The 57,070-nt window shown below is 66.1% G+C and carries 49 protein-coding genes, 1 tRNA gene and 2 riboswitches (1 of these 52 cut by a window edge); of the genes, 22 read left to right on the top strand and 28 right to left on the bottom strand.

Features of this window, described 5'->3' with window-relative positions; all coding sequences use genetic code 11:
• The 3 genes from PCK14_RS08205 to PCK14_RS08195 all read right to left on the bottom strand — a co-directional run.
• Nucleotides 1–2,967 carry the 5' portion of a beta strand repeat-containing protein gene (locus tag PCK14_RS08205; protein WP_269937987.1) on the bottom strand. 960 nt of this gene lie to the left of the window's left edge, so 2,967 of the gene's 3,927 nt are visible here — the first part of the coding sequence; it begins with the start codon at nt 2,965–2,967; its stop codon lies off the left edge, out of view.
• Between the two features lie 76 nt (nt 2,968–3,043).
• Nucleotides 3,044–5,605 carry a DNA helicase PcrA gene (gene pcrA / locus PCK14_RS08200; RefSeq protein ID WP_442864686.1) on the bottom strand — a complete coding sequence of 854 codons (2,562 nt, stop codon included), beginning with the start codon at nt 5,603–5,605 and terminating at the stop codon, nt 3,044–3,046.
• Nucleotides 5,606–5,650: 45 nt separating this feature from the next.
• Entirely contained in the window at nt 5,651–6,511 is an 861-nt protein-coding gene (locus PCK14_RS08195; protein WP_269937985.1) for an inositol monophosphatase family protein, read from the bottom strand.
• Between the two features lie 32 nt (nt 6,512–6,543).
• On the opposite strand from PCK14_RS08195, the gene PCK14_RS08190 reads away from it, so the two are divergent.
• The 5 genes from PCK14_RS08190 to PCK14_RS08170 all read left to right on the top strand — a co-directional run bounded on the left by PCK14_RS08190 (nt 6,544) and on the right by PCK14_RS08170 (nt 9,124).
• Nucleotides 6,544–7,170: a hypothetical protein gene (locus PCK14_RS08190; RefSeq protein WP_269937984.1), complete on the top strand. Its 627-nt coding sequence runs from the start codon at nt 6,544–6,546 to the stop codon at nt 7,168–7,170.
• Nucleotides 7,171–7,244: 74 nt separating this feature from the next.
• Nucleotides 7,245–7,316, top strand: a tRNA-Arg gene (locus PCK14_RS08185).
• Nucleotides 7,317–7,383: 67 nt separating this feature from the next.
• Nucleotides 7,384–8,316, top strand: a complete 933-nt coding sequence (gene rarD / locus PCK14_RS08180; protein WP_269937983.1) for an EamA family transporter RarD — start codon at nt 7,384–7,386, stop codon at nt 8,314–8,316.
• 7 nt (nt 8,317–8,323) lie between these two features.
• The gene (locus tag PCK14_RS08175) at nt 8,324–8,659 is read left to right on the top strand and encodes a YnfA family protein (protein WP_269937982.1); all 336 of its coding nucleotides are present in this window, start codon (nt 8,324–8,326) and stop codon (nt 8,657–8,659) included.
• A gap of 54 nt (nt 8,660–8,713) precedes the next feature.
• Nucleotides 8,714–9,124, top strand: a complete 411-nt coding sequence (locus PCK14_RS08170) for an NUDIX hydrolase (protein WP_269937981.1) — start codon at nt 8,714–8,716, stop codon at nt 9,122–9,124.
• On the opposite strand, the gene PCK14_RS08165 is transcribed toward PCK14_RS08170, so the two are convergent.
• Nucleotides 9,101–11,008, bottom strand: a complete 1,908-nt coding sequence (locus PCK14_RS08165) for an ABC transporter ATP-binding protein (RefSeq protein WP_269937980.1) — start codon at nt 11,006–11,008, stop codon at nt 9,101–9,103. The genes PCK14_RS08170 and PCK14_RS08165 overlap by 24 nt on opposite strands.
• A gap of 270 nt (nt 11,009–11,278) precedes the next feature.
• Between PCK14_RS08165 and PCK14_RS08160 the strand changes: the two genes are divergently transcribed.
• The 4 genes from PCK14_RS08160 (at nt 11,279) to PCK14_RS08145 (ending at nt 14,682) form a co-directional block, all read left to right on the top strand.
• Nucleotides 11,279–12,097 carry an amino acid ABC transporter substrate-binding protein gene (locus PCK14_RS08160; protein ID WP_269937979.1) on the top strand — a complete coding sequence of 273 codons (819 nt, stop codon included), beginning with the start codon at nt 11,279–11,281 and terminating at the stop codon, nt 12,095–12,097.
• A gap of 44 nt (nt 12,098–12,141) precedes the next feature.
• Nucleotides 12,142–12,801: an amino acid ABC transporter permease gene (locus PCK14_RS08155; RefSeq protein ID WP_269937978.1), complete on the top strand. Its 660-nt coding sequence runs from the start codon at nt 12,142–12,144 to the stop codon at nt 12,799–12,801.
• Complete coding sequence (locus PCK14_RS08150; protein ID WP_269937977.1) at nt 12,788–13,591, top strand: amino acid ABC transporter ATP-binding protein; 804 nt, start codon at nt 12,788–12,790, stop codon at nt 13,589–13,591. The genes PCK14_RS08155 and PCK14_RS08150 overlap by 14 nt, the downstream gene beginning before the upstream one ends.
• Nucleotides 13,592–13,731: 140 nt before the next feature.
• Complete coding sequence (locus tag PCK14_RS08145) at nt 13,732–14,682, top strand: DUF559 domain-containing protein (RefSeq protein WP_269937976.1); 951 nt, start codon at nt 13,732–13,734, stop codon at nt 14,680–14,682.
• Between the two features lie 50 nt (nt 14,683–14,732).
• On the opposite strand, the gene fdhD is transcribed toward PCK14_RS08145, so the two are convergent.
• Nucleotides 14,733–15,566 (bottom strand): formate dehydrogenase accessory sulfurtransferase FdhD, encoded by an 834-nt coding sequence (fdhD, locus tag PCK14_RS08140; protein WP_269937975.1) that lies wholly within the window; start codon nt 15,564–15,566, stop codon nt 14,733–14,735.
• 65 nt (nt 15,567–15,631) lie between these two features.
• Between fdhD and PCK14_RS08135 the strand changes: the two genes are divergently transcribed.
• Complete coding sequence (locus tag PCK14_RS08135; protein ID WP_269937974.1) at nt 15,632–17,959, top strand: FdhF/YdeP family oxidoreductase; 2,328 nt, start codon at nt 15,632–15,634, stop codon at nt 17,957–17,959.
• A 61-nt stretch (nt 17,960–18,020) separates the two neighbouring features.
• Here the strand turns inward: PCK14_RS08135 and PCK14_RS08130 are convergent, their stop codons facing one another.
• The 7 genes from PCK14_RS08130 to PCK14_RS08100 form a co-directional block, all read right to left on the bottom strand.
• Complete coding sequence (locus PCK14_RS08130) at nt 18,021–20,264, bottom strand: HNH endonuclease signature motif containing protein (protein ID WP_269937973.1); 2,244 nt, start codon at nt 20,262–20,264, stop codon at nt 18,021–18,023.
• A 239-nt stretch (nt 20,265–20,503) separates the two neighbouring features.
• Entirely contained in the window at nt 20,504–21,382 is an 879-nt protein-coding gene (locus PCK14_RS08125; RefSeq protein WP_269937972.1) for an alpha/beta hydrolase family protein, read from the bottom strand.
• Nucleotides 21,373–22,620, bottom strand: coding sequence for a molybdopterin molybdotransferase MoeA (locus PCK14_RS08120; RefSeq protein WP_269937971.1), 1,248 nt, complete (start codon nt 22,618–22,620; stop codon nt 21,373–21,375). Before PCK14_RS08120 ends, PCK14_RS08125 begins: the two co-directional genes overlap by 10 nt.
• A gap of 6 nt (nt 22,621–22,626) precedes the next feature.
• Nucleotides 22,627–23,631, bottom strand: coding sequence for an NTP transferase domain-containing protein (locus PCK14_RS08115; RefSeq protein ID WP_269937970.1), 1,005 nt, complete (start codon nt 23,629–23,631; stop codon nt 22,627–22,629).
• A gap of 111 nt (nt 23,632–23,742) precedes the next feature.
• A complete protein-coding gene (locus PCK14_RS08110; RefSeq protein ID WP_269937969.1) occupies nt 23,743–24,531 on the bottom strand; it encodes an NlpC/P60 family protein in 789 nt (262 codons plus the stop codon).
• Between the two features lie 4 nt (nt 24,532–24,535).
• A riboswitch (cyclic di-AMP (ydaO/yuaA leader) is annotated at nt 24,536–24,755 on the bottom strand.
• Between the two features lie 135 nt (nt 24,756–24,890).
• Nucleotides 24,891–25,700: a M23 family metallopeptidase gene (locus PCK14_RS08105; protein WP_269937968.1), complete on the bottom strand. Its 810-nt coding sequence runs from the start codon at nt 25,698–25,700 to the stop codon at nt 24,891–24,893.
• 2 nt (nt 25,701–25,702) lie between these two features.
• A riboswitch (cyclic di-AMP (ydaO/yuaA leader) is annotated at nt 25,703–25,921 on the bottom strand.
• A 315-nt stretch (nt 25,922–26,236) separates the two neighbouring features.
• Entirely contained in the window at nt 26,237–26,932 is a 696-nt protein-coding gene (locus PCK14_RS08100) for a metal-dependent transcriptional regulator (protein WP_269937967.1), read from the bottom strand.
• A 231-nt stretch (nt 26,933–27,163) separates the two neighbouring features.
• Here PCK14_RS08100 and serC point away from each other — a divergent pair, with 231 nt between their 5' ends.
• Nucleotides 27,164–28,291 carry a phosphoserine transaminase gene (gene serC / locus PCK14_RS08095; RefSeq protein WP_269937966.1) on the top strand — a complete coding sequence of 376 codons (1,128 nt, stop codon included), beginning with the start codon at nt 27,164–27,166 and terminating at the stop codon, nt 28,289–28,291.
• Nucleotides 28,292–28,362: 71 nt separating this feature from the next.
• On the opposite strand, the gene PCK14_RS08090 is transcribed toward serC, so the two are convergent.
• The 3 genes from PCK14_RS08090 to PCK14_RS08080 all read right to left on the bottom strand — a co-directional run bounded on the left by PCK14_RS08090 (nt 28,363) and on the right by PCK14_RS08080 (nt 33,099).
• On the bottom strand, nt 28,363–32,010 hold the full coding sequence (locus PCK14_RS08090; protein ID WP_269937965.1) for a DUF1349 domain-containing protein: 3,648 nt from the start codon (nt 32,008–32,010) through the stop codon (nt 28,363–28,365).
• A gap of 144 nt (nt 32,011–32,154) precedes the next feature.
• A complete protein-coding gene (locus tag PCK14_RS08085) occupies nt 32,155–32,706 on the bottom strand; it encodes a DUF3027 domain-containing protein (protein ID WP_269937964.1) in 552 nt (183 codons plus the stop codon).
• 12 nt (nt 32,707–32,718) lie between these two features.
• The gene (locus PCK14_RS08080) at nt 32,719–33,099 is read right to left on the bottom strand and encodes a cold-shock protein (protein ID WP_269937963.1); all 381 of its coding nucleotides are present in this window, start codon (nt 33,097–33,099) and stop codon (nt 32,719–32,721) included.
• A 202-nt stretch (nt 33,100–33,301) separates the two neighbouring features.
• Between PCK14_RS08080 and PCK14_RS08075 the strand changes: the two genes are divergently transcribed.
• Both PCK14_RS08075 and PCK14_RS08070 read left to right on the top strand, forming a co-directional pair.
• Nucleotides 33,302–33,541, top strand: a complete 240-nt coding sequence (locus PCK14_RS08075) for a hypothetical protein (protein ID WP_269937962.1) — start codon at nt 33,302–33,304, stop codon at nt 33,539–33,541.
• 98 nt (nt 33,542–33,639) lie between these two features.
• Nucleotides 33,640–34,431 carry a class I SAM-dependent methyltransferase gene (locus PCK14_RS08070; protein WP_269937961.1) on the top strand — a complete coding sequence of 264 codons (792 nt, stop codon included), beginning with the start codon at nt 33,640–33,642 and terminating at the stop codon, nt 34,429–34,431.
• A gap of 31 nt (nt 34,432–34,462) precedes the next feature.
• Here PCK14_RS08070 and PCK14_RS08065 read toward each other — a convergent pair whose 3' ends face one another.
• The 4 genes from PCK14_RS08065 to PCK14_RS08050 are packed head-to-tail and all read right to left on the bottom strand — an operon-like array spanning nt 34,463 to nt 38,265.
• On the bottom strand, nt 34,463–35,257 hold the full coding sequence (locus PCK14_RS08065) for a maleylpyruvate isomerase family mycothiol-dependent enzyme (RefSeq protein ID WP_269937960.1): 795 nt from the start codon (nt 35,255–35,257) through the stop codon (nt 34,463–34,465).
• 10 nt (nt 35,258–35,267) lie between these two features.
• Nucleotides 35,268–35,894 (bottom strand): TetR/AcrR family transcriptional regulator, encoded by a 627-nt coding sequence (locus tag PCK14_RS08060; RefSeq protein ID WP_269937959.1) that lies wholly within the window; start codon nt 35,892–35,894, stop codon nt 35,268–35,270.
• A 43-nt stretch (nt 35,895–35,937) separates the two neighbouring features.
• On the bottom strand, nt 35,938–37,347 hold the full coding sequence (locus PCK14_RS08055) for a sulfatase family protein (RefSeq protein ID WP_269937958.1): 1,410 nt from the start codon (nt 37,345–37,347) through the stop codon (nt 35,938–35,940).
• 27 nt (nt 37,348–37,374) lie between these two features.
• Nucleotides 37,375–38,265 carry a sugar phosphate isomerase/epimerase family protein gene (locus tag PCK14_RS08050; RefSeq protein ID WP_269937957.1) on the bottom strand — a complete coding sequence of 297 codons (891 nt, stop codon included), beginning with the start codon at nt 38,263–38,265 and terminating at the stop codon, nt 37,375–37,377.
• Nucleotides 38,266–38,477: 212 nt separating this feature from the next.
• Between PCK14_RS08050 and PCK14_RS08045 the strand changes: the two genes are divergently transcribed.
• The 3 genes from PCK14_RS08045 (at nt 38,478) to PCK14_RS08035 (ending at nt 41,205) form a co-directional block, all read left to right on the top strand.
• The gene (locus tag PCK14_RS08045; RefSeq protein WP_269938109.1) at nt 38,478–39,188 is read left to right on the top strand and encodes a response regulator transcription factor; all 711 of its coding nucleotides are present in this window, start codon (nt 38,478–38,480) and stop codon (nt 39,186–39,188) included.
• A gap of 25 nt (nt 39,189–39,213) precedes the next feature.
• Nucleotides 39,214–40,779 (top strand): sensor histidine kinase, encoded by a 1,566-nt coding sequence (locus tag PCK14_RS08040; protein WP_333474352.1) that lies wholly within the window; start codon nt 39,214–39,216, stop codon nt 40,777–40,779.
• Nucleotides 40,780–40,911: 132 nt separating this feature from the next.
• Complete coding sequence (locus tag PCK14_RS08035) at nt 40,912–41,205, top strand: WXG100 family type VII secretion target (RefSeq protein WP_269937955.1); 294 nt, start codon at nt 40,912–40,914, stop codon at nt 41,203–41,205.
• 10 nt (nt 41,206–41,215) lie between these two features.
• On the opposite strand, the gene PCK14_RS08030 is transcribed toward PCK14_RS08035, so the two are convergent.
• The 3 genes from PCK14_RS08030 to PCK14_RS08020 all read right to left on the bottom strand — a co-directional run bounded on the left by PCK14_RS08030 (nt 41,216) and on the right by PCK14_RS08020 (nt 45,113).
• Nucleotides 41,216–42,172 (bottom strand): ribonuclease HI family protein, encoded by a 957-nt coding sequence (locus PCK14_RS08030; protein WP_269937954.1) that lies wholly within the window; start codon nt 42,170–42,172, stop codon nt 41,216–41,218.
• Nucleotides 42,173–42,340: 168 nt separating this feature from the next.
• Nucleotides 42,341–43,975, bottom strand: coding sequence for a chaperonin GroEL (gene groL / locus PCK14_RS08025; protein ID WP_269937953.1), 1,635 nt, complete (start codon nt 43,973–43,975; stop codon nt 42,341–42,343).
• Nucleotides 43,976–44,243: 268 nt separating this feature from the next.
• Nucleotides 44,244–45,113, bottom strand: a complete 870-nt coding sequence (locus tag PCK14_RS08020; RefSeq protein WP_269937952.1) for an Lrp/AsnC family transcriptional regulator — start codon at nt 45,111–45,113, stop codon at nt 44,244–44,246.
• Between the two features lie 215 nt (nt 45,114–45,328).
• On the opposite strand from PCK14_RS08020, the gene PCK14_RS08015 reads away from it, so the two are divergent.
• Nucleotides 45,329–46,174 carry an ABC transporter substrate-binding protein gene (locus PCK14_RS08015; protein ID WP_269937951.1) on the top strand — a complete coding sequence of 282 codons (846 nt, stop codon included), beginning with the start codon at nt 45,329–45,331 and terminating at the stop codon, nt 46,172–46,174.
• Between the two features lie 69 nt (nt 46,175–46,243).
• A complete protein-coding gene (locus PCK14_RS08010; protein WP_269937950.1) occupies nt 46,244–46,864 on the top strand; it encodes an isochorismatase family protein in 621 nt (206 codons plus the stop codon).
• Nucleotides 46,865–46,938: 74 nt separating this feature from the next.
• Here PCK14_RS08010 and PCK14_RS08005 read toward each other — a convergent pair whose 3' ends face one another.
• Together PCK14_RS08005 and PCK14_RS08000 are read right to left on the bottom strand one after the other, a co-directional pair.
• Nucleotides 46,939–47,535 (bottom strand): LytR C-terminal domain-containing protein, encoded by a 597-nt coding sequence (locus PCK14_RS08005; protein ID WP_269937949.1) that lies wholly within the window; start codon nt 47,533–47,535, stop codon nt 46,939–46,941.
• A gap of 41 nt (nt 47,536–47,576) precedes the next feature.
• Nucleotides 47,577–47,861 (bottom strand): DUF3263 domain-containing protein, encoded by a 285-nt coding sequence (locus PCK14_RS08000; RefSeq protein WP_269938108.1) that lies wholly within the window; start codon nt 47,859–47,861, stop codon nt 47,577–47,579.
• A gap of 192 nt (nt 47,862–48,053) precedes the next feature.
• Here PCK14_RS08000 and PCK14_RS07995 point away from each other — a divergent pair, with 192 nt between their 5' ends.
• Both PCK14_RS07995 and PCK14_RS07990 read left to right on the top strand, forming a co-directional pair.
• Nucleotides 48,054–48,809 (top strand): uracil-DNA glycosylase, encoded by a 756-nt coding sequence (locus PCK14_RS07995; protein WP_269937948.1) that lies wholly within the window; start codon nt 48,054–48,056, stop codon nt 48,807–48,809.
• A gap of 80 nt (nt 48,810–48,889) precedes the next feature.
• Nucleotides 48,890–49,744 carry a siderophore-interacting protein gene (locus PCK14_RS07990; RefSeq protein WP_269937947.1) on the top strand — a complete coding sequence of 285 codons (855 nt, stop codon included), beginning with the start codon at nt 48,890–48,892 and terminating at the stop codon, nt 49,742–49,744.
• A 24-nt stretch (nt 49,745–49,768) separates the two neighbouring features.
• On the opposite strand, the gene PCK14_RS07985 is transcribed toward PCK14_RS07990, so the two are convergent.
• Together PCK14_RS07985 and PCK14_RS07980 are read right to left on the bottom strand one after the other, a co-directional pair.
• On the bottom strand, nt 49,769–51,250 hold the full coding sequence (locus tag PCK14_RS07985) for a threonine/serine ThrE exporter family protein (protein ID WP_269937946.1): 1,482 nt from the start codon (nt 51,248–51,250) through the stop codon (nt 49,769–49,771).
• Between the two features lie 71 nt (nt 51,251–51,321).
• The gene (locus PCK14_RS07980; protein ID WP_269937945.1) at nt 51,322–52,395 is read right to left on the bottom strand and encodes a lipid II:glycine glycyltransferase FemX; all 1,074 of its coding nucleotides are present in this window, start codon (nt 52,393–52,395) and stop codon (nt 51,322–51,324) included.
• Between the two features lie 162 nt (nt 52,396–52,557).
• Here PCK14_RS07980 and PCK14_RS07975 point away from each other — a divergent pair, with 162 nt between their 5' ends.
• On the top strand, nt 52,558–54,000 hold the full coding sequence (locus PCK14_RS07975; RefSeq protein WP_269937944.1) for an ABC transporter permease: 1,443 nt from the start codon (nt 52,558–52,560) through the stop codon (nt 53,998–54,000).
• 3 nt (nt 54,001–54,003) lie between these two features.
• Complete coding sequence (locus PCK14_RS07970; RefSeq protein ID WP_269937943.1) at nt 54,004–54,678, top strand: ABC transporter ATP-binding protein; 675 nt, start codon at nt 54,004–54,006, stop codon at nt 54,676–54,678.
• 60 nt (nt 54,679–54,738) lie between these two features.
• Here PCK14_RS07970 and PCK14_RS07965 read toward each other — a convergent pair whose 3' ends face one another.
• Both PCK14_RS07965 and PCK14_RS07960 read right to left on the bottom strand, forming a co-directional pair.
• A complete protein-coding gene (locus PCK14_RS07965) occupies nt 54,739–56,376 on the bottom strand; it encodes an MDR family MFS transporter (RefSeq protein ID WP_269937942.1) in 1,638 nt (545 codons plus the stop codon).
• Entirely contained in the window at nt 56,373–57,005 is a 633-nt protein-coding gene (locus tag PCK14_RS07960; protein WP_269937941.1) for a TetR/AcrR family transcriptional regulator, read from the bottom strand. The genes PCK14_RS07965 and PCK14_RS07960 overlap by 4 nt, the downstream gene beginning before the upstream one ends.
• Nucleotides 57,006–57,070: the final 65 nt, after the last annotated feature.

Here is a 57,070-nt window from a genome sequence, read left to right as displayed (position 1 = left end):
GGCCGAGAACTGCCGTGAATAGGCCGTCCCCGTCTGGCCGCTGTCGAGGGTCCCGGGGTCCACGGCAACCAACGGGGCAACGGTCAGGGCGGCCGTCACGTTGCTCGTGGAGCCGTGGATGTCCGTGAGCGTCACATCCACGTCAAAGCTTCCGGCAACCGTTGGTGTGCCCGTGATCAGGCCGGTGGCGTCCAGTGACAGCCCGCCCGGCAAGGTTGCGCCGGACTGGAGGGCAAAGAGGTAGGGTCCGGTGCCGCCTTCGGCAGCGAGGGCCGCGGTGTAGGCATCGCCCACATGCGCCTGCGGCAAGGTGCCCACCAGGTTCAGGGGGACTGACGGCACCATCATGATGTAGCTGCGGACCGTGGAAACCGTTCCGGCGCCGGAGGTGGCGTCGTCCGTGGACGTGACGGCGAAGCTGTAGCTGCCCACCGCCGTCGGAGTTCCCGAGATGAGGCCCGAGTCCGGGTTCAGGGCAAGCCCCGTGGGCAGCGCGCCGGAGGTGACTGCGTAGCTGAAGTCGCCGTAGCCGCCGCTCGTGGAAAGCTGCACCGAGTAGGGTTCGCCCGCGGCCGGCGCAGGCAGGGTGGCAGGTGACAGGTTGAGCGGGGCCGGGGCCGCGAACACGCTGTAGGCCTGTGAACCGGTGAAGCCCAGCGAATCGGTGGCCGTCACGGTGAAGTTGTAGTTGCCCGGGTTGGTTGCCGTGCCGGAAATCCTGCCGGCGGGGGTGAGCGACAGGCCGGACGGAAGCGAACCTGCAGTCACCGCGTGCGTGTAGGGGGCGGTGCCGCCCGAGGCGGCGAGCTGCTGGTCAAAGTCCACGCCCACCTGGGCTGCCGGCAGCGTGCCCGGCGCGACGGTGATGGCGGGTGCGGAAATGCCCAGGTTGTAGGCCGTGGAGCTGGACAAGCCGCGTCCGTCCGCCACTGTGACGTTGAGGGCGAAGGTCCCCGACTGGGTGGGTGTGCCGCTGAGCAGGCCGGCCGGGGTCAACGTCATGCCGCTGGGCAATGTGCCGCTGAAGGTGAAGGTGTACGGTGCCACCCCGGTTGCGCCGCTGAGCTGCTGCGAGTAGGCAACACCGCCCGTTCCCGCCGGCACGGTGGCCGGGGTGATGGTGGGCAGGGTCGGTGCGTTGACCGTGAGCGTGTAGGCCCTGGCCGCCGTTGCGGGCCCCGTGCCGGTGCTGCTGTCGGTGCCGGTAACGGAGAAGTTGAACGTCCCGGACGCCGTCGTGGTTCCGGCGAGCGTGCCGCCCGCCGCGAGTGTGATCCCGGCGGGAAGGGCGCCGGCGGTGACCGCGTAGCTGTAGGGGCCAACGCCGCCGGTGGCCGTGACTGCCACTGAATACGGGTCATAGGCAGTGGCCGCGGGCAGCGTGCCCGGCCCCACCACGACTGTCGCCTTGGCGATGACAAGCGTGAAAGGAACGGGGCGTTCCCTGCCCACGGAATCGGTGACAGTGACAACCACCGGAAAGGTTCCGCTGGCGGTGGGTGTGCCGGCCACGAGCCCCTCGCTGGACAGCGTGATGCCTGCGGGCAACGTGCCCGAGGTTAGGGAGAAGGAGTAGGGGGAGACACCGTTCTCACCAGCCAACTGCTGCGTGTAGGCCGTTCCCGCAATGCCCCCCGGCAGCGCTGCCGGGGTGATCGTGGGCAGCAGCGCTGGTGCAACATTGACAGTATGGACCACCCTGGCTGCGTACGGCCCCTCTCCCGTGCTGCTGTCCGTCACCGAGTACTTGAGTTGAAACGCTCCAGCCGTTGTTGGTGTTCCGGAGACCTCTCCGCTGGAGGACAAGGTCAAGCCCGGGGGCAGGTCTCCGGGCAGGGTTGAAAAAGTGTACGGCGCTGTGCCGCCTCCAACCACTATGGTTGTGGACACCGGCTCCAGGACCCGCATGAGTGGCCAGGCTGCGGGCGTCACGGTCCAAGTTGGCGAAGCCACAACCAATGAATAGTTCCCACTTCCGGCGAAGCCGTTGGCGTCGGTGGCCGTCACTGTGAATCCGAAGGGGCCGCCGGCCGTGGGCGTGCCGCTGAGCACTCCCCCAGGGCTCAGGGTCATGCCGGCAGGGACGGAGCCGGCGGTGACGGCAAAGTTGTGTGGGCCCGTGCCGCCGATTGCGGTGATGCCCTGGCTGAAGGCAGTGCCAATCGCCGCCATGGGCAGGCCGGCCGGCGCGAGGCTGATGGCTGGTGCGGCCATGGTCAGCTGCAGGTTTTTGGAAATGGTCCTGGACTGCGCATCAGCAACTGTGAGGGCAACGGTGAAAGTCCCTGCCGCCGTGGTTGTTCCGGAGATGGTGCCTGCCGCAGACAGGCTGAGCCCGGCCGGAAGCCCCGAGGCGGAGAAGGTGTAGGGCTCGGTTCCGCCGCTCGCAGCAAGCGTGGCGGAGTACGGTGCTCCGGCGGATCCGCTTGGCAGCGAGGCCGTGTCGAGGGCCAACGGCACCTCGATGTCCACCGTGCCGGTGTTGGTGGTCACTGCAACGGAGGCAGTGACCCCGGTGCCGGGATTGTCGCTTGCCAGCACCAGGTACCAGGTCTGGTTCGGGTCGGCAACCTCGGGATGGGCGTAGCCCCGGTGCGTGTCAATTTCTGTTCCGGCAGGCTGGTCCCAGGCGAAGCCGTAGCAGTTGGCGATGGGTATGTCGGGAAAGAATGCACCCTGGTACAGAATGGCCGTGACCGGCCCCGAGGTGGTGACCTTGATCCCCATGTCCAGGCTGTCAATGCTGCTGCTGGTGTATTTGAGGACCGCATAGTGCGCCGTTGTCCCGCCGGGAGAGCAGCTGCCCGCGTTGGGCCGGTTCATGGTGGGCGAGGCTGAGGTGATGGTCACCGCGCCGTTGTCCGATGCCGCCTGGGCAGGTTGTGCGACCACCCCCACGGACGCCAAGCTCAGGACCAGGGCAAGCAAAATGCCCATGACAAAGGTGGAGCGAAGACGCGAGACCATGACGTTCCCCAATACGTGTGTGGTTGTGTGCTCCAAACACTAACGCCCACGCGTCCGAGATACCAGACCCCAGCCGCTATGAGTCTTCGCGGGTCAGCGGCGCATAGCGCAACAACAGCCTTTTCTCGCCAATCTCAAAGCGCACCTTGGCCACGGACTTGTCCCCGGACCCGGACACCTCCAACACGGTGCCATTGCCGAACGCGGTGTGGTTGACCCTGTCCCCCACGCTGACGGAGATGACTTCCTTTTGCGGCTGCACCCGACCGGCCGCCGTGCGGGCGGAGATGCTGGGCGGGAGGATGCCGGAATCCCTGCCGCCCACGGCGGAACCCGCGCCCCAGGACGAGCCGGAGTAGCGGCTCGTGCCGAAGCTTCCGGCCACGGGGGCAACCCGCGCGGTGCCCTCACGCTTCCACTCAATGAGCTCCGCAGGCACCTCCTCGATGAACTGGCTGGCCGGGTTGTACTGGCTCTGGCCCCACATGCTGCGCACTTCCGAGCGGGTCAGGTACAGCCTCTTGCGGGCGCGCGTCAGCCCCACATAGGCCAGCCGGCGTTCCTCGGCCAGCTCCTTCGGGTCCGTTGCCGAGCGCGAGTGCGGGAACAGCCCGTGCTCCATGCCGGTCAGGAACACGACGGGGAATTCCAAGCCCTTGGCCGTGTGCAGCGTCATGAGCGTCACCACGCCCAGCCGCTTGGCCTCGGCCACGGCGGCTGCAGCCTCGGCCTCGGAGCCGCCCGGGGCGTCCGGGATCTGGTCGGCGTCGGCCACGAGGGAGACCTGTTCCAGGAACTCCCCCAGTGTTCCTTCGGGGTTTTCCTGCCCGAATTCACGCACGACGGCGAGAAGTTCCGCCAGGTTTTCCACGCGCGACTCGTCCTGGGGGTCAGTGGAGGAACGCAGCGTGGCCAGGTAGCCGCTCTGCTCCAGGACGGCCTCCAGCGCCGTGGCCGGGGTGGCGGTGGCGGCAATTTCGGCCAGGTCCGACATCATCTTGGCAAAGGTGTTCACGGCGTTCAGGGAGCGGGAGGCAATCCCCGGGGCTTCCTCGGCGCGGGCCAGGGCGGCCCAGAAGGACATCCGCTCGCGTTCCGCCAAAGCCGCCACGGCGCCTTCGGCGCGGTCGCCGATGCCGCGCTTTGGTTCGTTGAGAATCCTGCGCAGGTTGACGTCGTCGTCCGGGTTGACCAGGGCGCGCAGATACGCCAGGACGTCCTTGATTTCCTTGCGCTCGTAGAAGCGGGTGCCGCCCACCACGCGGTAGGGCAGGCCCACGCGGACCAGGATGTCCTCGATGGCACGCGACTGGGCGTTGGTGCGGTAGAAAACCGCCACATCGCCGGGGCGGATGTCGGTCTCGTCCTGGAGCCGGTCAATCTCCTTGGCGATGAAGCGGGCTTCCTCGTGCTCGGACTCGGCCACGTAGCCAACAATCTTCTCGCCGTCGCCCTCGGCAGTCCACAGGCGCTTTTCACGCCGGTTGGGGTTGCGGGAGATCACGGCATTGGCGGCGCTGAGGATGTTCTGCGTGGAGCGGTAGTTCTGCTCCAACTTGATCGTTTCGGCGCTGGGGTAGTCCTGCTCGAACTCCACAATGTTGCGGATGTCGGCGCCGCGGAAGGCGTAAATGGACTGGTCGGAGTCGCCCACCACCGTCAGCTGGGCCGGTTCCCCGGTGGGTGCGCCCGCCGAATCGCCGGCGTCTGCCCCCGCGATTTCCTTGACCAGCGCGTACTGGGCGTGGTTGGTGTCCTGGTACTCGTCGACGAGCACCTGGCGGAAGCGCCGGCGGTAGTAGTCGGCCACGCCGGGGAACGCCCGGAACATGTACACGGTCTGGGCGATGAGGTCGTCAAAGTCCATGGCGTTGGCTTGGCGCAGGCGCTGCGTGTAGCCCTTGTACACTTCGGCCACGGCCGCCGCGAAGGGGTCGTTGAAGTTGGTGTTCATGGAGTTCTCATCCTCGTCGATGAGCTCGTTCTTCAGCGCGGAGATCTTGTGCATGATCGACTTCGGCGTGAACTTCTTCGGGTCCAGGTCCAGTCCCTTGGCCACAAGCGTGATCAGGCGCAGGGAGTCGGCGGAGTCGTAGATGGAGAAGTTGGAGCTCAGCCCGATGGTCTTGGCCTCGCGGCGCAGGATCCGCACGCAGGAGGAGTGGAAGGTGGAAATCCACATGCTCTTGGCGGCGTCGCCGATGAGCGCCTCGATGCGTTCGCGCATTTCGGCCGCGGCCTTGTTGGTGAACGTGATGGCCAGGATCTGGCCCGGGTGCGCCTGGCCGGTGGCGAGCAGGTAGGCGATGCGGTGGCTGAGCACCCGGGTCTTGCCCGAGCCGGCGCCGGCCACAATGAGCAGCGGCGCGCCGGTGTGCACCACGGCGGCCTCCTGCTGCGGGTTCATCCCCTCCAGCAGCGCGGCGGGATCGGGCCAGCGGCGCTCGGAGCCGTAGTCGGGAACGTCCGGCGCAGCCCCCGCCGGAATGCCAAAGTCGGGCTCCGCAACCGGTCCCCCGTCGCCAAACTCGGGCGCGTCGGCACCCGGATCGTCCTGCTCAAACGGCTGCCACACGGGCAGCCCGGCTCCGGCACTGAGCGTCGGTTTGGGCTTCTGGGGGTAAGGGTCAAACAACATATCCATGGTGCTTCCAGTGTAGTTGGCCCCGCTGACAATCCCCTGTCAGCCCTCCACGTTGCAGGCCAGTTCCCCGCTCCGCAGCGCCGCCGACAGTTCCTCCACAGCCCCCTGGGGCCCGGCAACAAACCAGTCCAGCCCGTTGACATGCACGACGGCGGTTGCCCCGCCTGCCGCCTCGACGATCCCCTTGCCGGGCAGCCAGTCCCAGGACGGGCAGCTGTGCTGGAACCACACACCCAGCTCTCCCTGGGCCACGCGGGCCAGTTCGCAGGAGCCCGAGCCCAGCATGCGCAGCGTCGCCGGCAGTTCGGCGGCTTGCCGCCACGGAACCGAAGCCTCGGGCCGGGACAGCCAGCCGGGGTGGATGTACGTTCCGGCAGCCAGTTGATCCAATGAGCCGGCCGGGTCCACCCGGATGGGCTGGCCGTCCAGCGTTGCGGCATGCCGGGTCCCGCCCATCCACAGCTTGTCGCCCTCCGGCTGGTGCACGGCGCCCAGCAGCACCTCCGCGTTGCCGAGCGGGTCCGGCGTCGTGCCTTCACCGGGCGACGGAACCACCAGGGCCAGGGCCGTGCACCAGAAGGCGGAGCCGCTGGCAAAGTTGTACGTTCCGTCCACCGGGTCAATGACCCAGCAGCGCCCCGAGGTGCCCACGTGGCCGGCGCCTTCCTCGCCCAGGATGGAGTCGTCGGGGCGGGCGGCGCGCAAGGCGGCAAAGATGTGGGATTCGGCGGCGAGGTCGGCGGCCGTGGCGAAGTCGGTTGGGCCGCCCTTGAGCTGGCTGCCGGCGCGCAGCTCGGCCAGCCCTTCGGCGCGGATGGAGCGGGCCAGGGCCCCGGCACTGCGGAGGACGTCCGCCGCCAATTCGCTGTCGCTGGGCGCCGGGAGGGTTTGATCTGCCATGGGACCAGCCTAATCTGGGCGATAATGGGGGCATGGCTAAAACCCCCGCACAGCGCGCCGCCAAGCATGGCGCAGCCGCAACCCCGTCCAGCACGCCCGTGGTCAATGCGGGCACGCAGCGCACCCCGCAAAAGGCGCAGGGCAATGCAAACCTGCTGCTGATTGCCGGTTCCGTGGCGGCGCTGTTCCTGTTTTGGTACTTCCACCTGCTCACTCTGAACCAGATGCAGGACATTTCCGGCGGGCTGGCCATGCCCGATTCAATGGTGTTCGGCTTCGACGTGGCGCACGTTGAGGCGCTGCGAGCCGCCATGGACTCCGACGCCCGGGGGCAGCTGCAGTTTGTGCACAAGACCGCCGGCATGCTGTTCCCGCTGGTGTTTGGGCTGGTTTCCATGACGCTGGTTGCCGTCAATGTGGCCAACAAGGCTGTGCGGCGCGTGCTGTGGGTCTTCCCTGTCCTGTTCGCAGCTGTGCAGTTGTGGGCCAACGTGGCGATCGACAACATGCTCGGCGCCGAGGTCCTGGACCCGGGTTCGGTCACCCTCGCCTCGACGCTCGTGGTGCTGAGCTGGCTGTTGCTGGTGTTGACGCTGGCGGGCATGGGCCTTGCCTTGTTCCTGGGCCGCAAGCGGAAACCCGCAGCCGCCGAACAGTAGCCGCTGGACCCGGCCGGCGGCGTTTTCCGCCCGGTTTTTTGCTTGCCTGCCGGTTCCGCTAGGCTTGGTCACGCGCCTCTGTAGTCCAATGGATAAGACGGCCCTCTCCTAAAGGGCAAATCCGGGTTCGATCCCCGGCGGGGGCACTTTTCATGCCCGCAACCTTGCGCGCCGCCACACCGTTTTGCCCGCGGTTGAGAAAATGGAACCGCCGTGACCCCAAACCTGCCAGCACCCGCCGCACAGAACCATGCCGGCCGCGGCGTGGCCATTTCGCTGACCGCTTCAGTGCTGTTTGCCGTCATCTTCCTCATTGCCGGGCTCCTGCCGGGCTGGGGTGCCGAGGAGATCTTCGGCTGGCGCATTGTGCTGACCCTGGCCACACTCTGCGCAATTTTGCCGTTCCTGCCCTGGGCGCGCGCCGAGGCCCGGGAACTTGCCGGGCGCGTCCGACGCCGGCCAGCCCTCCTTTTGCCCGGGGTGCTTGCCGCGGGGATCGTTGGCGTCCAGCTGTGGCTGTTCATGTGGGCGCCGCTGAACAACATGGCCTTGTCGGTCTCCTTTGGCTACTTCCTGCTGCCGCTTTCCATGGTGCTGGTGGGGCGGCTGTTCTTCGCCGACCGGCTCAGCCCCCTGCGCAAACTGGCAGTTGGCGCGGCCGCTGTGGGTGTGGCGCACGAGGCTTTCGCAGCGGGCGGACTGGCGTGGCCCACCCTCGTGGTGTGCCTGGGCTACCCCGTCTACTTTGTGCTGCGGCGCAAGATTGGCTTCGACGGCCTGCCGGCCTTTGCCGCCGAACTCCTGCTCCTGCTGCCCGTGGGTGTGTTCTTCATCCTGTCCGGACCGCACGGCCCTGCCTCCGGCGGCGGCACGGAGGGGCTGTGGGCGGCCTGGTCCATCGGCATCCTGGGCGGCGTAGCCATGGCCCTGTTCCTGCTGGCCAGCAAGTGGCTGCCGCTGTCGCTGTTTGGCCTGCTGGGCTACGTGGAGCCGGTCCTGCTGGTGGGTGTCTCAGTCTTGCTGGGCGAAACGCTCGGCTGGACCGCAATGTTCACCTACGGCCCCATCCTGCTGGCCCTTGTTCTCCTGGGCCTGGACGGCCGGCGCACCGCAGCGCCCAGGCCCAGGCCTGGCCGCGGGGCATGATGGAGCCATGAACATTTCCAGGACCGTCATCCTGTTCGCCCTGGCCGCGGTTGCAGAAATAGGCGGGGCCTGGCTGATCTGGCAGGCCGTGCGCGAGGACAAGGCGTGGTGGTGGGCCGGTCTGGGCATTGTTGCGCTGGGCGCCTACGGCTTCATCGCCGCCATGCAGGCCGACGCCAACTTTGGCCGCGTGCTTGCCGCCTACGGAGGCGTTTTCATTGCCGGATCCCTCATCTGGGGCATGATTTTCGACAAGTTCAGCCCCGACCGCTGGGACGTCATCGGCGCGCTCGTGGCCCTGGCCGGCGTCAGCATCATCATGTTCGCCCCGCGCGCAGCCTGAACACCCCGGCCACCCGCGTTCGGCCAGCCGGCGCCCTTCGCTAGGATCGAAGGCGTGAAAAACGTGCTGAAAGTGTCCGCCGTCTGCATCTTCGACCCCGCCGGGCGGCTGTTGACCGTCCGCAAGTCCGGGACTGACAAATTCATGCACCCCGGCGGCAAGCCCGAGCCCGGTGAAACGGCGGCCCAGGCCGGCTCCCGCGAGCTGTCCGAGGAAGTGGGCCTGGACATTGCAGCCGCAGAACTTGAACTCATGGGCGTCTGGCATGGCACCGCCGCCAACGAAGCCAACACCGACATTGAGGCGACCGTGTTCACCGCGCCCGGCAGCTGGGACGCGGCTGCAATCCACCCCACGGCGGAGATCGCCGAGCTGCGCTGGATGGACATTGCGGGGGCCGCGGACTACGACGACCTCGCCCCGCTCCTGACCGAGTATGTGCTACCCCGGCTCCTGGCCATCTGATCCGGCGTCGCTCACGGCGGCAACGGCCTGGGCAAACTGGGTGTCGTGCAGCTCTGCGTAGCGCCCGCCGCGGACCATGAGTTCCTCGTGCGTGCCGCGTTCCACAATGTTGCCGCCCTCGAGCACCAGGATCATGTCGGCTGAGCGGATCGTGGAGAGCCGGTGTGCAATGACCAGCGCTGTGCGCCCCTCCAATGCCTCGCCCAGGGCGGCCTGCACGGCGGCCTCGTTGGTGGAGTCCAGGGCGGCGGTGGCCTCGTCGAGAATCACCACGGCGGGCTGGACCAGCAGCAGCCGGGCAATGGTCAGGCGCTGGCGTTCACCGCCGGAGAGCCGGTAGCCGCGCTCCCCCACCACGGTGTCCAGGCCGTCGGGCAGCGCCTCGGCGAAGGCGGAGAGCCGGGCCCGGCGCAGCACGTCCCAGATCTGCTCGTCGGTGGCGTCCGGCTTGGCCAGGCGCAGGTTGGAGCGGATGGATTCGTGGAACAGGTGCCCGTCCTGGGTGACCATGCCAACCCCCGCGCGCAGCCCGTCGAAGGACAGGTCCCGCACGTCAACGCCGCCGAGCTGCACGGTGCCGGAGTCGACGTCGTACAGGCGTGAGAGCAGCTGGGCAATGGTGGACTTTCCGGCGCCGGAGGAGCCAACCAGGGCAACTGTCTGGCCGGGCTCGGCACGGAAAGAAATGCCGTGCAGCACCTGCTCGCCGCCCCGGGTGTCCAGCACGGCCACATCCTCCAGGGATGCCAGGGAAACCTTGTCAGCGGACGGGTAGGCGAAACGCACGTCGTTGAACTCGACGGCCAGCGGGCCGGCGGGCAGCGCCACGGGCGCGGGCTTCTCGGCGATGAGCGGCTTGAGGTCAAGGATTTCAAACACCCTGTCGAAGGAGACCAGTGCGCTCATGATGTCCACGCGGGCGTTGGCCAGGGCGGTGAGCGGGGCGTAGAGGCGGGTCAGCAGCAGTGCCAGCACCACGACGTCGCCCGCGTTCAGCGTCCCGCCAATGGCGAGTGCGCCGCCCAGCCCATAGACCAGTGCCAGGGCCAGCGAGGAAACCAGCATCAGGGCCGTGAAGAACACGAACTGCATGATGGCCGTGCGCACGCCGATGTCGCGGACTCGGCTGGCGCGTGCGGCGAACTCGCGGGATTCCTCGGCGGGGCGGCCGAACAGCTTGACCAGGGTGGCGCCGGGGGCGGAGAAGCGCTCGGTCATCTGGGTGCTCATGTCGGCGTTCAGGTCCGCGGCCTCGCGGCGCAGCCCGGCCAGCCGGCGGCCAAAGCGGCGGGCAGGCATGAGGAAGATGGGCAGCAGCACCAGCGCCAGCAGGGTCACGAGCCAGGAGGTGTTGAGCATGACGATGAGCGTCAGGACCAGCTGCACCGAGTTGGACACGATCCCCGAGAGCGTGCCGGAGAACGCCTGCTGCGCGCCGATGACGTCGTTGTTCAGGCGGCTGACCAGCGCGCCGGTGCGGGTGCGGGTGAAGAACGCGATCGGCATGCGCTGCACGTGGTCAAACACGGCCGTGCGGAGGTCCAGGATGACGCCCTCGCCCAGGTTCGCCGAGATCCAGCGGATCACCAGCGACAACCCGGCATCCAGCACGGCCACCAGGGCGATCATCCCGGCCAGGCGCACCACGACATCAAGCGCCGACTTCGCCACAATGGCATCCACCACCTGCCCGGCCAGCACGGGCGTGGCCACTGCGAGTGCCGCGGAAACCACCGACAGCACCACAAAGACCAGCAGCTTGCGGCTGTAGGGCTTGGCAAAGCGGATCGTGCGGCGCAAGGTGTCCTTGGAGATGCCGCCGTTGGACTTGTCCGAGCGCATGGTGCTCCAAAGTGAGCTCCAGGCAGCGCCTTCCATACTCATGCGTTTGTTCCTTAATGCTTAAGAGGGCAAGCTACCAGCCTAAACCCCGCCCGCCCCCTTGGGAATTCCCAACATGCCGCCATTCCGGGCACGACGACGGGCCGACGCAACGCCGTCGTTAGCCCATTTCCGCCACGTGGGTCAAATCACATGCTTCACAATTGCGTAATAATCTGAAATATCCGCTCTTGCTTTTCGGTTTTCCGGTGATAGCGTCCAGTCATGGGCGGACCAAGAAGCCGCCGCTCCACAAGCAAAGGAAACCGCATCATGAACCGTCGCAGCCTCGGACTCGTTGGCCTTCTAGCCGCCGCATCACTGGCCCTTGCTGCCTGCGGCGGCACCACCGGCGGATCCGGCGCCAGCACCGGCGCGGGCGGGGACACCTCCCTGAGCAGCGTCAAGGACGCCGGCGAGATCGTCTTTGCCACGGAGGGCACCTACAAGCCCTTCAGCTACCACGACGGCGGCGCAGGCCCCCTGACCGGCTACGACGTCGACGTTGCCACGGCAGTTGCCGGCAAACTGGGCCTCAAGGCAAAGTTCGAGGAAACCCAGTTCGACTCGATCTTCGCTGGCCTCGAAGCCAAGCGCTTCGACGCCATCGCCAACCAGGTCACGCTCAACCCGACCCGCCAGGAAAAGTATGAGCTCTCCGATCCGTACACCGTCTCCCAGGGCGTCATCGTCACCAAGGACAGCAACACCTCCATCACCTCCTTCGAGGACCTCAAGGGCAAGACCACTGCCCAGTCACTGACCAGCAACTGGTACCAGCTGGCCAAGGACAGCGGCGCCAACGTGGAATCGGTTGAGGGCTGGGCCCAGTCGGTGTCGCTGCTCAAGGACGGCCGCGTGGACGCCCTTGTCAATGACAAGCTGACGTTCCTGGACTACCAGGTCACCAACCCGGGCTCGGGCCTGAAGATCGCCGCCACCACCAAGGAATCCTCGGAATCGGTGTTCGCGTTCCGCAAGGGCTCCACGGCCCTCAACGGCGCAGTCAACACGGCATTGAAGGACCTTGCGGCGGATGGCACCCTGGCCAAGCTGAGCGAAAAGTACTTCGGCCAGGACGTCAGCAAGTAGTGGCACGCACCGTCCGGAACCGGCAGGGGGTCTAGAGTTCAGCCATGGACCTTGACTTGTTTTGGAGCTCCCTGGGGCCGCTCCTGCTGGGAGCCATCCAGGGAACCATCCCGCTGGCGCTGGCCTCGTTTGCCCTGGGCCTGCTGCTGGCCCTGCTCATCGCCGTCATGCGCATCAGCTCCAACAAGCTGGCCGGCGGGGTGGCCCGGGCATACATCTCCATCATCCGCGGCACCCCCCTGCTGGTGCAGCTGTTCGTGATCTTCTACGGCCTGCCGGCCATTGGGGTCAAGCTCGATCCCTGGCCCAGCGCCATCATCGCCTTCTCTCTGAATGTTGGCGGTTACGCGGCAGAGGTCATCCGCGCGGCCATCCTGTCCGTGCCGCGGGGACAGTGGGAGGCCGGGCACATGATCGGCATGTCGCGAAACCAGACGCTGCTGCGGATCATCCTGCCGCAAGCTGCCCGGGTGTCTGTCCCGCCGCTGTCCAACACCTTCATTTCACTGGTCAAGGACAGCTCGCTGGCGTCGTTGATCCTGGTCACCGAGATGTTCAAGGTGGCGCAGCAGGTTGCCGCGTTCAGCCAGGAGTTCATGCTGCTCTACGTGGAAGCGGCACTCATTTACTGGGTCATCTGCCTGATCCTGTCCACCGCCCAAACCCGGGTGGAGAAGAGGTTGGACCGCTATGTCGCCCACTGAACCCGTCCTGCAGGTCCGCGGCCTGTCCAAGTCATTTGGCAGCAACCAGGTGCTGCGCGGCATCGACCTGGACGTTCCGCGCGGCAAGGTGGTGGCCCTGATCGGACCCTCGGGCTCCGGCAAGACCACCATCCTGCGTTCCCTCAACGGCCTGGAAACGCCCGACGGCGGATCCGTCACCGTGGGTGCCCGGGACTCCGCGGCGGACAATGCCGCGCTCACCGTGGACTTTGCGGATGCTGCACTGCCAAAAAAGGTGCGCACGCAGCAAGTGGCTGCCCTGCGCGACCGCAGCGCCATGGTGTTCCAGCACTACAACCTCTTCCCGCACATGACGGTGCTGCAGAACGTCATCGAGGGGCCCGTGCAGGTGCAGAAGCGGCCCCGCGCCGAAGCCGTCGCCGAGGCGGAGGCCCTGCTGGCCCGCGTGGGTTTGGCGGAAAAGCGCGACGCCTACCCCTTTGAGCTCTCCGGCGGTCAGCAGCAGCGCGTGGGCATTGTCCGCGCACTGGCCCTGAAGCCCCAGCTGCTGCTGTTCGACGAGCCGACCTCGGCCCTTGACCCCGAGCTCGTGGACGACGTCCTGGCCGTTATCAAGGAACTCGCCGACGAGGGCTGGACAATGGTCATCGTCACGCATGAGCTCGCCTTCGCCCGGCAGACCGCCGACGAGGTGGTCTTCATGGACGGCGGCGTTGTGGTGGAGCGAGGACCGGCGGCCCAGGTGCTGCGGGAACCCCAGGAAGAACGCACCCGGGCCTTCGTGCGCAGGCTCCTGCACGAAATCTAGCCCGGCGACTCCCTACCCCCACCCTCCCCTCTCTGCCGCCCCACCCCGACGCGGCACCACTTAACGTCGTGTTTCAACCGACGCCGCATCATCTGTGGATAACTCCATCAAGGCTCCCCGGAGTGCGCCACACTTAATTGATGGTGACCAACGACGAACCCACCGGAGAATCCATCCCCTTCACGTATGGGGAGGCCCTCGACAAGGGATTCTCACCTGGCCGGCTAAGAAACCACAAGATGGCGCACGTCAGCCGGGGTATCTACCGCCCCGCCGAATGGCAGTTCGAGCTACGAGAGGCAGCACGTGCACTCTCTGCCGCGTCGCCAGGGGCGTGGATTTCGCATTCCACGGCCGCCAGGCTGCATGGTTTGGTGCTTCCCCCGTGGTTGGCCGACTCCGATGAACTCCACCTGAGCACGCCGCGAACCAACCCACAGATGCGCCGCAAGGGCATCACCGGGCACAATGTCACGGTTTTCCCGGGCGAGGTCGAAACCGTGGACGGCATCTTGCTCAGCACCAGGGCACGTACATGGCTTGACCTGGCCCGGGTCCTGCCCCTGCGTGACCTGGTTTGCCTCGGCGACCAGCTGATCCGCATTCCACGGCCCGAGTTTGAGAATCGCTCCAAGCCGTATGCCACCCTCGAATCGCTGCAGTCCATGGCTGACCTTCACGGGAATGTCCAGGGAATCGTGCGCGCCCGCGAGGCCCTGACCTTGATGCGCGTGGGAGCGGACTCACCACCAGAAACCGAACCGCGCCTGGCCATGGCCGATGCCAACCTGCCGGAACCCGAGCTGCAACTGAAGCTCCATGCCGGCGCCGCATCACCGTCGGCCGATGCCGGTTACCGCGCCCAGCGCATTGCCCTCCAGTACGACGGCGCCCATCACCTTGATGAGCTCCAGCGCCACAGCGACCGGCGCAGGGACAGGGCCTTCGAAGCGGCCGGCTGGACGGTGCTTACCTTCACTGAGAATGACCTGAAGGATGGCTTCAGGACTGCAGTTCAACGCATCAGGACGGCCTTGCGCCAGGCCAAGGTTGATCCGACCATAGCGTCGGGTTTTGCCTCCGGCGGGTGATGCCGCGTCGGTGGAAACACGACGTTAGGTGATGCGGCGTCAGGAGGGGGCTAGGAGATGCGGCCCTCATGCGTGTAGACGTTCAGGGCAGTCCCACGGCTGAACCCCACCAGGGTAACGCCCGTGTCCCTGGCCAGTTCCACGGCCAGGGACGACGGCGCCCCCACCGCGGCGAGCATCGGCACCCCCGCCATCGCGGCCTTTTGGACGAGTTCAAAGGAGGCCCGCCCGGACACCTGCAGGATGGTCCCGGACAGCGGCAGCTGCTTCTCCCGGAAGGCCGCGCCAACGACCTTGTCCACGGCGTTGTGCCGGCCCACGTCCTCGCGCAGCGACAGCAGTTCCCCGTCCGGGGCAAACAGCCCCGCCGCGTGCACCCCGCCGGTCTTTTCAAACAACTTTTGCTGCTCCCGAAGAGCGTCCGGCAATGCAGCCAGCACCGAGGCCTCAATGATCGCCTCGCCCGTGCCCGGAAGCACCGGGAAATGGGATGACTTGCGCACCGCGTCAATGGAGGCTGTGCCGCAGATCCCGCACGCACTGGACGTTGTCACGTGGCGTTGGGCGGCAGCCGTCGGCATGGCCACATCGCTGCGCAACTGGGCCTCAACCACGTTGAACGTCTGCCGGCCGTTCTCATCCTCACCGGCGCAGAATCTCAGCGAGATCAGCTGTTCGGGGCTGTTGATGATCGCCTCGGCAACCAGGAACCCGGCCACCAGGTCAAAGTCGTCGCCCGGGGTGCGCATGGTGACGCTGAAGGACTCATGGCCCAACCGAATTTCCAGCGGCTCCTCAACGGCCAACGCCTCCTCGCGCACCACGCGGCGCCCGCCGGCAATATCGATTCTTGTGGCCTTGACCCGCTGAACAAGCCGTCCCATGCAATCCTCCAAATATCTAAAACGTCTAGGATCAGAGTAGATGCTCCATCGCGAAGGGACCCATCATGGCTGGCAAGGCGCCCCAGGAAAACATTGACGAGCAGCAGCTTACTGTTGGCAAAGTCCAGAAGAAGGCCGTGGGCATTCCGGGCATTCTGCACTCCATGGAGGTCTCCCTGAACCAGATGGGACCGCTTCGGACCATGCAGACCTTGCTGAAGGTCAACCAGAAAGACGGTTTCGACTGCCCCGGTTGCGCCTGGCCCGAGGCCGACAAGCGGCACAAGGCCGAGTTTTGCGAAAACGGGGCAAAGGCTGTGGCCGAGGAAGCCACCAAGAGGCGCGTTCCGCCGCAGTTCTTTGCCGAGCACAGCGTCAGTGAGCTGCGCGAGTGGGACGACTACCGGCTGGGCCAGCAGGGCCGCCTGACGGACCCCATGTACCTGGCCGAAGGCAGCGACCACTATGTCCCGGTGTCGTGGGAGCGTGCTCTGGGCATCCTGGCAGACGAGCTCAAGGCGCTGCCCGACCCGAACCAGGCCATCTTCTACACCTCGGGGCGTACATCCAACGAGGCGGCATTCCTGTATCAGCTCATGGTGCGCGGGCTGGGCACCAACAACCTGCCGGACTGCTCCAACATGTGCCATGAGTCGAGCGGCTCGGCCCTGACAGAGACCATTGGCATCGGCAAGGGCTCGGTGTCGCTGGAGGACATCCACCAGGCGGAGCTGATCCTGGTGGCTGGGCAGAACCCGGGCACAAACCACCCGCGCATGCTCACGGCGCTGGAAAAGGCGAAGAAGAACGGCGCCGCGATCATCGCCGTCAACCCGCTTCCCGAAGCAGGGCTCATGCGCTTTGACAACCCACAGACCATCCGCGGGCTGGTGGGCGGCGGCACTCCCCTGGCCGACGACTTCCTGCAGATCAGGCTTGGCGGCGACCAGGCACTCTTCCAAGGACTGGGCAAGTTCCTGCTCGAAGAACAGCGCCGGCCCGGCACACCGAACACCGGCCGCGTATTCGACACTGCCTTCATCGACGGCCACACCACGGGACTCACCACTTATTTGGCACAGCTGGACCACATCGAATGGGCTGAAATCGTTGTCGCCACGGGCCTGAGCGAGGCCCAAATCCGGGCCACGGGGCAGCGCCTGCTGGACTCCAAGGCAACCGTGGTCTGCTGGGCCATGGGCCTGACGCAGCACAAGCACTCCGTGGCGATGCTCCGCGACGTGGTCAACGTGCTCCTGCTGCAGGGCAACATCGGCAAGCCCGGCGCCGGCGTCTGCCCCGTCCGTGGCCACTCAAACGTCCAGGGAGACCGCACCATGGGCATCTTTGAGCGGATGCCTGAAGCGTTCCTTGACGCCCTGGACCGTGAATTCTCCTTCGCCTCCCCGCGCGCCCATGGCTTCGACACCGTGGCTGCGATCGAGGCCATGCGTGACGGAGTGGCCGGCGTCTTCCTCGGGATGGGCGGCAACTTTGTGCGCGCCACCCCCGACTCCGCCGTCACCGAGGCCGCGCTTGGCAAGATGTCCCTCACGGCGCAGATCTCCACGAAACTGAACAAGTCGCACCTCGTCACGGGGCGCACGGCGCTGATCCTGCCCACCCTGGGCCGCACCGAACGCGACACCCAGGCCACCGGAGACCAGCGCGTCACAGTGGAGGACTCCATGAGCGCCGTGCATGCCTCCCGCGGCCGCCTGGCCCCGGCCTCCGAGAACCTCCTCTCCGAGGTGGCCATAGTGGCCCGCCTGGCCAAGCTCCTGTTTGCCACGGATGACGGCGGCACGCGCCCGGGTGCGCCGCTCGCCGACTGGGATGCCCTGGCCGGAGACTACAGCCTGATCCGGCGCCACATCGCCGCGGTGGTGCCCGGGTTCGCTGACTTCGAGGCGAAGATCGAGAACCCCGGTGGCTTCATCCTGCCGCACGGCCCTCGCGACTCCCGATCCTTCAATACTGCGTCGGGGCTGGCCCACTTCACGGCCAATGAACTCGAGTACCCCAAGGTGCCCGAGGGCCGCCTGTTGCTGCAGACCCTGCGCTCCCACGACCAGTACAACACCACCATCTATGGCAAGGACGACCGCTATCGCGGCATCAAGAACGGCCGCCGCGTGGTGTTCGTGAACCAGCAGGACCTGGATGCCTTTGGCATTGCCGACGGCACCATGGTGGACCTGGTCTCGGAATGGCGGGACGGCGTGGACCGCCGCGCCCCCGGCTTCCGCGTGGTTGCCTACTCAACTCCCGTGGGCTGCGCCGCCGCCTACTACCCGGAGACCAACGTGCTGGTCCCGCTCGATTCCAAAGCCGATGTCAGCGGCACCCCCACCTCGAAGTCCGTTGTGATCCGGCTGGAACCCGTCGCCTGAGGCCGTTGCTGGTTCGGTCGCCCCGGGCCGGAGCCCGCATGCCCGGTCCAGTGCCTCGCGGCTAGGCGTCGCCGGCACGGCCGAGGGCGGCATTGGGGTGGCGGCGTAGGTAGTCTTCGATGGACATGCGGTCCAGGATTTCCGTTTCTTCCCTGCTTTGGGCCGGTGGTTCGGGGAGGTTGTCGGGATCCCAGGTGTAGCTTTCCCAGCGGGGGTCCTGGGGGTCCATGTCGTCTTCGTCGATCCAGTCGGGGTGGGCTTCAGGGCCGCCGACTTTTTCGTCGGGGCGGTATTCCCAGGGTGGTGCGGTGAGGTCGTTGGCGCCGTCTTCGTTGTTCCAGGACTCTTGGCGTTGTTGGATTGCCTTCAGGGTGGCGTCGATGAGGGTTTTGAGGGTTTCGTTGTAGACCGGTGGTTGGGTGTCTTGTTGCTCGGGTGGGTGTTGGTGGCCGGTGGGGCTGGTCCATTCGATGCCCTGTGGTGTTTTGCGGGGGCTCCAGGCGCGGGGGTGGACGGATTGCCGTTCGAAGGACTGGTCGGTGCGGACGTGGCCGTTGCGGGTTCTGTCGTCTTTGTGGTGCTTGAGTCGGTGGTGGAGCCTGCACAAGGATTCGAGGTTGTCGTAGGTGGTGGGCCCGCCGGTGCTAAAGGCGTGGAGGTGGTCGGTTTCGCAGTTCACCGCCCTGGCGTTGCAGCCCGGGAACACGCAGTACTCATCGCGCATCAGCAGCCTGATCTCCATCGCCTTCGTGAGGCGGCGAATGTCCGGTGCCGCATCCAGGGGCTGGTTCGATATGGGATCCACCAGCACCCGGTAGAAACTCGGTGCGTTCGCGGTGAGGTGCTTCGCGACCTCGATGCTGATTGGTCCTGCTCCTGACATCCAGGCCGGCTCATCCGTGAACCCCAGCAACGACAACGCCGGCACCAACAGAATCGGGGTGACCTGCGGCAGGGGCGGCCACACCCCAGCACCACATCCGGACACACCAGTCCCGTTCTGACTGCTTTCGGGCCCGGCTGCGCCGTTGCCGCCGGTACCGCTGGTGTTGGCGGGGTTGCTGCTGGTGGGTGTGAGGTGGGGTGGTTGTCCGGGTACTTGCCAGTCGGGCTGGTTGCGGGGGTCCGGCTCCCTAAAGGCGGGGTCCTGGTAGTTGGGGTCGTCAAAGACGGGCAGTTCCCAGGGGTAGAAGTGTGGGCCGAGGCGGTCGGGGTCCGGGAACGCTGCTCCCTGGCAGGGGTCGGGACCGGTATCGGCCAGGGTGGTGAACCAGGTGCCCTGCTGGGGAGTGTCGGCGGAGCCGCCTGAACTGTCAGGGGCGGTGCCCTGTGCCTTCTCTGCCACCAGGGTGCTGTCACCGGTGGGGGCGGGTGCGGGTGCGTGGATGTTGTTGGCCTCCAGGGACTGGCACAACAGGAGGGCGGCGGCGATGTCGGCCCTTAGTTGGGTGAGGGTGCGGTTTTCGTGGGGGCCTTGGGCTGCCTGGGCGGTCGCGGTGCATTGGGTCCAGATCGCCTCGATCGTGGGTGAGGGGCCGTAGAGGTTGAGCCAGGCCATCCCGTCCCGGGACCTGCTGATCCCCAGCTGCCGGCGCTCATAGGCCTGCCGGGTTTTGGGAACCAGGGTCTCCGGGTAGGTGCGTTCGCGGGCGCGGCGGGCCTTCTCCCGGAAACTGTGCAGGGTGGCGTGCTCTGCCTTCCCCAACAACACTTGTTCGAAGGTGTCAATCGTGTCTTGGGGCAGGTGGGCGGCGCGGAGGAGGCTGGTTTCATCGGCGATGATGACCGCATGTTCCCACCCCAACACCCCCGCACTGAGTTGGGCCATGGTGGCGGGGAGGTGGCGGACCAGGGTGGCCGCATCGATCATCAACGCCCCGGCGTAGCCTTCGGTGATGTTGAACAGCGCGGCGATTTCGGCCCGCACCCCGGCCCGGGATGTTTCGCGCTGCCACGGATCCAACTCCAACACGGTGGCTTCGGCCTCCGCCGCGGAGAGCATCCGTTCCACCAACACCGCGGTGAGGGCAGCGCCCTGGTTCTTGTGTCGGTGCATCGCGGCCAAGGCTGTCGCGGTGCTGTCCTGAAGCGCCCGGACACCGGTCAGGCGGGATTCCGGGACAACCCTGACGCTATCTGAAGGGATGGGCTCAGGAGCCGGCAAATCGGGCAAATCATCCAGGGCGGCGATGTCGGTGGCCAGGGGAATGATGGTGGGAAAGGTGAAGGCATTCAGCAGTTCCGCCACAGCACCTGTGGTGGAGGAACCCTCCCGGTTAGCCGGGAAATTCACCGAACCGCCCATGCATTAATTATAGATCAAATTCACTAGTAGTGACATGGTTGTGGAGAAGTTCACGGACTTATTTTCCCATCTCAACGCCAGGCTGAACCACGGTCTCGACAGGCTCGACCACCGGGCACAGGCCACACGTCAAAGGTGATGCGGCGTCGGCGAAAAACCAGCATTAAGTGATGCGGCGTCGGTAGTGGTCTCGACAAGCTCGACCACCGGGCACAGGCTCGACCACCGGGCCCGTCCAGCTAGTCCCAGGTGCCGTCGCGGAGCCAGGCCAGGGTCTGCTCCCAGAAGGTGTGGCGGTATCGGCTGTGGAACAGGGCGAAGTGGCCCAAGGAGGATTCGCCGTAATCTTCGGGGCGGAGGTGGACCACCCGGGCCCGGCTGTTGGGCGTGTAGGCCACGGCCCGCTCCATGGCGGGGAGGGTGGCGTAGGAGTCGTCGTTCGGCGCAACGGCCAGGATGGGCGCAGTGACGGCGGCCTGGTGGGCCCGGAGAGTAGCGCGACGGGTGCCGGCTGCCGCCGTGGTGAAGTCCCTGCGGGAACGGGCCCAGTCGAGCGCCACGCCGGCGGGGAGGTCTTCCATCATGTTTAGCCGCTTGGCGGGGAAGTAGCCAAACACGGCCACGAGAGGCACCGTCACGGCGGCGCGGCCCCAGTGCGCGGCCTTGTCCCGGAAGCGGAAGTCGCGCCAGTAGGCGTGCTGGGCGCCCACGGTGAGTATCCGGCCGAGCCCCGAGGCGTGCGCCGCGAGCCCCACCCCGAAGCCGCCGAAGCTGTGCCCCACGAAGTGCACGGGCAGATCGCCGCTGTGCTCCATGGCCCAGGCCAGGACGGTGTCGATGTCCTGCGAGCCCCAGTCGTACCAGCGCATCTTCTGGCCGCGCAGGGGTCCGCCGCGGGAGGCGCCGATCCCCCGGTAGTCAAAGGTGACGGCGGCAAGGCCGTTGGCAGCCAGGAATGCGGCGTAGCGGTGGTAGTAGCCGGCCTTGACGGCCGTGGCGCAGGCGATGACCACTGTGCCCAATTTGGCCGTGCCGTCCGGGACCTCAAACAAGGTGCCGTGCAGTTCGCGGCCGTCCAGGCAGGCGAAGGCCAGGTCCTCTGAGGTGCCTACTTCCACGGCAGGACCAGGGCCGGCAGCACCTCGCCCATCTTGGCGCCGTGCGGCGGGACGGCCATGACGCCGTCGGCCGCGGCAAGCCCGCGCATCATGGCCGAATCCGTGAATGAGCACGGGGAGGCCAGGCCGTAGACCAGCCGGTACGGCATGAGGCGGGTGGGCCCGTGATACTCCTTGATGGGCGAACCACAGGGAACCTCGACGGCGGCAGGCCGGGGCAGGCTGCCCAGCCCGGCAAGCAGCGGGGCGCCGAGCACCATGAGCCCCACCATGGCAGCCAGCGGGTTGCCGGGAAGGCCCAGGATGAAGCGCCCGTCGGGCAGTTCGGCCAGAAGTGTCGGGTGGCCCGGGCGCATGGCAATGTTCGCGATGTGCAGTGTGCCGCCCATGGCCGTGATGGCCTCGCGCAGGAAGTCGGCGCTCGAATTGCCCGTGGCGCCGGTGGTGATGACGACGTCGGCCGGGTCGTCCTCGTCGTCGGCCAGCGCGTCCAGCATTGAGGCCAGGGTGTCGCCCGCGCGCTGCAGTCCCACGACCGAGCCGCCCAGCATGCCCACCACGGCTCCGAGCTGCGGGGAAAACGCGTCGCGGACAAAGCCGGGGTCCGGGATGCCCTGTGACACCACTTCATCGCCTGTCAGCACGATCTTCACGGCGGGCTTGCCCAACACCTGCAATTCATCAAGGCCGCCAAGGGCGGCGAGGGCAATGTGTGCCGGGTTCAGGGTGGTGCCGGCCTTGATCAAGGACTCACCTGCGGCCGCCTCCTGGCCCGCAATCCGGATGTGCTGGCCGTTCCTTGGTTCGCCGGGGCGGGCCCCTTCGCCGCGCACCAGGACCGGCAGGCCGTCGTCGTCCGTGGACAGCTCGCCGGACTCGCTGCGCAGCACCGACTTGGCGCCCGTGGGAATCAGCTCCCCCGTCACGATGGGCACGGCCTGGCCGGGTGTGAGCCGGTCCCCCGCCGCGGCCAGGATCCACGGCGGGCTGCCCGCGACTGCCCAGCCATCCATGGCGGAAGAGGCGTAGTGGGGCATGGCATGCCGGGCGTGGACATCTGCGGCGAGGATGCGCCCCATGGCCGACGCCAGCGGGACAGTGTGTGCCGGGAGCGGGGCAGCCGCGTCCCAGGCCCGGTCACGGGCTTCCTGCCAGGTGTGGGGCAGGACGCGCACCGCCCCCACAGGTGCCGCATCGCTGCCCGCGTCCGCGGCTGGGGCGTTGGCGCGCTCGGTCATGTGGGCCTAGATCCCGGCGGGCGCTTCGCCGGCGGCCGGGGCTGATTCACCGGGCGCAGGCGCCTCGGCGGCGGCCAGCTTCTTGGCCATGCCCAGTGCCGCCTTCATGGTGACGGCTTCGGGGGCCTGCCCTGACCCGGCTGCAATGCCTGCGGCCAGGCCGGCGATGAAGGTTGTCAGCGGGGCTGCGGGGCGCACGATTGAATGTGCCGCAACACCGGCCACGTTCAGCACCGCGTGGACGTCCACGTCGATGTCGCCAATTTCAAAGGCCTCAAGCAGTTTCCGCGTCCATGCCTGCAAGACCTCGTCCTGATTTTCCAACTGCTGCCTCTCCGCGCCGGCTGGAGCCGCGGCGATCCCCTGCGCGCGGGCGTCCGCCCAAGTGTCGATGTCCGCCGTCAGCCCGGTGGGCACGGCGCAATCCTTCATGTTCACATTAGCAACCACTGAGAACACCGAGGCGTTCACCAACCGGTGTGCCGCGCGCGCTTCTTCCAGAGCCTCCAGCAGGCCCGCCACGGGGTAAATGGCGGCCAGCGGCTGTTTGCGCCCGCCGTCGACGGCCATGACCCCGGAGCCGGGCCCGCTCGCTGACAGTTCCCGGGCCAAGAAGTGGGCCAGCTGGCCTGCCTTGGGCATGTCACAGGCCAGGACCAGCACGTGGCCGCCATCTGCCGCCAGTGCTGACAAGCCAGCCGCGATGCCCGACGCCGGCCCCGAAAAGGGCGGGTCCTCCTGCACGGCGACGACCACCCGGCTGGATTCCGCCGTCGCCAGCCAGCCCCCGAGCTGCCCCACGGGACCGACGACGGCGATCCTGGCTTTCGCGGCTCCCCCGCCATCCGCCGTGGCCGGCTGTGCGGCCGAACCCCAGGGGCCGGCGTCGACAAGCTGCGCCACGGCGTCCACCGTGCGTGCCAGCAGCGTCTGCCCGTCCAGCATCAGCCCGGCCTTGGGCACGCCGTCCAGCCGGCGGGACATGCCGCCGGCCAGGATCACGGCCAGCATGGGCGCCGCCTCAAATTTGCCATGCCAGCCATGCTACCGGCAGGGCGCAGGGAAGCGGCTTAAATAAATGAACCCCGTCCGGAGACGGGGTTCATTGGGTAAAAACGTTCTTTAGTGACCCATCGCAATGAAAACGGGACCCGAGCCAACGTTGACGGAGAAGATGGCGGTCATGCCGCCACCCCATCCACCGTGTACGGCCTGGCCGTTGCCAATGTAAACAGCGATGTGGGCCATGCCCATGCCGCCGTCTGCGTAGTAAATGAGGTCACCGGGCTGAGCTTCGCCCTGGGAAACGGTGCGTCCCAGGCTCAGGTAGCCAGCGGGCCAGTCGTGGAAGTTGATTCCAGCGGCAGCCAGGGAGTTGCTGGCAAGTGCGGTGCAGTCCTGGGCAACGCCAACCTGCGACAAGGCAGCGCTGGCGATTGTGGCGCCGATGCCGCTTGCAACTGCAGGCTTGGAGGCAACCTCAGGAGTGGAGGTGGTGACAGTCGGAGCGGCAGCTGCCTGCGCGGCCGGAGCAACTTCTGCAACCGGTTCTGCAACAACTTCGCTGCTCTGGGCCTCTACAACTGCCGGTGCCTCAACAACAGGAGCCGGGGTGGAGGTGATTGCGGGGGTGGCGAAGGAGATCTTCACCGTCGACGCTGCCGTGATCGCGGAAGCCAGTTCCGTGTTCAGGTTCATCGTCGTTGCACCGTCAGAAGTACGCTCCACAGTGGGTGTGGCGGCGTTTGCTGCGATGCCGGATGTCAGGACCAGGCCTGATGCAGCTGCAATAACAGCTGCCTGACGACCAACTCCGCCGACGTTGTTGCTGACGGCTTTCGTAAGGGTCGAGATCGGACTGGTCTTAGCAATCTCGGCGCGGTGGCGCCCGAGTGCAATGTTTGAAGCCAAGAAGGTTTCCTCTCCCAATGCCTGCGAGGTAAGCTGTCGGATTCGGATGGGAGTCACCCGGCCGCTCCACGTTTGTGGAATCTTCAAGGAATTACTTCCTGGTCGATCCCTCACGCTTCGCGGCTTCACCCCAAGGACTTTGCACTGACGCACAAAATCCGATTATTGGTTCCCCCGCCCCTGCCAGACGATTGATACGAACGGACCATGAGCAGTGGCAGAGCTAGGCAATCCACTCATGGGCGCCAGCTTTATTCGAAGCAGGCGCGATTACGACGGTACAACAGATTTTTCCCAATGTCACGTTCAGGTCACGGTCATGTGACAAAGTCGTGATCAAAATTGGGGTGTGGAAAAGCTTAGAGCCAGCCCATGGGATCGACGGTTTCGTCGTTCACGATGACCTCAAAGTGGAGGTGGGGGCCGGTGGAGGCGCCGGTGGAACCGCTCAGGCCCACGGTGTCGCCGCGTTCAATCTTCTGGCCGACTTTTACCGTAATGCTGCTCATGTGGTTGTAAGAGGTGGACAGGCCGTTGCCGTGGTCCACCACAACGCGGTTTCCGCCGCCGTACTGGTGCCAGCCGGCGAACGTCACGGTGCCGCCGGCGGCCGAGAGAACGTCGGTGCCGCTGGCAACCGCGAAGTCCTGGCCGGTGTGGTGCTCGTCAACCTGGCCCGTGATGGGGCTGATGCGGTCGCCGAACGGGGAGCTGGGGGCAAGGGTCTTCAGCGGTGCTGAAAGCGTTCCCTTGGATGCCTGCGGGGTGACCTTGGAGGCGTTGACCTGCAGGGTCTGCTTGAGCTTGCCGTCAGCATTGAGGGCGCTGTGGACCTCGGGTGCCGCGAAAGTGATGGGAACTTCGGCGCCGGCGGTGACCACGGTTTCAACGGCGGAAGCCGTTGTGGTCTCCATCTGGAGGCTCTCTGAGGCCTGGGTGGCGGGGAGCGCAACGGCCAGGACCAGGCCGGTGGCAGCCATGGCCACGCCAACCTTCTGGCCTGCGCCGCTGGAGGCACCGGCACGCAGCAGCTGGGCCACAGTGGTGCTGGAAGATGAATGGGCGCGCTCAGCCGCAATGGCTTCGCGGCGACTGCCGACTACTGAGCTGAGCTCATGGGTGGCTTGCGACGACGCGCGACGGCGTCCCCGCTGTTTGACCTCTGACACTGAAAACCTCTCTTGTTGCACCTGCGAAGTTAGCTGTCGGATTCGGATCAGAGAGTGAAACTTTTGATCCGGCCCAGCGCCGTGGCACAGGCCTGCCCAAGGCATCGCCCCAGGGACGGTGTCTGTTCAGGAAGTGCTCTTCGGATGTGGGCTTCACCCCAAGGCAGACTGGTTTGTCTGCCGAAAGTGGTTCCCCCGCCCTTGCCTGGTGATTGCTGTCCAATTCGCGAAGGCAAGGCTCGGTGTCGCGAATTGGTAACGCTTTGGTTACAGCGTCAGATTATTACTATACGGTACAAGCGGTAACCGTAACAATTCCGTTATCTTGATTGTCAATAAGATTTTATCAAAATGTGCGCTGGGACACACGATGCCGGCCTTGGTCCAAAAGGGCAGGAACAGGGCCACCGCTGGCCGAACGGGCAGCCTGCGGCATCGGCGGGCTGAGCACCAATTGTGGTTGACACAACTGCCGCGGCGTTCGCCGAACGCGCAAAAACGGCCCCGGATGAACCCGGGGCCGTCGTCGTGGTTGCTTAGCTCATGGCGACAAAAACATGCGAGGCGACTTCCGGCGGAAGCTCCAGGGCGCCTTCGATGTTCGGCACGCGCACGGAGATGTACTCGCCAACCCGTTCCAGGGCGATGCGGGCACCGGGGCGCAGGCCACCCTCGTCGAGTTGCTGCAGCAGTTCAGGATCAACCTGGATGCGCTCGGAGAGGCGGTGGATGACCACTTCCTGGCCCGGTGCGTACCTGCCCATGGCATCAACAAGCGTCACGAGCCCGGCAGCGAAGTCGGGGGCGATGGCCCCGCCCAGCTCCTCCAGACCCGGGATCGGGTTTCCGTACGGGGACTCCTCGGGCTTGCCCAGCAGGTCGAACAGGCGCTGCTCCACGCGCTCGCTCATGACATGCTCCCAGCGGCAGGCCTCCTCGTGGACATAGGCCCAGTCCAGGCCGATGACGTCGGCCAGGAGCCGCTCGGCGAGCCGGTGCTTGCGCATGACCCGCGTGGCCTTGTCGCGGCCGGCCGGGGTCAGTTCCAGGTGCCGGTCGCCGGAGACGATGACCAGGCCGTCACGCTCCATGCGCCCGATGGTCTGGGAAACCGTGGGGCCCGAGTGGTGCAACCGCTCGGCGATGCGTGCCCGCAGCGCCACAATGTTCTCTTCTTCCAACTCCAGGATGGTGCGCAGGTACATTTCAGTAGTGTCAATCAGATCAGCCACGTCAGCATCCTCCTGTTGTTGGGCGCCTTGTTTAAGGGCAGGGGCGTTCGTGTCTACGTTAGCCTGATTGCCGCGATCCGCCGAAACACCGCCCTCTGTGGGAACCATATCCGTGTTGCGAATATTTCCCGGGGGACCGCCGATTTTTCTCCCCGGGGCCGTTCTGCGGCAGAATTGGCAGCAGCCACTGGCACCCATACAACTTCCATCGCTTAGATCTTGGAGCAACTTGTGAGCGAAACAACGCCCCTCACCATTCCCGCCACCCTGCGCCCGGCCGACGGCCGCTTCGGCGCCGGCCCCTCCAAGGTCCGTGCCGAGCAGGTTGCGGCGCTCTCCGAGGCAGGCGCATCGCTTCTGGGCACCTCCCACCGTCAGGCTCCCGTCAAGAACCTCGTGGGCGATGTCCGCAGCGGCCTGAAGCAGTTCTTCAAGGCACCCGACGACTACGAGGTGATCCTGGGCGTGGGCGGCTCCACCGCGTTCTGGGACGTTGCCACGTTCGGCCTGGTTGAAAACAAGGCACAGCACCTCTCCTTTGGCGAGTTTGGCTCCAAGTTTGCCGCTGCGACGAACAACGCCCCGTTCCTGGACGCCTCCTCCATCATCACCTCGGCCCCCGGCACCCGCCCCGTGGCCGTTGCCGAGGCCGGCGTGGACGCCTACGCCTGGCCGCAGAACGAGACCTCCACGGGCGTTGCGGCCCCTGTGAAGCGCGTTGCCGGCGCCGACGAGGGCGCACTGGTCCTCATTGATGCAACCTCCGCTGCCGGCGGCCTGGCCGTGGACGTGAGCGAGAGCGACGTCTACTACTTCGCCCCCCAGAAGAACTTCGCGTCCGACGGCGGCCTGTGGCTTGGGCTGTTCTCCCCCGCCGCGCTGGAGCGGGCCAAGCGCATTGGTGCCTCCAACCGCTGGGTGCCTGACTTCCTGAACCTGAACACGGCCATTGACAACTCGCTGCTCAACCAGACGTACAACACGCCTGCGCTGTCCACCCTGGTGACCCTGAACAACCAGGTGCAGTGGCTCAACAACAACGGCGGCATAGACTTTGCCTCCGCACGCACCGCCGATTCAGCGGGCCGCCTGTACACCTGGGCCGAGGAATCCGCCGTCGCCAGCCCCTACGTGGTCAACGCCGAGGACCGCTCCAACGTCATCTGCACCATCGACTTCGACGAGTCCGTGGATGCGGCAGCCGTGGCCAAGGTCCTGCGCGCCAACGGGATCGTGGACACCGAGCCGTACCGCAAGCTGGGCCGCAACCAGCTGCGCATCGCCACCTTCGTGGCCATCGAACCCGATGACATCACGGCACTGACCAAGTGCATTGACTACGTGATTGAGAACATCTAGTCCTTAAAGTTCCACCAAAAAGGTGTGGCGGCTTCCATTGCTGGAAGCCGCCACACCTTTTTAGTTGGCCGCTATGACCGGCGGCGGCGCTTGCCTGCCAGGAGCATGAGGGCCCCGAGGATGGCAACAGTTGCTCCGCCAACGAGCGGCCACATGTTGGCTCCCGTGCTGGCCAGCTCGTCCGACGGGGACCCGGCAGCGGTGGTTGCCACATTGCTTGCAGCCGTAGTTGAAGAGGCAGTCGCCGTGGCGTTGGCACCGGCAACCACCAGGGCAAGGCTCAGCTCAACGGCGTCGCCGTTTGCGCCCGTTCCGGCAATGGTCACCGTATGGGCGCCGGCAGGGACGTTTGCCGGCAGCTTGGCCGTCAGGGACACCGTTCCATTGGCCCCGACCACGGCCGTGCCTAGAACCACCGGATCCGAGTGCAGCGTGAAGGTGGCCGTTGTGCCCGGCTTGAAGTTCTTTCCGGTCACGGTCAGCTCACCGCCGGCGGACACCGTGGCCGAGCTCAGGGAACCGGACGGCGCACCGGGCGCCGGGGACGTCGAGGGCGTTGCGGAGCCGCTCGGAGTAGGAGTCGCGGACTCGGTCGGCTCCGTGGTGGGCTCCGCCGTCGACGTGGGCGTCGGTTCAACCACGGGGGCGCAGACCAGGTTGGCGGCCGGGCCGTTGAGCGGTCCCTGCGAGGAGATCACCCAGCGGTAGCTCTGGGAGGAGATGCCGTCGGCGCCCAGGGTCTGGACCTGGACCACATTGGGCCCGGGCACCAGGTCAAAGGTGTAGGCGCCGACATCACCAGGAACGGCCACCTGGTCATTGAACTGCACCTGCACGGCAGTCGCGGCATCTTCCGGGGCAAACGTCGCGGAGACAGACTTCGTTGCAGCAGGGGTGTAGGCCAGCCAGGCCAGGGGCGATGCCGCCGCCCCGAACTGCACGCCGTCCCAGGCGGGTGTCTTAAGCCCTGCCATGAGCTTGGGCGCTTCCGGCACCACCACGGTGTCGAAGAACGGCTGGGCCGCGCCGTTCACTGTGAAGTTGCTGAAGGTGAACGGGGTGCCTCCGCTGCTGGCACCCACGGCTAGGACGCCGGCCTTGGCGTTGCCGGCAACCGCCGCATTGCTGATGGAGCCGATGGTGGTGAATGAGGTCCCGTCCACGGAGTAGCTGGCGGTGTAGGAGGTGCCGGTGCGGACAAGCTTCAGCCACACATCGGCCGCTGCCGGTGCCGCCACCTGGGTGTTCTCGTTGGGGTTGCCGTTGGCCTCGGTCACCAGGGCCAGGACGGGGTTGCCATTGGCATGCTTGCGCTGCAGGGCCACATAGTTGTTGTCATCGGCGTAAAGGATGACGCCGGCTTCCTCGTACTGGGACTTGGTGGCGCCGCTGAGCTTGACCACCGTCTCGGCGTCGCCCGCTATGGACGCGTTCTGGCGCAGGATGTTGACGGCACCATTCTGTGTGGCCCAGAGTCCATTGGAGCCGGACTTGAGCGTCACGGTGTTCTTGTCCACTGCACTCCAGCGGCCAACGTCCTCCCGGACCCAGCCCATGCCGCTTGCCAGGGTCGACGCCGGTCCGGCCACCTTGTGGATGTTGTCGGCGTTCTTGGCAATGTTGTCGGCCGTCCCGTCCACCTCAGCGGCGTCCATGCCCGAGGTGTTGGCGCGCAGGTTGAAGCCGCTCGCAAAGCTGTTGCCGGCAATGTCTATGTCCGCGCTGGACTGGAAGTCGAACAGGGCCCGCGTTGAAGTCACGGAACCGGGATCGGTGGGTGAATAGTGGTTGACGGCGTTGTTCGTGAAGTCCATCCCGGAAACCGACTTGGCGCTGACAAGCTGGCCGCCGGGCAGCACGGAGAAGCGGTTGGCCTCAATGTTGATGCCGTGGTGGACGGCCCTGCCGGCCTCGCCCTGGCTGTTGGTGGGGTCCACGAAGATGGTCGCCGACCCGGTGCTGGGGCGGTCGAAGACGTTGTTGCGGATTCTCACGTTGTCCACGCCGCTGGATTCGTACCAGGAGGCGGCATCGGCGGAGATGTAGATGCTGGCCATGCCCATCTGGTCAAAGATGTTGCGCTCAATGAGGACTTCGCGCGGCGTTGTCACCAGGATGCCGCGGGTGGGCACCGACTGGAAGGTGTTCCCGGCGATATACACCTCGGGGGTGTACGTGAGGTTTTCAGCAACGAAGGCGTCCGCCTGCAGGTCCGCCGGCAAGTCGCCGTCGACCGTCACGGTCATCTCCGTCAGGCTGTGGCTGGAGTCCTTGCCGGTGGGCCCGTCCACCTTGGTCACCGTGAACTTGGCGTCCCCGGCCGGGAGCATGGTTGCCTTCTTGACGAAGCGCAGCTCATCGCCCGCATAGAACTGAGGGAAGCCTGCCGTCTCATTGTGCATGTACGCCAGGGTGACGGTCTTGGCGGCGCGGTCAATGGACTTGACCTGCACATAGGTGCCGTGGATGTTGATGGGGTCATCGTGCGGGTTGTCGAAGAGCGAGTTGGTGATCTGGACCTTGCCCGCGATGCCTGACATCTGGACGAAGTCGGCAAAGGCGGCTGTCTGGCGGCCGGTGCCAAAGTCGGTGCGGAGGGTGATTTTATCCAGCGCGACGTCGCGGCTGAGCTGGCCGACGATGCCGAAGCCGTGCAGGTAGTGCAGCTTCATGTCCCGCAGAGCGGTGCGCTCCGACTCCCAGATCAACCCGCCGGGGGTGTCGCGGGTGGGCTTGCGCATTTCATAGACCTTGCCGGCGCCGCCGGGGTCGGCAGCATTGTTGTAGCTGACGCGCAGCACGCCGCCGCCGAGGTCCTCCACGGCCCGCGACCCGTTCCACAGCGGCACGCCCGTGCGCAGCGTCAGCCCCGTGGCGAGGTCGCGGGTCTGGTTGTAGCCGGCGCTTGCCCCGCCGGGTTCGTAGCTCCAGTAGGGGGTTCCCGTGGCGGGGCTCTTCTCGCCGGTGAAGGTGGCCGTGGCTCCGTTGATGCTGTAGCCCACGCCGGCCGGGACCTGGATGTCGCGGTAGCCGTAGCCCGCGGCAACGCCGCTTCCGACGACGGCCAGATCCAGTGTGCCGGGGGCGTACCAGTCGGTGTTGAGGTTGCGGATGGTGACGTCGGAGGAGCGGATCGTGGCGAACTCGGTCTGCTTGCCGTGGTAGGTCAATTGTGAGCCGTTGCCTTCGACAATGACGTCGGCCATGTCCTCGATCAGCAGGCCGATGGTCTTGGTTTTGTACGCCTGGTCCGCGCCCACGGTGTTGGAAACATAAAGCTCGCGCTTGGGTGCGTTTTCCGGGTACATGGAATAGGTACCGCAGGGGAAGACAATTGTGGTGGGCTTGCCCAGGGACTTGGCGTGCACAATGGCGTCATTGACGGCCTTGGCCGAGTCGGTGGCACCCGTGGGGTCGGCCCCGAAGTCGGTCACGTCCACCTTGACGCGTTCGGCCGCGTGCTGTGGAAGTGCAGCCTGGTCCAAGGTGGCAGGCTGCTTCGCATGGAATCCGACGGTCTGCGGGCCAAGGCCCGCCACGGGCAGGGTTGCGCCAGCTGCCCACGGGGCTGCCTGGCCGGTGCCGTCGGCGGCATTGGCCATGCCGGGCAGTGCACCTGCGGCCAGGACGGCCCCGAGGCCGAACACGAGTGCACCGGCACCCCAGCCGCGAATCTTTTCCTGGCGCCCGCTGCCGTGGTATGCATCACAATTAGTCATGTAGAGATCATATGTTTGTGTACATAAGTTGTCTATCCTGAACAAATTGTTACTACTTGTTCGTTTCCGGATATTCGCGCCGGCACAAGCAAAACAGGGCCCCGCCAATATTTGGCGGGGCCCTGCAGGCAATTCAATTGCGTCCTAGACGTCAGAGCTTTCGGCTTCGAAGTCCCCGCCATCGGCGTCAGGACCGGCAGCGGCATCTTCCTCGGGGCCGGCTTCCCCGGCGTTTTCCGCCTCGGCGGCGTCAGCACCGGCGTCGTCCGCGCCATCGTGGGCAGCAGCTTCCTCGGCAGCCTGCTCCTCCTGCTGGTCCTCGGGCCGGACGCGCTCTGCCCACGGCACCCAGGCAGGAGCCAGGACGGAGTCCTCGGTGGGCAGCATGCCCACCTCGTTGACAGTGGAGTACTTTCCACGGGCCACGCGGCTCAGCGAGGCAAACCACACCCAGCCGGAATAGCCTGGCTGCTTTGACTCGAACAGGTGCGTCACGCAGCGGACACCTTCGCTCCGTGCGCCAAGGTGCTTGCCGATGGCCGAGTCGCTGGCAATGGTCAGCACGGCGGCGCGTGCTGTGTCCACGTCAGCGGCCAGGGCAGCGTCAGGCTTGCCGACCCGCCAAACCGGCACTCCGGGACGCGGTTCGGGGGTGGCAGCTGCCTCGGCGGCTGTACTGCTGGAGATTTCGGTCATCGTGGACACCGCTTACGCGTCGAAGTTGTCGGCAACCTTGCGCAGCGCAGCAGCGATCTTGCTTGCGTCTCCGTCAGGATATTTGCCGTTGGTCAGTGAACCAACAGAGCGTTCCAGCAGGGACACGAGGTCCTGCACAATCGGGGCGAGGTCCCGGGCGGGCATGCGCTTGGCCTTGGCCACCGAGGCGCTGCGGTCCAGGATCTTCGCGGCCATGGCCTGGGCGCCCTTGCGGCCGTCGGCCACACCGAACTCCATGCGCGTGCCGGGCTTGATCTCGCCGGCGTCGGCGGGCAGCGCGTTGGCGCGCAGGAACACCTCGCGGCCATCGTCGGCGGCAATGATGCCGAAGCCCTTCTCGTTGTCGTACCACTTCACTTTGCCAATAGGCACTTGCTCTACCCCTTTAAAAAGTCGCTTGCATGAACTGCTTCTTCCGTGCCGGTGCGGCCGTTCATCGCCGTGCCCGGGTGCGGGCTGTGGGGCGGACGGTGCCTGCGGTGGCAGGTGGTGCAGTTCCACTGCCTCTAGGTTACCGCGTTGGCAGTGGAGCTGCGGCTTTGTGGCCCCGGTGTCCGCTGTTAGCGTTGAGGACATGAGCCCCCACTATTCCGCGCCGCAGCCATTGAGCCGTGGCTGGCAGATCTTCAACTACACTGCCATGGCCCTGGCCCTGGCCGCGCTGATTGCGCTGATCATTGTGCTCATCAGCAAGTGGGCCGGCGGCACCCCCTGGCCCGGGTTCAACTGGATCGCCATGATCGCGCTGCCAGCCGCCTTCCTCATGATGGGCGCCAGCGTCATGCGCTCGGTCGCCGTCCGCCGCCGGCTCTGACGCCGCAGCAACTTCCCGTGCCGTCCGGCAGTTCCGCGGAGTAGGATCAAAAAAACGCAGGCCCGGCGTGGGCCGCGGGGACGTTCATGGGAGCCGTCATGGGAATTGAAGAGTCCGTTTCCTCACACTACGGGGCCGGAAACGTCCTGCAACTCCTGCTGGGCATCGTTGCCGCCTCGGGCGGCAACCCGGACAGCTTCTCCCCCGCAAATTTGCGCGGCGCCGACCAGTTGCACATCGGCGGCCCCGCGGCCACCACACGGGTGGCCACACGTGCCGGCATCAGGGCCGGCAGCCGGGTGCTGGAACTCGGTTCCGGCATGGGCGGCGTGAGCCGCCACCTGGCCAGCGATTTTGGCGCCTCGGTGCACGGCATCGACCTGACGCCGGAGTTTGTTCAGACGGCCCGCACCATCACCGAGCGCACCGGCCTGTCCGGTCAGGTCACCTTCAGCCAGGGCAGCATCCTGGCCCTCCCCTTTGAGGACGACTCCTTTGATGCGGCGCTCATGGTCCATGTGGGCATGAACATCCAGGACAAGGACACTGCCTTTGCCGAGGCAGCCCGCGTGCTGCGCCCCGGCAGCGTCTTCGCCGTGTACGACGTCATGCTGGTGGGCGGCGACCTGGAAACGTACCCGCTGCCGTGGGCGGCAACTCCCGACACCTCATTCCCGCAGCCGCCGTTGGCCTACAGCGATGCCCTGGCCCAGGCGGGTTTCCTCGTGGACCATGAGGCCAAGCCGCTGGCCGAGGGCATTGAGTTCCTGGAGCGGGCCGCGGCATCCGGAAGGCCCGCCGGCGTGGACGCGGCCGCGTTTTCAAACCTGTTGGCGGCCTTCCGGGCCGGGGTTCTGGCGCCGGTGGAAATCTACGCCCACCTGCCCTGAGCCGGCCGGCCTGATTCAGTTCGCACGGCGCCTAAAACAAGATCCGCACGGCGGCCAGTCGGCGTGCCTGCTCAGGATCGCCCGCAACCGTGGTGATGCCCGATTCCGGGACGCGGCCCGACAGGCTCCGGCACAGTTCCAGGGCCGGGGCCTCCAGCCGCGCCACGGGAAGCCGGCCCTCCGCCAGCCCACCCAGGCCCACCGTGGCTCCGGGCTCGCCCGGCAGGACAAGTTCGACGGCGTCTCCCCCGCCCCACTCCGTGGCCAGGTCCCGCAAAACGTGGGCCAGCAGCAGGCCGTCGGCCGCTGTGGCCCGCCGCGGGTTGCCGGTGGCACGGGCCAGGTCTGCGCCGTGCATCCACGCATCACGCAGGTAAATGACATTGAAGAGGTATCCCAGCCGCAGTGCCGAGTTGGCCGGTGCCATGCCCTTTTGCACAGGCACCCCCGCCAGAATCCCCGGGAAGCGGCGCACGCGCCGCGACACCTGCGGAATGTTGGCACGGTATTGGCGGCACAGTTCCGCTGTGCCCAGCGCGGCATGGTCCTGGACCTGCACCTGGTTGGCGGCGTCCAGAAGCGAAAGGTGCGGATACCGGCGTCGGCCACGGGCACGACGGCGCAGCACTGTGCGGATGCGCAGCAGGTCCTCCTGGGCACCGAGCAGGTGGCCCGCCATGTCGCGCACGCTCCAGCCGGTGCATTCGGTGGGCAGCCGCCACTGTTCGGGGCTGAGCGCCTCGAGCTCGTCGGCCAAGGCTGTCATGACGGTGGTGTAGGCGTCGGCGGAGGTGCTGCGTTCCACCGGCGCGGTTGCTGTTTCCATGGTTCCTCCTTCAGGGGGCGTGGTGGGCCAGCCACATGTCCAGCGCCGGGTCCAGCAGCCGGGTGTACCGGCCTTGCCCGGGCGGGGCCTGCGGCTCATTGGCCAGTTGTTGGGAGACGACGCCGGCAATCACCGAGGTGAACAGCAGCACGGAATCGTCGGTGGCGGCGGCAGGGGCAAGCCGCCCGTGCTGGACGGCGAGGTCAATCTGCGCACGCGTGTCCATGACCATGGCTGCGCTGGGCGCAAAGGCCTCCCGGGACGGCTCAAACCCGGGAACCGGCCGCCAGTTCAGCAGCTGCGCGGTGACCGGGTTGCGCATGCACCAGTCAACATAGGCGTGGGCCCCGGCGGTGAGCCCGGCGAGCGGGCCGGCGTCATCCCCTGCCAGGACGGCCGCGCTGCGGACGGCGTCGTGCAGCTCGGCGGCTCCCCGGGCAAAGAGTGCGTCGTAGAGCGCCATCTTTGACGGAAAGTAGACATACAGCGACGGCGGGCGCATGCCCACGGCGCGGGCCACGGCCGACAGCGACAGCCCGGCCACACCGTCTTGTGCCATCAGCCTGACGGCCGCTGCCAAAATCTCCGCGACAGTTTCCTGCCTGCGGACCTGGCGCCTGTCCGGGTTTCCGTCCATGGATCCAGTCTGCGCCTAACGCCATTAGGAAAACAAGGAGTCGTTAGGAGAATATTTCGGCCATGGGCCAGCCCTTGCCTGCCGTGTTGGCAACGTCCCGCTCCCAGGCCTCGTGCAAGGCGGCGAGCTCGGCGGCAACTGTTGTTTCGACGTCGTACAGGTTGGTGATTTCCCCGGGGTCCGCAGCGAGGTTGCACAGGAAGTAGCCGCTGCCGGGATCGGCGTGCTCCACGTCCAGGATGGCCTGGGCCACGGGCGAGCCGGGTTCCACCCAGCGCAGCTTCCAGTCGCCGCGGCGCACCGACCACTGCCAGCCGCAGTCCCAGTGCAGGGCCTCGTGGCCGCCCGGGGCGGCCAGCAGGTCCAGGCCGTCGCAGTGAGCATACGTGGCGGGGTCCGCCCCTGCGGCCGCGAGTGCCGTGGGCAGGATGTCCATGGAACTCGTGAGCCCGGTGCGCGTCTGCCCCGCGGGCACTTGCCCGGGCCAGCGCAGCAGGAACGGCACACGCACGCCGCCCTCCCACAGGGTGTATTTGGTGCCGCGCAGGGGCAGGTTCACGCCGTAGTTGCAGGTGGAGCCGCCGTTGTCGGTCAGGTAAACAACAATGGTGTCCTCGGCCAGGCCCAGTTCATCCAGCTGGTCCAGGATGAGCCCAATCTGCGCGTCCATGAGCTCCAGCTGTGCCAGGTAGTAGGCGCGGCCGTTGTCCAGGTGCGGGCTGATGGCGCCGTCGTACCAGTCGATGTATTCTCCGGCGCCCGGGTTCCAGTCCTCGTAGGCGGGCAGTCCGCGCTTCGCGAGCTCCTCCGCCGGCAACTGCCAGCAAAAGTTGTGGACGGCATTGAAGGCCACGGTGGCCAGGAACGGCTTGTCCGCATGCTCGGCCACGAACTGCCGGGTCCGCTCCCCGATGGCATCGGTCAGGAAGCCCTCCAGCTCCTGCGGCTCCTCGCCGTTCCACAACGGCTGGACCGCCATGCGGAACGCGGCCTCCTGGCCGTAGTCCGCCACGGAATCCTCGGAGTGGTGCAGGTAGTTCAGCCGGCCCATGGATTCGCCCGCGAGCCCGTAGAACGATTCGTCATAGCCGTGCTGCGGCGGCGTTCCCCGGTCCCCGTGGTGTTCGGTGCCGTAGTGGACCTTGCCGAAGTAGCCCGTGGTGTAGCCCTCGCCGCGCAGCAGTTCGGCAATGGTGGGCACATTCTCCGGGCAGATTTCCGAGTCCGTGAACCAGCGCGCACCCCACCGCTGCTGGTGGCTGCCGGCCGCCAGGCCCGCCCGCGACGGAGAGCAGATGGGCGCGGTCACGTAGGCATCTGAATAGGAGGCGCCCTCCCGCGCCAGCCTGTCCAGTGCCGGGGTGGAAACATCGTCCCGGACACCCAGGATGGAACGGTCGGCATAGCCGTGGTCGTCGGAAACAATGACCATGATGTTGGGCTGGCGCTTCATTGCTGCTCCTTGTTAATACGTGTGGGCCTAGGCCAGGACTGACTTGAGTGCTTCCAGCGCCTCAGCCACGGGCGGCAGGTGGGGGTGCCAGGCACGCTCCCATTCCAGGGAAATCCAGGGATCGGTGATGCCGTGGGCTGCGGAAATCCCGGCCACGAGGTCCCGCATCTCCGTCAGCGGCAGCTCACCCTGCCCGGGCAGGGTCAGCTCCACGGTGTTTGTTCCGGGGTTGCGCACCCCGTCCTTGTACTGCGCGTACGCCAGCGAGTCCGCGAGCAGTTCCGCGGTGCGGGCGGGCGCTTCGTCGTGGCGCCAGGGGTGCATGAGGTCCCAAATGACCTTGACGGGGGCGGCCGGGTCCACGTGCGCCAGGATCCGCACGATGTCCGTCCCCCTGGGGTGCGAGTCGTGCGTTTCAAGCAGCATGGTCACGCCGAGCTCCCGCGCCCGCTGCGCCGCGGCGTTGAGCCTGCGCGCCCCCAGCAGGTCCGCCGCCAGCATCTCGGCCGACGGCTCGGAACCCAGCCCGCACGGCTCGATCCCCGCCCCGGGGAACACGCGCACCTGCGCGCCGGTGCCGCGGTTGCCGGCGGAAAGTCCTGCTGCAAGTTCGACGGCGTCCAGCAGCTCCGCGAGGACCGGATCGTCCGCGCCGTCGGGCTGCGGAGCCGGGGCGCAGATCCGCACGTAGCTGGCCAGGGTCAGCACCGTCAGGCCGGCCGCGGCGAGCTCGGCCGCGACATCCGCCCGCTGGGACGCGTCCATGCCCGGGAAGGCGAATTCGCCGTCGGCCGCCCGGATCTCCAGGCCCGTGGCGCCTGAGGCGTGGGCGGTGGCGATGACCTGGGCCAGGGAATCGCCCGGGCAGCCAAGGGTGGAGTAGGCCAGGGGCATGGAGAACCTTTCAACAGCATTCATCGGTGTCTTCCCACAGTAATTGGGAAATCGCTTTCCATCAATGTTCGTGACACCCGAAGCTGCGCATTGTTTCTCGCCCGGGCCTGCTGGCGAAGCTGTGGGATATTTTTCGCCTCCCCTACTAGTCGCTGGGAACTGACTGGGCGTAAGCTGACAGTACTTACCCAAGGAATATCCAGCGTATTCCCAGCCAATGGTCGGAGACTGAAATGGTGAAAAAGACTGGACCTGAAGCCAAGCTGCTCGTTGTCGATGACGAGCCGAACATCCGCGAGCTGCTCTCCACCTCCCTGCGCTTTGCCGGGTTTGAGGTCATTGCCGCCGCCAACGGCCGCGACGCACTCGCAGCAGCCGAAGAACACAACCCGGACCTCGCCGTCCTGGATGTCATGCTCCCGGACATGGACGGATTCACCGTCACCCGGCGCCTGCGCGCCGCCGGCCGGCACTTCCCCGTCCTGTTCCTCACCGCCCGCGACGACACCGAGGACAAGGTCACGGGCCTGACGGTGGGCGGCGACGACTACGTCACCAAGCCGTTCAGCCTGGACGAGGTGGTGGCCCGCATCCGCGCCGTGCTGCGCCGCACCCAGCCCACGGATGACGACGACGCCGTGCTGCGTGTTGCCGACCTCGAGCTCGACGACGACGCCCACGAGGTGCGCCGCGCCGGCAAGACCGTGGAGCTCTCCCCCACCGAATTCAAGCTGCTGCGCTACCTCATGCTCAACCCCAACCGCGTGCTCTCCAAGGCCCAGATCCTTGACCACGTGTGGGAGTACGACTTCAACGGCGACGCCTCCATTGTGGAGTCCTACATTTCCTACCTGCGCCGCAAGGTGGACAACGACGCAACGCTGCCTGCCCTGATCCAGACCAAGCGCGGCGTGGGCTACGTGTTGCGGACCCCCGACAAGCGCTAGCACCGCCGCCAAGACATTGATTACGTTGTGGAAGAACGCCTCCCTGCGCTCCCAGCTGGTGGCCATCATCAGCGCCCTCTTGGGCGTCTCACTGATGGCACTGGGTGCCACGACGTTCCTTTTGCTGCACTCCTTCCTGGAAGACCAGATGGACACGCAGCTGACCACCTTCCAGAAGTCGATCGTCCAGTTCGGCACCGTGGACCCGGAAAGCACGGGGCAGACGCCTTTCGCCTTTGACTACTACGTTGGCTTCCACTTCGACGACGGAACCCTCGCCGACCAGAACCGGTCGGGCAAGGACAAGCCCGTCTACCCCGCCTATTCCATGGCGGCTGCCCGGGCCCTGAACGGCAAGACGTTCACAGTGCCCAGCAGCGACGGCGGCGCCCCGTGGCGCATCACTGTGATTGCGCCACAAAAGTTCAACTATGGCCCGGCCGATGTCACCCAGAACCGGCCCGAGTACATGGGCTATGTTGTGGTGGGCCTGCCGTACGAGAACCTCAACCTCACCATGGAGCGCCTGGCCGTCGTGATCGCCGGGGTGGCCATCCTTGCCGTCACCCTCGGCACCATGATTGCCTACTGGACCGTGACGCGCTCCTTCCGCCCCCTGGGCCGGGTGGAGAAGACGGCCGCGGCCATTGCCGCCGGGGACCTTTCAAGGCGTGTGGAAATTGAGAACCCCGCCACTGAGGTGGGCCGGCTGTCCGGCTCCCTGAACACCATGCTGGCGCACATCGAGCACGCCTTCGCGGCCCGGACGGCCTCGGAGAAGAAGATGCGCCGCTTCGTGGCCGACGCCTCCCACGAGCTGCGCACGCCGCTGGTCACGATCCGCGGATTCTCCGAGCTGTACCGCCACGGCGCCCTCCAGACCCCGGAGGACGTGGGCACGGCCATGGGCCGGATCGAGAGCGAGGCCAAGCGCATGGGAGAGCTCGTGGAGGACCTGCTGGTCCTGGCCCGCATCGACGAGCAGCGCCCCCTGCAGCTCAAGCCCGTTGACCTGCTCATCATCGGCCATGACGCCGTTCTCGACGCCCGCGCCACGGCACGTGACCGCACCTTCGCGGTGGTGGGGCTCGACGGCGGCCCCGGCACCCCTGCGCCCAGCGTCGGCGACGAGGCAAAGCTGCGCCAGGTGGTTGCAAACCTCATGGGCAATGCGTTGCGCTACACCCCCGAGGGCTCACCCATTGAAATTGTGGTGGGAACCCGCAGCGAGGGCGATGCCAAGTTCTCCGTCATCAAGGTCCGCGACCACGGCCCCGGGATCTCGGAGGAGGAGGCGCCGCGCGTCTTCGAGCGCTTCTACCGCGCCGATTCCTCCCGCGACCGCAACACCGGCGGCAGCGGCCTGGGCCTGGCCATTGTCTCTGCCATCGTGGCCTCGCACGAGGGCACCGTTCGCCTGGAACAGACCCCCGGCGGCGGCGCCACCATGGCCATCGAGCTGCCCTTCCAGGCCATGGACGACGGCGGCGCCCACGAAAGTGCCGACCCCACCGAAGGCGACGGTGCAGATGACACCGCATTCGAGGGTTCCGATGGCTCCGGTTCCCCCACAGGCGGCCCTGGCCACTAGGCACTCCACAGATTCACCCGGGCGCCGCTGCGGCAGCCGCCCGGGCCCTAGCGTGGATCCTGCCAGCGGTGGCCGGTCCCTCCCGGGCCGGCAGCCGATTCTGGCACACCGGAACCAGGGCAGGAGCACATCGTGGCACAATTCAACGTCAACAGCGACGAGCTGGCACTCAAGAGCACAGCTGTGAGGGGTTCGGTGGACCGCATCCGCATGGAGGTGGACGCCATGAAGCGCAACCTGCTGGAGCTGCAGTCCACCTGGACAGGGGCTGCCGCCACCAATTTCCAGGCGCTGCTGCAGGAATGGCATGCAACTGAACTGCGGGTTGAGGCGTCCCTGGAAAGCATCAACGGCGCGCTGTCCATGGCGGCAACCCAGTACGCGCAGGCGGAGGAGGCCAACATGCGCATGTTCACAGCCCGCTGAGGTCTGCGGATCAGCCCTCGCGCGTGCCCTGGTGGAAGCGCAGCCGCCACTGGCCGTCGTTGTGCTGCCACACGGAACTCCGCAGCGAGCTGCCGCGGGCCGAGGCGCTTCGGTAGGTCAGCAGGGCCGTGGCCGCATCAAGGCGGGCCAGTCCCAGGACTTCCAGTTCCACGCTCGGGGCTTCGTCGTCGGCCAGCATCTCCAGGATGTCCTGGCGCGACCACAGGCGCCCGGAGGCGCCGATCTCCTGGAAGTCCGGGTGCATCAGCTCTGCGGCGCGGAGCGGGTCGGCCCGCACGGCCGGGTCCAGCAGCTCGCGCTCCAGGTCCACGACGCTTTCCAGCGAGGCCTCACGGGGTGTGGCGAAGGAGGGGTCCGGTTCGTCCTCGAGCATGGAGAAAAGGTCGGGCTGGCCGGGGTCGCCATACAGCGCATCCGGCAGATCCTGGGCGGGCTCGGGGCGGGCTGCCGGGGAGGCGGGGGAAGCGGCGGCCTGGCCGGAGCCGGGGAAGCCCGGGCCGCGGTTGGGCTCGCGCTTGGCCTGGTAGGCGGTGGCGGCGTCACGGGCACGGTCGTCGGCGGCCTCGTTGAGGTCGTGGCCTGCGTGGCCCTTGACCCATTCGAAGGTGTACTTGCGGCCCACGAGGGCTGCGTCAATTTCCTTGAGCAGATCGAGGTTCAACACGGGCTTGCCGTCCGACTTCTTCCAGCCCTTGCGCTTCCAGCCCGGCATCCACTTGGTGACCGAGTTGATGACGTACTGGCTGTCGCACAGGATGTGCAACGGCTCGTTGGGCAGGTGTGCCGTGGCCCTGAAGAGGTCCAGGACGGCCATGAGCTCGCCCATGTTGTTGGTTCCGTGCGGCCAGCCGCCGGCGGCCCAGCAGTTTTCGTCAACGTACCAGGCCCAGCCGGCCGGTCCGGGGTTTCCCAGTGCCGAACCGTCGGCAGCAGCAGTAATAGTCATTGCTCCATACTTTCAGACTCCACCGACACTTAAACGCCAAAGGCGCCCACTCCGGAAAGAGAGGGCGCCTTTGGTGGTGAAAACGTGGTGAGGCTTGGGTGGGCCCACGAGCCCGAGGGCCCCGGACTGGATACGCGCCAGCGGATCCAGTCCGGGAGGGCTTGGGGACTAGAAGCCGCCCATGCCGCCCATGCCACCCATGTCGTCGCCGCCGCCGGCGGGAGCAGCCTTCTCAGGCTTGTCCGCAACAACGGCTTCGGTGGTGAGGAACAGGCCGGCAATGGAAGCCGCGTTCTGCAGGGCAGAGCGGGTTACCTTTACCGGGTCGTTGACGCCGGCAGCCAGCAGGTCCTCGTAAACGCCGGTTGCGGCGTTCAGGCCGTGGCCAACGGGCAGGCCGCGGACCTTGTCCACAACAACGCCGGGCTCCATGCCTGCGTTGAAGGCAATCTGCTTCAACGGTGCATCGATGGCAACCTTGACGATGTTGGCGCCGGTTGCTTCGTCACCGGTCAGGTTCAGGCCTTCGAATGCCTTCACGCCAGCCTGGATCAGTGCAACGCCACCGCCGGGGACGATGCCCTCTTCAACAGCAGCCTTTGCGTTGCGCACTGCGTCTTCGATGCGGTGCTTGCGTTCCTTGAGCTCAACTTCGGTTGCGGCACCGGCCTTGATGACTGCAACGCCGCCAGCCAGCTTGGCCAGGCGCTCCTGCAGCTTCTCGCGGTCGTAGTCGGAATCGGAGTTTTCGATCTCGGCACGGATCTGTGCAACGCGGCCGGCAATGGCCTCTGCGTCGCCGGCACCGTCAACGATGGTGGTCTCGTCCTTGGTGACAACAACCTTGCGTGCCTTGCCCAGCAGGTCAAGGGTGGTGTTCTCGAGCTTGAGGCCAACTTCCTCGGCGATGACCTGGCCACCGGTGAGGATGGCGATGTCGGCCAGCTGGGCCTTGCGGCGGTCGCCGAAGCCCGGTGCCTTGACGGCAACGGACTTGAACAGGCCGCGGATCTTGTTCACGATCAGCGTGGCAAGCGCCTCGCCTTCGATGTCCTCGGCGATGATCAGCAGCGGCTTGTTGGAAGCCATGACCTTTTCCAGGACTGCAACGAGGTCCTTGACGCTGGAGATCTTGGAGTTGACGATCAGGATGTACGGGTCTTCGAGGACCGTTTCCTGGCGCTCGGTGTCCGTGACGAAGTAAGCGGAGATGTAGCCCTTGTCGAAGCGCATGCCTTCGGTGAGCTCGAGCTCCAGGCCGAAGGTGTTGGACTCCTCGACGGTGATGACGCCTTCCTTGCCAACCTTGTCCAGGGCCTCGGCAATGAGGGAGCCAATCTCGGAGTCGCCGGCGGAGATGGAGGCAGTTGCCGCGATCTCTTCCTTGGTCTCGATTTCCTTGGCGGAGATGAGCAGCTGCTCGATGACGGCTGCAACAGCCTTCTCGATGCCGCGCTTGAGTGACAGCGGGTCGGCGCCGGCAGCTACGTTGCGCAGGCCTTCCTTGACGAGTGCCTGGGCCAGGACCGTGGCGGTGGTGGTGCCGTCGCCTGCGATGTCGTCAGTCTTCTTGGCGACTTCCTTGACCAGCTCTGCGCCGATCTTCTCGTACGGGTCGTCCAGTTCGATTTCCTTGGCGATGGAAACACCATCGTTGGTGATCGTGGGGGCGCCCCACTTCTTTTCGAGAACAACGTTGCGACCGCGCGGGCCCAAGGTGACCTTGACGGCGTCGGCGAGGATGTTCAACCCACGCTCAAGGCCGCGGCGTGCCTCTTCATCAAATGCAATGAGCTTGGCCATGGAGGCTTCAGTCCTTTCGGGACAGTCATTTCGGATACAAAAACCGCAGCAGGTGCCCGCGACGGACGGAATTGCGGCCGCTGATCTATGTACAGCGCCCGCAAAACCTCACCTTTTGAGGAAAGTTCTAAACTCCGACGGCGGCCAGACGGCCAATAATTAGCAGTCGCCACCTCAGAGTGCTAACTCAATAATTAGCACTCGGCATCCCAGAGTGCAAGCGGGAAGGGCAATGTGAGCTTCGGGCGAACGCCCGGCGGCCGCAGACTCAGTGCCGCTCCTTCACCACCTGCAGATGAACCCACGTATCGCACTGGATGACCTCGGGCTGCTTTCGAATTTCGTTGAGCGCGGCGACCACGTCACCCGATGTCGAGCCATCAAATGATGCCACGATGTCGTACTGGCCAATGGAGGAGGCCAGGAACGTCATCCCGGGAAGCCTGGCAAGCCGGGAGGCCACGCCGGCGGATGAACCACGGACCCGCAATCCCAGGCCGACCCGCTGTTGCCGGTCCTGGGTGCCGGGGTCCCAGATCATCCCAATCCGGACCACACCATTTTCCAAGAGTTTCAGCACGCGGATGCGGGCCGTTCCGGCGGAGACACCCGCAGCCTCCGCCAGGGCCGCATAGCTGGCCCTGCCATCCAGGCGCAAGGCCTCGATCAACACATGGTCGATTTCATCCGGTTCGTGGCCGGCCGGACTGGTTTGGGCCAGGACATCCACCAGGAGCTCGGTATAGGTGCTGACGCTGGTGGCAACCACGCCCGGCAAGTCCCTGATGCGGGCAACGCCCTGAAACAACTCCGCCTGGCTCCGGACCCGGATCTCGGCCACCAGGGCCCTTGTCCCCAAGGCCACGGAGACAAAGGGAACTCCCTCGTCTCCGGCGATGCTCGCGGCAAGGGGGCCGGCGGGACCGTCGACGTCAATGGCCACGTGCGCCATGACCGTTTGCCCCAGGACCGAGGGGTGCACCAGCCCCACAATGCGCGCCCCCGAGGTGGCCAGGAGCCCTGCCAGCCTCCGGGCCACCGCCGCCCTGGACAGTCCCGTCCTGCCGGCCAGGTCTTGTTGGCTAATCCGCCCATCCGCCAGGAGTTCATCGAGAATCCTGCGGTCCATTTGGTCCATGACGCTCCAGTGCTTGAAATTGGGCAAGAATTTTTTTGCCCGAATGGTTGGGAACAAAAAGTCCGTCAGCCGATTCGATGTGGCGAATGTGCTATGAAATGCCCAGGCATACCGATCATATCCATCATCAAGGAGAAAACGACTGAGGATTTGCACTTAAGAGTCGCCTAGAGTGTGATCCACCGCACTTCCAGCAACCGTCCAAAGGAAACAACATGCGAAAAGTTCTGCTCCACGGATTCCTTGCCGCCGCCCTGCTGGCGGGTGCCAGCGCCTGCGGATCGGCAAGCACCGCCACAACCGCGACGCAGTCAGACAATGCGCCGGCAGGCCTACTGAAGGCGGGCGAACTGGCCATCTGCATCAACCCGGAATACTCCCCGATGGAGTACTTCGAAAACGGCACAGGCGGACAACCGATCGGATTTGACGCGGATTCAGCCGTTGCCCTCGCCAACCATTGGGGCGTCAAGCCCCAATTCACCATCTCCAGCTTCGATGGGCTCATGCCGGCCCTCGCCGCCAAGCGGTGCGACCTGGTCTGGTCGGCCCTGTATGTGAACGCCGACCGCCAGAAGGTGGCGGACGCCAGCCCTTACCTGCTGACGGGACCGGCCCTGGTGGTGCCGTCAGGCACCGACTCCATCAAGTCGATTGACGACCTGTCCGGCAAGTCGGTTGCGGTCCTCTCCGGCGGCGCCAACGAGGCAACGCTCAAGAAACTGTCCGCAAAATTTGAGGCGGCAGGCAATCCCGCGGTGGAAATCCAAAGTTACCCGCAGAACGTCCTGACTGTGGCCGCACTCCTCAACGGCAAGGTCGATGCACTGATTGAAACGGATGTCTCCGCCGTCGATGTTGCCCAAAAGTCGGGCGGCAAGCTCAAGACCGGGCCCAGCTTCTTTGACGCCGATACCCAGTTCGCCGTCTACACAGCCAAGGGGTCCGGGCTCACCAAGGATGTAGCCGCCGGATTGAAGGCGCTGGCAGACAACGGAACCTTGGCCACGACAGCCCAGAAGTACTCCCTGGACGTGAACCGGATCTACAAGGGCAAATAGCCGCTACATCCCGGAGCTCCACCGCCGCACCGCCAGCATCTCCACAGAACCACCACGAAGGGTACGAACATGAGCATCGAATACCGCGAGCAAGTCAAGACAACGGGTCTTCTGGACATCCGTGATTCGCTTGTCCTTGTCATTGACGCCCAGGAGAACTTCTACCGCGCGCACCGCACCGACGTGGATCGGGAAACCTTGGCAGGTGTCTTCAAAACAGTGGCCTGGGTTGCCGGGGCGGCCGGGTCGCTGGGTGTTCCTGCCGTGGCCACCGAGGAAGACTCTTCCACCAACGGCAGGACCGCCGGCAACATCAGGTCCGCCCTCGCGCCGGGAACGGCCATGCTGCCCAAGCACGCCTTTTCCGCAGCGGACAACCCGGAGATCTTGGCGGAAGTCCAGCGCCATGGGCGGTCCACCATCATTTTGCTCGGCTTGGAAACCGACATCTGCGTGGCCCACTCAGCCTTGCAGCTGCAGGCACTCGGCTACAGGGTTGTGGCCATTCACGACGCATTGTTTTCACCGGGCAGGGCCCACCACAATGGCCTGGTGCGCATGCAAAATGCCGGCATTGAGCAAATTTCGGCGAAGGAACTTCTCTACGACTGGGTCAGGACGGTGGAGAACATTCGCCGCTTCAGCAAGGACAACCCGTCACTGGCCACACCGCCCGGATTCTCGCTCTAGGACACCGCCAAAGGCAGGAGCCACCCAGCCGGTGAACATCCCGGCCGGGTGGCTCCTTGTTGCTGGGGCGAAAGCTACGCGCCGGGCCCCAGGACCACGGCAAGCGGGATGCCGAGTTCGGCGGTGTCCACCAGCGTGGGGATGTTCAGCAGCTTGGAAAGCGCCTCGGCGTTGGCCTTCTGCGTGATGCCGTTGTAGAAAATGACCGATGCCGGCTGCGGCTGCCCCGCCCAGTTTGCCTGCTGCGACACGGTCCAGCCGTCGGCCGTGATGCTGCCGGCGTACTGTGCGGCCAGGCCCGAAATGCCCGCGGCGTTGTAGACGGCCACGGCGACGGTCTTGTCCACCACCGAAGCGGGCGTGGGGGTCGGCGTCGGCGTCGGCTGCTGCGTGGGAGTCGCCTCAGGAGTCGGGCTGGGCGCTTCCGTGGTGGGCGCCACTGTCGTGGCCGGTGCCGTGGCACTGGTCTGGGCCGCGGGAGGCGGGGTGGTGTTGTTGGAAATCTTGGGCAGGATGAAGAAGGCCAGCAGCCCCACGCAGAGTGCCGCCACGCCAACAACCATCAGCGGCAGCAACGAGCGGCTGCGCACCTCCATGGACGAGCGGTGGACGCCATGGCGCGCCGAATTCTCCTCAACAGCATCGAATTCATCCCGCGGGTAATTACTCATAGTGCAGTGGTGTCCTTGTGCGTGCGTTGGTGGCCGGGCGGTCAGTTGCCCATGCGGCGGGCGGAACGGGCCTGTTGGCGTGACGTACGTAGTCTACGCAAACGCTTGACCAGCATGGGGTCATAGGCCAGCGCGGCCTCCGTGTCGATGAGCGCGTTGAGCACCTGGTAGTAGTGCACGGCCGAGAGGTCGAACATGTCGCGGATGGCCTGTTCCTTGGCGCCGGCGTACTTCCACCACTGCCGTTCCAGGTCCAGCATCTGCTCGTCGCGCTCCGTGAGCGGGCCCAGGCCGGCACCGGGTTCGGGGGTTGCACCGGGGTCCACGGGGTCCTGTCCGTGCCGGACTGCTTCGGCCACGACGGCCCTCCCTTGAATCCTTGTGCTGCGTAAGTTTGTGCGGGCGTTGCAATTTTGGCCTGCCCTTTCAATGATAAGTGCGAATGACAGCCATGTCATTTGGGCCCACGCATGGGCATGGGCGTGAGCTGCATGTCCCGATGGCCCAGAATGGACTTCATGGACAGCACCGAGCCCCTTTTTGACCTCCCCGCCCCGACACCCTGGGATGCCGTCCAGCTCAAGGCCTTGGCCACACTGCGGGAAGCCCCTTTGGAGCTGGTGTCGCCGGATTGGGCGCAGGCCCTGTCCGCCCAGGATCCGGCCCTGCGCCGCCTGGGTGCCATGCTCAACGCCGAGTACGACGCCGGAACCCGCTTCCTGCCCCTTCCCACCCAGGTGCTGCGGGCCTTGGGCACCCCCTTGGCGGAGGTGAAGGTCCTCATCGTGGGGCAGGATCCCTACCCCACCCCGGGGCATTCGGTGGGCCTGGCCTTTTCGGTGGACAAGACCACCCGCCCCCTCCCCCGCAGCCTGAACAACATCTACAAGGAATTGCACACGGACCTGGGCATCCCGCCGGCCGCCCACGGCGACCTTGGCGCCTGGTCCCGGCAGGGCGTCCTGCTCCTGAACCGGGTGCTCACGGTGGCGCCGGGCCAGGCAGGTTCGCACCGCCGTCGTGGTTGGGAGGAGGTCACCGATGCTGTCATCACCACCCTGGCCGCACGGGCTCAGCCGCTGGTCAGCGTGCTGTGGGGCAACGACGCCCAGCGCCTCGCGCCGATGCTGGAGGGCACGGCCGTGATCGAATCGGCGCATCCGAGCCCGTTATCAGCCTCGCGGGGCTTCTTCGGGTCCAGGCCGTTCAGCCGCGTCAACGATCTGCTCTCAGCGCAAGGCGCCACCCCTGTCGACTGGAAGCTGCCGCCGTGAACTAGACTCGTTAGGACAACCTAACTTGGCGCGGGTCCCGTGCCGCAAGGCCGGGCGCGTGCCCGGCACCAGGAGTTCAAGTGACATCATCCGAGTCCGCATCCGCCGCCGTCGTGGCGCCCGCCGTCAAGCCCCGCCCCCAGTTCTCCCTCCGGGTGCTCCGCACCGAGCAGCTCAGCCCGCACATGGTGCGCGTGGTTGCCGGCGGTCCCGGGCTGGCCGAGTTTGAGCCCAAGGACGCAACGGACATGTATGTGAAGATTCATTTCCTGCAGCCGGGCGTTGAGTATGCCGAGCCCGTGGACGTGTTTGCCCTGCGCGAGACCATGCCGCGCGAGCACTGGCCCGTGACCCGCACCTACACTGTTCGCAGCTTCGACGCCGCGGCGCAGGAAGTTGCCATTGACTTCGTGGTCCACGGCGACGCCGGCCTCGCGGGCCCCTGGGCCGCCTCGGCCGCGCCCGGGGACCGCATCATCTTCACCGGCCCGGGCGGCGCCTACCGCCCCAACCCCGACGCCGACTGGTTCCTCTTTGCCGGCGACGAGTCGGCACTGCCCGCCATCGCCGCGGCCCTGGAATCCCTGCCGGCCGGCGCCCGGGGACAGGCATACATTGAGGTCGACACCGCGGAGGACATCCAGCCGCTGGACAAGCCCGACGCCGTCGAACTCACCTGGGTTTTCCGCAACGGGGCAACCCCCGATGCCAGCACCGCACTGCTGGACGCCGTGGCCAACGGCGCCTGGCAGGAAGGCCGCGTCGACGCGTTTGTCCACGGGGAACGCGAATACATGAAGGCCCTGCGCGACATCCTGTTCAAGCAGCGCGGCCTGGAACGCGGCCAGGTTTCCCTCTCCGGCTATTGGGCGTACGGCCGCACGGAGGACTACTTCCAGGCCGAAAAGAAGGAACCCATCGGCAAGATCCTGTAGCCGTATCTGCCGTGCTCGGCGGACCTAGCGGCGGCGGTTGCGGCGGTTGTCCTTGTGGCCGTTGCTGCGGGTGAAGGGCCGTGCGATGTTGTCGCCCAGAACCACGCCGGCCGCCACGGCCAGGATGACAATGAGGGCGTTGAAGATGCCCACGGCACCGGTCACGGAGTCCTCGGGTGTGAGCGTCATGACGAACATGGCGCGGAAAATGGACAACCCCACCAGCAGGAAGATGACCGAGGGCACCGCCACCACGAGCTGGGGCGCCCCGAGCCGGAGGGCGACGATCCGGGCCAGGATGCCGATCACCACGGCGGCCAGGGCCGGGGCGAAGCGGCCGCCCAGGCCAAACACCATGCCGAAGTTGTAGACGAGGTAGCCGGCCAGGGCCACGGCGGTGGTGGGGACCAGCAGTTTCTTGGACGTTTGTTCGGCGATGCAGATGGCCACGGTGGCCAGCGCCACGAGCGCCAACACCAGTGGCAGCGGCAGTGTGCCCGAGAGTGTCTCGGCCACATTGAGCCTGTCGGCGCCAAAGAGTGTGCTGGTCACCAGTGCCACGGCAATGCCGGCGACAATGGCGCCGAAGGTCAGGAAGGCCGAAAGGAACCGACCGGCCGCCGTGACCGGGAAGCCGTTGATGGCATCCTGCACGGCCGAGACGAGCCTGCCCGATGGCAGCATGAGCAGGATTCCGCCGGCCACCACTATGGAGGGGCTCAGCGGGACGTGGAACATGAAGCACAGCACCGCCACGATGGTGACGATGAAGGAGCTGATGGAGGTGACAAAGAAGTCCGGGACGCGCCACCTGCCCAGGACGCGGGCCACTTGCCCGGCCAACAGGATCGTGGCAAAGGCCACCATCATGCCGAAGATGGTGCCGCCGATGACGCCGACCACTGCGGCGGCAAACACGGCCTCGGCCACCGAAACCATCCAGCGCGGGAACGGCTTGGGCTTCTTGACGATCACGTCCAGCCGCCGGTAGGCCTCGTCCCTGGTGACTCCGCCGCTGACAATGTCGGTGACCAGTTCGTGGACCTCCACGAGGCCCGCATAGTTGTTTGTCCAGGAGCGGACCACCCGCAGCAGCGTGATGGGCACAGCGTCCCGGGGCGCGTAGTTGATGATGACCGACTGGTTGGTGATGTCCACTTCAATGTTGCGCAGGCCCAGGGCAGCGGTGACGGCAATGATGCTCGTCTCAACCTCGAGGGCGCCTGCCCCGTAGCGGAACATGGTCTCGGCCAGGCGCAGCGCAAAGTCAATGGTCTTGCGCGAGGATTCCTCGGCCTTGCCCACCTGGATGGTGAAGTTGGCGTAGGGGCTGCCAGCCAGCCTGTCCACGATGTTCATGGGTGCCGTGGGCGGGGCCTCCCCCTGCACCAGCTTGCGCAGCACATTCCGCGCGGCCTTGTTGGGCTTGGCGGCCGGCACCACCGGAATCAGGCCGGCGGCCGGCGCCTTGGAACTCGATTCCCGGCTGCTGGGATTGGTGGCCATTCATGCTCCCTGGTGCCTGGCGTGGGGTGTGGGCGGCGGGATCTGCCGCCGCCCACACCGTCTGAAATGTCTTAGTAGAACTGCTTCCCGGTCCGGCGGATGTACAGCTGGCGGAACACCCGCTCACCCGCCGTAGACCACAATTTATACCGCAGCGGGCTGAGCACCAGGTCGTAGCAACCCACAAAGTCGGTGACAGTCTTGGAAAAGCTTGTCTTGAACAGGCCCAACCCGTGGTGCGGGTGCGTGGGGTCCTTGAGCCGGTCCGAGGGCGGTGTGCCGCAGAAGTCGTACTGCACGGCCCCGAGTTCCTTCATGTCATTGATGGCAACCCACTGGACCAGGTGCGAGTCACCGTACTGGTTGCGCTTCTGCAGCGAGCCGCCGTCCTTGTAGGTGGCCTTGGAACCGTAGTTGATGACAAACGCCCCCACCGAGGGCACGCCGTCTTCGTAGACAAAGTAGAAGTGGCCCTGGCCGCGCTTGGTGAACTCGGTCCAGAACTGGCGGTAGTACTCAAAGTCACGTGCCGTGGCGGTGGACTTGGCCGTGATGGTGCCCACCATGAGCTCGTACATGGTCTTCATGGTTGCCTCGGTGGGTTCCATGCGGACCACCTCAACGCCTTCGCGCATGGCGCGACGCACGGCGTTGCGGCCGCGCGAGTGCAGCTTGCGGAGCAGCTCATTGGACTCCGGGGAGATGTCCAGAAGGGCCGTGCTGTCGTTGGGCTGCAGGTCCGGGACCTTGATGAGCCCGGCCGACTCCAGCACCGCACGCGCCTCCTCGGAGGCCACAATGTCCGGCTCGATCTTGGCGGCGAAGACGTTCAGCCTGGCCCTTTTCACGAAGGCGCGCAGGGCATCAAGCATGGCCGGAATGTGCTCGACGGACGCCGTGTCCGGCCCCTTGATGAGGTACCAGAACTTGCCCAGGATGGGGAAGGATTTTTGCAGGACCAGGTTATAGCTGGTGTACTCCGGGCCCTCAAACGCCACGTGCTGGATGTCCCAGCCGTAGTTTTTCTTGGTGGCCGCAAACGCTTCGGATTGCAAAATGTTGCCGCCGTTGGGGTTGCCGGTGACCAGCGTGTCCCACTGGTCAATCTCGGCGGCGGTGGCAAATCGGGCGGTGAATTCTGGCAAGAGACCCTCAATTACGTTGGCATGTGTTCGCTGCCCCCAGTCTACCGGGATGCGTTCTCACAGCCCACTCACAGCCCCCGCACCACAAACCCCACAAACGCGGCCAGAACATGAACAGTGAACGGCCGCCGCGAGGGCGGCTGCAAGTGCAGGGAGCTGGACATGGGAGTGGTTTCTCGGAGCGTGGGCAACGCGTTTCGCAACAAGGTGCGCAGCGGTGCCGTGGTGGTGATCCTGGCCGTCGCCATAGGTTTGGCCCTTGCCATGCTGGTGGCCAACGAGGCCGTCGGCAGCAGGGTGGATTCCCTCAAGGCGTCGGTGGGCAACACGCTGACTGTCAATCCGGCCGGTTCCCGCGGCGGGCTCGGCGGCGGCGAGCCACTGACCGAGGCGGAGCTGGCCAAGGCCTCGGCGGTGGACAACGTCACATCAGTCACGGGGACGCTGGTGGTGAGGTTGAGAAACGCGGCAGAAGCCACGGGATCCACCACGGGCACGGGTGAATCGGCTGCACCCGGACGCGGCGGGCCCGGCGGGGGCTTCGGCGCCAGTGGCACCACCAGCCTGGTGTCTGCCGTGGCGCCGGGGTCCATTGGCCAGCGGAACAACAGCAACGGCGGTTCGGCACCAGCCGGCGGCACGGCCGCGCCCACATTCAGCATCCCCATCCAGGCAACGGGTGTTGCCGCCTCAACAACGGCCACGGGCACAGCCATCAATGTCACCAACGGCAATCAGCTGAACAACTTTGATGCAGCCTCAACCCAGGCCCTGGTGGGCAGCACCCTGGCCACCAAGAACTCACTCAAGGTGGGATCGACGTTCACTGTGCAGGACCGGACCATGACCGTCACCGGAATCTTTGACGCCGGGGACACCTTCGAGAACAACGCCATCTACCTTCCCCTCGCCGCAACCCAAGCGTTGACCGACCAGGCCGGACAGCTCAGCAGCCTCACAGTGCAGGTCAACAGCATCGACAACGTTGCCAGCACCCAAGCCGCACTGACTTCCGCACTGGGCGCCAGCAACGTGGACGTCACGGCCGGCTCGGCCAACCTCCAGTCCGCCATCTCCTCGCTGGGCAGCGTGGCCAATATTTCCCTCATTGCCTACATTGCTTCCCTGGCGACGGCGGGGTTGATCGTGCTGCTGATCATGATCATGGTGGTGCGCGAACGGCGCCGCGAAATTGGCGTCCTGAAGGCCATCGGGGCATCCAACCGGACCATCGGTGTCCAGTTCGTGCTGGAAGCCATGGTGCTGGTGGTGCTGGGGACAGTGGTGGGTGCCGTGGTTGCGGCGTTCAGCAGCAGCCCCATCGCCAATGCCCTGGTCTCTGGCAACACTCCCTCGGCCAGCACCACCGCGGCCGGCCCCGGCAGTACCCCGGGCGGCGGCGGATTCGGCGGGGGCGGATTTGCGCGCACCCGCGGCGCCCTGGCCGGCGCCGAACAACTCATCGGCACCATCAGCACGTCCGTGGGCTGGCAGACATTGGTGATGGGCGCCGTCGGCATCTTGCTGATCGCCGCGATAGGCGCCCTCATCCCGGCCCTGCTGACCGCAAAAGTCCGCCCCATTGAAGTCCTTCGAGGAGAGTAAGCCATGCTGAGCGTCACAGATGTAGTCAAGACCTTCAATTCCGGGGACCGCACCATCAAGCCCGTCAACGGTGTCAGCTTCAGCTTGGAGCAGGGAACATTCGCGGCGATCCTGGGCAAGAGCGGCAGCGGAAAGAGCACGCTGCTGTCCCTGCTGGGAGCCCTGGACAAGGCCACCTCGGGCGACGTGGTGGTGGACGACGTCAACATTTCCAAGCTGCCCGACCGGAAGCTGACGGCCTACCGCCGGGACGACATTGGCTTTGTGTTCCAGTCCTACAACCTGATCCCGAACCTCTCCGCCCAGGAGAACGTCATGCTGCCCATGGAGTTCGCGGGCCGGTCCCACTCCGCGCGCAGTGCACGGGCGGCGGAACTGCTGAACCAGGTGGGGCTGACCGAGGAGATGCATTCCCGCAAGGCCAACCGGCTCTCCGGCGGCATGCAACAGCGGGTGGCAATCGCCAGGGCACTGGCCAACAACCCGAAGCTGATCCTGGCCGATGAGCCCACAGGAAACCTAGACGATGAAACAGGCGAGCTGATCATCGAGCTGCTGCGGCGCCTGGCCCACGAGAAGAAGACAACCATCCTGGTGGTCACCCACGACCAGGCACTGGCTTCGCAGACCGACAGGAAGTTCAGGTTGGCCCGCGGCAAGCTCACCGAGGACGATTAAACAATTGCAGCGCAGCAGCCGCACAAGGTGCGGCAGCTGCGCTGCAGGAGCTGCTGTTGCCTACTTGCCGGGCGCGGCAGCTTCCGCTTCCAACTCACCGGAGGCAGCGTCGTCGTGCTTGACCTCGGCCTCAAACTCGGCCATGGCCGCCGGCGAGATGTCCACAGGCGTTTCGCGGTCGATCTTGGTGGCCAGCGGGACCTCCTTGACGAAGCACAGGACGATCGTGGCAAGCACGGCCAGGGGCACCATCCACAGGAACAGCGGGATGAGTGCCTCGTTGTAGGACTCGATCACGAGGCGCTTAATGGGTTCGGGCAGGCCTGCGACCAGGTGCGGGGTGAAGGAGCCGGCGCCCCCGCCGCCCGTGCCGCCGGGGAGCTTCTCGGCGACGAGCTCGTGCAGGCGGGTGGCGAACACTGCGCCCACCACGGCGGAGCCCAGTGTGGCACCCACCTGGCGGAAGTAGTTCTGCCCGGCGGTGGCGGTGCCCACGAACTTCAGCGGGAACGAGTTCTGTGCCACCAGGGTCATGATCTGCATGCTGGCGCCCAGGCCGATGCCCATGATGCCGAGGTAGATGCACAGCATGTAAATGGGGGTTTCGGCCTTCAGCGTGGCCAGCAGCAGCAGCGCCACGGCAAGGATTGCCGAACCGACAATGGGGGCGAGCTTGTAGCGGCCCGTGGCGGAAACGCGGCGGCCCACGATGATCGAGACCACCAGCAGGCAGGCCATCATGGGGATCATGAGCAGGCCGGCCACCGTGGCGGAGTAGCCCGTGGCCATCTGCAGGTAGGTGGGGATGTAGCCAATGGCGCCGAACATGGCGATGCCCGTCAGCAGGCCGGCGATGGTGGTCAGGTTGAAGTTGCGGCTCTTGAACAGCATCATCGGCATGACCGGCTCGGCGGCACGGCGCTCCACCAGCACGAACAGCACGCCTGTCACAACGGCGACGGCGGCCAGGCCCAGAATTTCAGGCGATGACCACGCGAACTGCGAGCCGCCCCAGGTGCCCACCAGCACAATGGCCGTGGTGGCGACGGTGATCAGGGCCATGCCCAGGTAGTCGATCTTGGGCCGGACGGTGTGGACCACCTTGGGCACGTGCAGCAGGAAGATCGTGGCGAAAATGGCCAGCACGGCCAGCGGAACGTTCATCCAGAATGTCCAGCGCCAGCCCGGGCCCTCGGTCAGCCCGCCGCCGATGAGCGGTCCGGCCACGGAGGAGAACGCGAAGACGCCGCCCATGATGCCCATGTACTTGCCGCGCTCACGGGCGGGGACGACGTCGGCAATGGTCGCCTGGGAGAGGATCATCAAGCCACCGCCGCCGAGGCCCTGGACCACTCGGGCAACAATGAGCGTGCCCATGTCCGGGGCCAGCGCACCGATGACGGAGCCCACCGTGAAGATGGAGATCGCGAACAGCAGCATGGGCTTGCGGCCCAGCAGGTCTCCGAGCTTGCCGTAGACAGGCATCATGATGGTGGAGGCCAGGATGAACGCCGTGATGGCCCAGGCCATGTGCTCGACGCCGTTCAGCTCGCCCACCATGGTGGGCAGGGCGCTGGAGAGCACTGTCTGGTTCAGCGATGCCAGCAGCATGGTGACCATGAGGCCTGCGAACAGGAGGACAATCTTGCGCTTCTCGGCGGGGTCGGCCGGCGTTTCAGCGGTTGCTTGGGTGCTCATAGGGTTGCTTTGATTGCCTCTCGGAAAATTTCAATGGATTCATCCACGGACTGTGTGTCGCCGGCGGAGACGGCGGAGGGGTCGCGGTTGAACGCGAAGCGCATGGCGGTGCCGGCCAGCATCAGCAGCGCCTTGGCCCCGTCGCGGCCGCCGGGCAGGCCGGCCTCGGCGAACTGCGGGTCTTCCTGCTCGTAGCGCTCCACCAGGATCGATTCGACCAGCCCCTCGGCGGCGGTGACGTGCGCAATCATGGTGCGGCTCAGTTCCGGGTACTTGCCCTTGAGTTCCTTGCGGCGCTCCGCCAGGGAGGCTTCGGGAAACATGGACCGGATCACGGCCACCATGAGCCGCACTGTGCGGCCGAACAGGTCTTCCCCGCCGTGGGCCCGAAAGTCCGCCACGGCCTCATCCGGGAGCGTTGGCTGCTGGGTTCCCAGCACGGCGTCTTCCTTGGTGGGGAAGTAGTTGAAGAAGGTGCGCTTGGAGATGCCGGAGGCATCTGCAATGGCTTCCACGGTGGTTTTTGCCATGCCCTCCTCGAGCGCCAGGCCCGAGGCCTTGTCATGGATCAACGCCCATGTTTCCAGGCGGTTCCGCTCACGCAGCGGCACAGTGGTGGTTTTTTGCATGTCTCAAGTTTATGCGCCGGGGGGGCGCATTTAGCACCTCTAATAATTTTACCGCCCCCTGTGTG

Origin of the sequence: Arthrobacter sp. HY1533, assembly GCF_027568515.1 — a bacterium.
Taxonomy (GTDB): Bacteria; Actinomycetota; Actinomycetes; order Actinomycetales; family Micrococcaceae; genus Specibacter.
Note: the sequence above shows the minus strand (reverse complement) of the source record. Positions and strands in the feature narration are given on the sequence as shown.

Coding starts and splice junctions, on each gene's coding strand:
- fdhD (WP_269937975.1), bottom strand. CDS start 15,566: ATGGGACGGCTTGTTCAGCGGGTCAAGGCCACAAGAATCGATATTGCC.
- PCK14_RS08015 (WP_269937951.1), top strand. CDS start 45,329: ATGCGAAAAGTTCTGCTCCACGGATTCCTTGCCGCCGCCCTGCTGGCG.
- PCK14_RS08130 (WP_269937973.1), bottom strand. CDS start 20,264: ATGGGCGGTTCGGTGAATTTCCCGGCTAACCGGGAGGGTTCCTCCACC.
- PCK14_RS07995 (WP_269937948.1), top strand. CDS start 48,054: ATGGACAGCACCGAGCCCCTTTTTGACCTCCCCGCCCCGACACCCTGG.
- PCK14_RS07970 (WP_269937943.1), top strand. CDS start 54,004: ATGCTGAGCGTCACAGATGTAGTCAAGACCTTCAATTCCGGGGACCGC.
- PCK14_RS08165 (WP_269937980.1), bottom strand. CDS start 11,008: ATGAGTATGGAAGGCGCTGCCTGGAGCTCACTTTGGAGCACCATGCGC.
- PCK14_RS07975 (WP_269937944.1), top strand. CDS start 52,558: ATGGGAGTGGTTTCTCGGAGCGTGGGCAACGCGTTTCGCAACAAGGTG.
- PCK14_RS08005 (WP_269937949.1), bottom strand. CDS start 47,535: ATGAGTAATTACCCGCGGGATGAATTCGATGCTGTTGAGGAGAATTCG.
- PCK14_RS07985 (WP_269937946.1), bottom strand. CDS start 51,250: ATGGCCACCAATCCCAGCAGCCGGGAATCGAGTTCCAAGGCGCCGGCC.
- PCK14_RS08070 (WP_269937961.1), top strand. CDS start 33,640: ATGGGAATTGAAGAGTCCGTTTCCTCACACTACGGGGCCGGAAACGTC.
- PCK14_RS08120 (WP_269937971.1), bottom strand. CDS start 22,620: ATGACCGAGCGCGCCAACGCCCCAGCCGCGGACGCGGGCAGCGATGCG.
- PCK14_RS07965 (WP_269937942.1), bottom strand. CDS start 56,376: ATGAGCACCCAAGCAACCGCTGAAACGCCGGCCGACCCCGCCGAGAAG.
- PCK14_RS08065 (WP_269937960.1), bottom strand. CDS start 35,257: ATGGAAACAGCAACCGCGCCGGTGGAACGCAGCACCTCCGCCGACGCC.
- PCK14_RS08090 (WP_269937965.1), bottom strand. CDS start 32,010: ATGACTAATTGTGATGCATACCACGGCAGCGGGCGCCAGGAAAAGATT.
- PCK14_RS08155 (WP_269937978.1), top strand. CDS start 12,142: ATGGACCTTGACTTGTTTTGGAGCTCCCTGGGGCCGCTCCTGCTGGGA.
- PCK14_RS08135 (WP_269937974.1), top strand. CDS start 15,632: ATGGCTGGCAAGGCGCCCCAGGAAAACATTGACGAGCAGCAGCTTACT.
- PCK14_RS08060 (WP_269937959.1), bottom strand. CDS start 35,894: ATGGACGGAAACCCGGACAGGCGCCAGGTCCGCAGGCAGGAAACTGTC.
- PCK14_RS08030 (WP_269937954.1), bottom strand. CDS start 42,172: ATGACTATTACTGCTGCTGCCGACGGTTCGGCACTGGGAAACCCCGGA.
- PCK14_RS08010 (WP_269937950.1), top strand. CDS start 46,244: ATGAGCATCGAATACCGCGAGCAAGTCAAGACAACGGGTCTTCTGGAC.
- PCK14_RS08020 (WP_269937952.1), bottom strand. CDS start 45,113: ATGGACCAAATGGACCGCAGGATTCTCGATGAACTCCTGGCGGATGGG.
- PCK14_RS08175 (WP_269937982.1), top strand. CDS start 8,324: ATGAACATTTCCAGGACCGTCATCCTGTTCGCCCTGGCCGCGGTTGCA.
- PCK14_RS08075 (WP_269937962.1), top strand. CDS start 33,302: ATGAGCCCCCACTATTCCGCGCCGCAGCCATTGAGCCGTGGCTGGCAG.
- PCK14_RS08050 (WP_269937957.1), bottom strand. CDS start 38,265: ATGAATGCTGTTGAAAGGTTCTCCATGCCCCTGGCCTACTCCACCCTT.
- PCK14_RS08145 (WP_269937976.1), top strand. CDS start 13,732: ATGGTGACCAACGACGAACCCACCGGAGAATCCATCCCCTTCACGTAT.
- PCK14_RS08160 (WP_269937979.1), top strand. CDS start 11,279: ATGAACCGTCGCAGCCTCGGACTCGTTGGCCTTCTAGCCGCCGCATCA.
- PCK14_RS08150 (WP_269937977.1), top strand. CDS start 12,788: ATGTCGCCCACTGAACCCGTCCTGCAGGTCCGCGGCCTGTCCAAGTCA.
- PCK14_RS08195 (WP_269937985.1), bottom strand. CDS start 6,511: ATGGCAGATCAAACCCTCCCGGCGCCCAGCGACAGCGAATTGGCGGCG.
- PCK14_RS07960 (WP_269937941.1), bottom strand. CDS start 57,005: ATGCAAAAAACCACCACTGTGCCGCTGCGTGAGCGGAACCGCCTGGAA.
- PCK14_RS08115 (WP_269937970.1), bottom strand. CDS start 23,631: ATGCTGGCCGTGATCCTGGCCGGCGGCATGTCCCGCCGGCTGGACGGC.
- pcrA (WP_442864686.1), bottom strand. CDS start 5,605: ATGTTGTTTGACCCTTACCCCCAGAAGCCCAAACCGACGCTCAGTGCC.
- groL (WP_269937953.1), bottom strand. CDS start 43,975: ATGGCCAAGCTCATTGCATTTGATGAAGAGGCACGCCGCGGCCTTGAG.
- PCK14_RS08190 (WP_269937984.1), top strand. CDS start 6,544: ATGGCTAAAACCCCCGCACAGCGCGCCGCCAAGCATGGCGCAGCCGCA.
- PCK14_RS08085 (WP_269937964.1), bottom strand. CDS start 32,706: ATGACCGAAATCTCCAGCAGTACAGCCGCCGAGGCAGCTGCCACCCCC.
- PCK14_RS08055 (WP_269937958.1), bottom strand. CDS start 37,347: ATGAAGCGCCAGCCCAACATCATGGTCATTGTTTCCGACGACCACGGC.